This is a genomic window from Acinetobacter sp. NBRC 110496 (assembly GCF_000876115.1).
In the GTDB taxonomy this organism is placed as follows: Bacteria; Pseudomonadota; Gammaproteobacteria; order Pseudomonadales; family Moraxellaceae; genus Acinetobacter.
This window is the reverse complement of sequence record NZ_BBTF01000025.1, coordinates 1-55,821: the sequence shown is the minus strand read 5'-3', so window position 1 is coordinate 55,821 and position 55,821 is coordinate 1. Positions and strand designations below refer to the sequence as shown.

Annotated in this window: 48 protein-coding genes and 4 pseudogenes; 26 read left to right on the top strand and 26 right to left on the bottom strand. The window is 41.9% G+C overall.

Going from position 1 to position 55,821, the window contains the following annotated elements; all coding sequences use genetic code 11:
* A pseudogene (locus Aba26S_RS21260) lies at positions 1-254 on the top strand (hypothetical protein); the annotation flags it as partial.
* On the opposite strand, the gene tyrS reads toward Aba26S_RS21260, so the two are convergent.
* On the bottom strand, positions 251-1,483 hold the full coding sequence (gene tyrS, locus Aba26S_RS13010; protein WP_155770355.1) for a tyrosine--tRNA ligase: 1,233 nt from the start codon (positions 1,481-1,483) through the stop codon (positions 251-253). The pseudogene Aba26S_RS21260 and the gene tyrS overlap by 4 nt on opposite strands.
* Before the next feature lie 61 nt (positions 1,484-1,544).
* Here tyrS and Aba26S_RS13005 point away from each other — a divergent pair, with 61 nt between their 5' ends.
* Complete coding sequence (locus Aba26S_RS13005) at positions 1,545-2,678, top strand: anhydro-N-acetylmuramic acid kinase (protein WP_005277634.1); 1,134 nt, start codon at positions 1,545-1,547, stop codon at positions 2,676-2,678.
* A 52-nt stretch (positions 2,679-2,730) separates the two neighbouring features.
* On the opposite strand, the gene erpA is transcribed toward Aba26S_RS13005, so the two are convergent.
* From erpA to Aba26S_RS12980, 5 genes are all read right to left on the bottom strand, one after another.
* A complete protein-coding gene (erpA, locus tag Aba26S_RS13000) occupies positions 2,731-3,066 on the bottom strand; it encodes an iron-sulfur cluster insertion protein ErpA (RefSeq protein WP_005244817.1) in 336 nt (111 codons plus the stop codon).
* A 123-nt stretch (positions 3,067-3,189) separates the two neighbouring features.
* Positions 3,190-4,194 carry a putative solute-binding protein gene (locus Aba26S_RS12995; protein WP_005277636.1) on the bottom strand — a complete coding sequence of 335 codons (1,005 nt, stop codon included), beginning with the start codon at positions 4,192-4,194 and terminating at the stop codon, positions 3,190-3,192.
* Between the two features lie 285 nt (positions 4,195-4,479).
* Positions 4,480-5,487 (bottom strand): putative solute-binding protein, encoded by a 1,008-nt coding sequence (locus Aba26S_RS12990; protein WP_043972528.1) that lies wholly within the window; start codon positions 5,485-5,487, stop codon positions 4,480-4,482.
* Positions 5,488-5,703: 216 nt separating this feature from the next.
* Entirely contained in the window at positions 5,704-6,705 is a 1,002-nt protein-coding gene (locus Aba26S_RS12985) for a putative solute-binding protein (protein ID WP_043972514.1), read from the bottom strand.
* Between the two features lie 193 nt (positions 6,706-6,898).
* Positions 6,899-7,906 carry a putative solute-binding protein gene (locus tag Aba26S_RS12980; RefSeq protein WP_043972511.1) on the bottom strand — a complete coding sequence of 336 codons (1,008 nt, stop codon included), beginning with the start codon at positions 7,904-7,906 and terminating at the stop codon, positions 6,899-6,901.
* 212 nt (positions 7,907-8,118) lie between these two features.
* On the opposite strand from Aba26S_RS12980, the gene Aba26S_RS12975 reads away from it, so the two are divergent.
* Together Aba26S_RS12975 and Aba26S_RS12970 are read left to right on the top strand one after the other, a co-directional pair.
* Positions 8,119-10,047 (top strand): ATP-binding cassette domain-containing protein, encoded by a 1,929-nt coding sequence (locus Aba26S_RS12975; RefSeq protein ID WP_043972508.1) that lies wholly within the window; start codon positions 8,119-8,121, stop codon positions 10,045-10,047.
* 340 nt (positions 10,048-10,387) lie between these two features.
* Positions 10,388-10,945, top strand: coding sequence for a VTT domain-containing protein (locus Aba26S_RS12970; protein ID WP_005277648.1), 558 nt, complete (start codon positions 10,388-10,390; stop codon positions 10,943-10,945).
* Between the two features lie 112 nt (positions 10,946-11,057).
* Here Aba26S_RS12970 and gyrB read toward each other — a convergent pair whose 3' ends face one another.
* The 4 genes from gyrB to dnaA form a co-directional block, all read right to left on the bottom strand.
* On the bottom strand, positions 11,058-13,526 hold the full coding sequence (gene gyrB / locus Aba26S_RS12965) for a DNA topoisomerase (ATP-hydrolyzing) subunit B (protein ID WP_016650993.1): 2,469 nt from the start codon (positions 13,524-13,526) through the stop codon (positions 11,058-11,060).
* A gap of 49 nt (positions 13,527-13,575) precedes the next feature.
* Positions 13,576-14,658 carry a DNA replication/repair protein RecF gene (recF, locus tag Aba26S_RS12960; protein ID WP_016650992.1) on the bottom strand — a complete coding sequence of 361 codons (1,083 nt, stop codon included), beginning with the start codon at positions 14,656-14,658 and terminating at the stop codon, positions 13,576-13,578.
* Positions 14,659-14,686: 28 nt separating this feature from the next.
* Positions 14,687-15,835 carry a DNA polymerase III subunit beta gene (gene dnaN / locus Aba26S_RS12955; protein WP_005244797.1) on the bottom strand — a complete coding sequence of 383 codons (1,149 nt, stop codon included), beginning with the start codon at positions 15,833-15,835 and terminating at the stop codon, positions 14,687-14,689.
* A 90-nt stretch (positions 15,836-15,925) separates the two neighbouring features.
* Complete coding sequence (gene dnaA, locus Aba26S_RS12950; protein ID WP_043972526.1) at positions 15,926-17,320, bottom strand: chromosomal replication initiator protein DnaA; 1,395 nt, start codon at positions 17,318-17,320, stop codon at positions 15,926-15,928.
* Positions 17,321-17,989: 669 nt separating this feature from the next.
* On the opposite strand from dnaA, the gene rpmH reads away from it, so the two are divergent.
* The 6 genes from rpmH to Aba26S_RS12920 all read left to right on the top strand — a co-directional run bounded on the left by rpmH (position 17,990) and on the right by Aba26S_RS12920 (position 23,089).
* Positions 17,990-18,124: a 50S ribosomal protein L34 gene (rpmH, locus tag Aba26S_RS12945; protein ID WP_000831329.1), complete on the top strand. Its 135-nt coding sequence runs from the start codon at positions 17,990-17,992 to the stop codon at positions 18,122-18,124.
* A 27-nt stretch (positions 18,125-18,151) separates the two neighbouring features.
* Complete coding sequence (gene rnpA / locus Aba26S_RS12940) at positions 18,152-18,547, top strand: ribonuclease P protein component (protein WP_005277660.1); 396 nt, start codon at positions 18,152-18,154, stop codon at positions 18,545-18,547.
* A 9-nt stretch (positions 18,548-18,556) separates the two neighbouring features.
* Positions 18,557-18,877 carry a membrane protein insertion efficiency factor YidD gene (gene yidD, locus Aba26S_RS12935; protein WP_004660550.1) on the top strand — a complete coding sequence of 107 codons (321 nt, stop codon included), beginning with the start codon at positions 18,557-18,559 and terminating at the stop codon, positions 18,875-18,877.
* Positions 18,878-18,882: 5 nt separating this feature from the next.
* Positions 18,883-20,640, top strand: a complete 1,758-nt coding sequence (gene yidC / locus Aba26S_RS12930; RefSeq protein WP_016650990.1) for a membrane protein insertase YidC — start codon at positions 18,883-18,885, stop codon at positions 20,638-20,640.
* Positions 20,641-20,754: 114 nt separating this feature from the next.
* Positions 20,755-22,110, top strand: a complete 1,356-nt coding sequence (gene mnmE / locus Aba26S_RS12925) for a tRNA uridine-5-carboxymethylaminomethyl(34) synthesis GTPase MnmE (RefSeq protein WP_043972501.1) — start codon at positions 20,755-20,757, stop codon at positions 22,108-22,110.
* A gap of 163 nt (positions 22,111-22,273) precedes the next feature.
* Entirely contained in the window at positions 22,274-23,089 is an 816-nt protein-coding gene (locus Aba26S_RS12920) for a DUF2310 family Zn-ribbon-containing protein (protein WP_043972498.1), read from the top strand.
* A 54-nt stretch (positions 23,090-23,143) separates the two neighbouring features.
* On the opposite strand, the gene Aba26S_RS12915 is transcribed toward Aba26S_RS12920, so the two are convergent.
* Positions 23,144-24,325 carry a PilT/PilU family type 4a pilus ATPase gene (locus tag Aba26S_RS12915; protein ID WP_043972496.1) on the bottom strand — a complete coding sequence of 394 codons (1,182 nt, stop codon included), beginning with the start codon at positions 24,323-24,325 and terminating at the stop codon, positions 23,144-23,146.
* A gap of 436 nt (positions 24,326-24,761) precedes the next feature.
* On the opposite strand from Aba26S_RS12915, the gene Aba26S_RS12910 reads away from it, so the two are divergent.
* Positions 24,762-25,460, top strand: coding sequence for a DsbC family protein (locus Aba26S_RS12910; protein ID WP_032879533.1), 699 nt, complete (start codon positions 24,762-24,764; stop codon positions 25,458-25,460).
* Positions 25,461-25,518: 58 nt separating this feature from the next.
* Here Aba26S_RS12910 and Aba26S_RS12905 read toward each other — a convergent pair whose 3' ends face one another.
* From Aba26S_RS12905 to guaD, 3 genes are all read right to left on the bottom strand, one after another.
* Complete coding sequence (locus Aba26S_RS12905) at positions 25,519-25,770, bottom strand: GlsB/YeaQ/YmgE family stress response membrane protein (protein WP_005244788.1); 252 nt, start codon at positions 25,768-25,770, stop codon at positions 25,519-25,521.
* Positions 25,771-26,022: 252 nt separating this feature from the next.
* Complete coding sequence (gene hpt / locus Aba26S_RS12900) at positions 26,023-26,550, bottom strand: hypoxanthine phosphoribosyltransferase (protein WP_005244785.1); 528 nt, start codon at positions 26,548-26,550, stop codon at positions 26,023-26,025.
* Between the two features lie 224 nt (positions 26,551-26,774).
* Positions 26,775-28,091, bottom strand: coding sequence for a guanine deaminase (gene guaD, locus Aba26S_RS12895; RefSeq protein ID WP_043972493.1), 1,317 nt, complete (start codon positions 28,089-28,091; stop codon positions 26,775-26,777).
* A 173-nt stretch (positions 28,092-28,264) separates the two neighbouring features.
* Between guaD and Aba26S_RS12890 the strand changes: the two are divergent.
* Positions 28,265-28,435, top strand: a pseudogene (locus Aba26S_RS12890) (nucleotidyltransferase family protein); the annotation flags it as partial.
* Between the two features lie 60 nt (positions 28,436-28,495).
* Here Aba26S_RS12890 and Aba26S_RS12885 read toward each other — a convergent pair.
* Positions 28,496-29,452 (bottom strand): TerC family protein, encoded by a 957-nt coding sequence (locus Aba26S_RS12885; RefSeq protein ID WP_043972490.1) that lies wholly within the window; start codon positions 29,450-29,452, stop codon positions 28,496-28,498.
* A gap of 392 nt (positions 29,453-29,844) precedes the next feature.
* Between Aba26S_RS12885 and Aba26S_RS12880 the strand changes: the two are divergent.
* A pseudogene (locus Aba26S_RS12880) lies at positions 29,845-31,044 on the top strand (low temperature requirement protein A).
* Between the two features lie 58 nt (positions 31,045-31,102).
* Here Aba26S_RS12880 and Aba26S_RS12875 read toward each other — a convergent pair.
* Positions 31,103-32,020 (bottom strand): LysR family transcriptional regulator, encoded by a 918-nt coding sequence (locus tag Aba26S_RS12875; RefSeq protein ID WP_043972487.1) that lies wholly within the window; start codon positions 32,018-32,020, stop codon positions 31,103-31,105.
* A 105-nt stretch (positions 32,021-32,125) separates the two neighbouring features.
* On the opposite strand from Aba26S_RS12875, the gene Aba26S_RS12870 reads away from it, so the two are divergent.
* The 4 genes from Aba26S_RS12870 to Aba26S_RS12855 are packed head-to-tail and all read left to right on the top strand — an operon-like array spanning position 32,126 to position 35,948.
* On the top strand, positions 32,126-33,355 hold the full coding sequence (locus Aba26S_RS12870; RefSeq protein ID WP_043972518.1) for an acyl-CoA dehydrogenase family protein: 1,230 nt from the start codon (positions 32,126-32,128) through the stop codon (positions 33,353-33,355).
* Positions 33,356-33,371: 16 nt separating this feature from the next.
* Entirely contained in the window at positions 33,372-34,493 is a 1,122-nt protein-coding gene (locus tag Aba26S_RS12865) for a phosphotransferase family protein (protein WP_043972485.1), read from the top strand.
* Complete coding sequence (locus tag Aba26S_RS12860; protein WP_043972484.1) at positions 34,490-35,188, top strand: histidine phosphatase family protein; 699 nt, start codon at positions 34,490-34,492, stop codon at positions 35,186-35,188. The genes Aba26S_RS12865 and Aba26S_RS12860 overlap by 4 nt, the downstream gene beginning before the upstream one ends.
* 16 nt (positions 35,189-35,204) lie before the next feature.
* Positions 35,205-35,948 (top strand): SDR family oxidoreductase, encoded by a 744-nt coding sequence (locus Aba26S_RS12855; RefSeq protein ID WP_016650978.1) that lies wholly within the window; start codon positions 35,205-35,207, stop codon positions 35,946-35,948.
* A 322-nt stretch (positions 35,949-36,270) separates the two neighbouring features.
* On the opposite strand, the gene mpl is transcribed toward Aba26S_RS12855, so the two are convergent.
* Entirely contained in the window at positions 36,271-37,632 is a 1,362-nt protein-coding gene (mpl, locus tag Aba26S_RS12850) for a UDP-N-acetylmuramate:L-alanyl-gamma-D-glutamyl-meso-diaminopimelate ligase (RefSeq protein ID WP_016650977.1), read from the bottom strand.
* 222 nt (positions 37,633-37,854) lie between these two features.
* Here mpl and Aba26S_RS12845 point away from each other — a divergent pair, with 222 nt between their 5' ends.
* Positions 37,855-38,205, top strand: coding sequence for a DMT family protein (locus Aba26S_RS12845; protein WP_043972483.1), 351 nt, complete (start codon positions 37,855-37,857; stop codon positions 38,203-38,205).
* A 64-nt stretch (positions 38,206-38,269) separates the two neighbouring features.
* On the opposite strand, the gene Aba26S_RS12840 is transcribed toward Aba26S_RS12845, so the two are convergent.
* Complete coding sequence (locus tag Aba26S_RS12840; protein ID WP_005277698.1) at positions 38,270-38,728, bottom strand: hypothetical protein; 459 nt, start codon at positions 38,726-38,728, stop codon at positions 38,270-38,272.
* A gap of 229 nt (positions 38,729-38,957) precedes the next feature.
* Here Aba26S_RS12840 and purE point away from each other — a divergent pair, with 229 nt between their 5' ends.
* The 3 genes from purE (at position 38,958) to Aba26S_RS12825 (ending at position 42,550) form a co-directional block, all read left to right on the top strand.
* Positions 38,958-39,473, top strand: a complete 516-nt coding sequence (purE, locus tag Aba26S_RS12835) for a 5-(carboxyamino)imidazole ribonucleotide mutase (RefSeq protein WP_005277700.1) — start codon at positions 38,958-38,960, stop codon at positions 39,471-39,473.
* A gap of 68 nt (positions 39,474-39,541) precedes the next feature.
* A complete protein-coding gene (locus tag Aba26S_RS12830; protein WP_016650973.1) occupies positions 39,542-40,663 on the top strand; it encodes a 5-(carboxyamino)imidazole ribonucleotide synthase in 1,122 nt (373 codons plus the stop codon).
* A gap of 591 nt (positions 40,664-41,254) precedes the next feature.
* On the top strand, positions 41,255-42,550 hold the full coding sequence (locus Aba26S_RS12825) for a lytic murein transglycosylase (protein ID WP_005277704.1): 1,296 nt from the start codon (positions 41,255-41,257) through the stop codon (positions 42,548-42,550).
* Positions 42,551-42,613: 63 nt separating this feature from the next.
* Here the strand turns inward: Aba26S_RS12825 and Aba26S_RS12820 are convergent, their stop codons facing one another.
* From Aba26S_RS12820 to Aba26S_RS12800, 5 genes are all read right to left on the bottom strand, one after another.
* Positions 42,614-42,997 (bottom strand): hypothetical protein, encoded by a 384-nt coding sequence (locus Aba26S_RS12820; RefSeq protein WP_162616955.1) that lies wholly within the window; start codon positions 42,995-42,997, stop codon positions 42,614-42,616.
* Positions 42,998-43,115: 118 nt separating this feature from the next.
* On the bottom strand, positions 43,116-44,024 hold the full coding sequence (locus Aba26S_RS12815) for a matrixin family metalloprotease (protein WP_043972478.1): 909 nt from the start codon (positions 44,022-44,024) through the stop codon (positions 43,116-43,118).
* 385 nt (positions 44,025-44,409) lie between these two features.
* Complete coding sequence (locus Aba26S_RS12810; RefSeq protein ID WP_043972476.1) at positions 44,410-45,321, bottom strand: matrixin family metalloprotease; 912 nt, start codon at positions 45,319-45,321, stop codon at positions 44,410-44,412.
* Positions 45,322-45,702: 381 nt separating this feature from the next.
* Positions 45,703-46,611 carry a matrixin family metalloprotease gene (locus Aba26S_RS12805; protein ID WP_043972475.1) on the bottom strand — a complete coding sequence of 303 codons (909 nt, stop codon included), beginning with the start codon at positions 46,609-46,611 and terminating at the stop codon, positions 45,703-45,705.
* Entirely contained in the window at positions 46,608-47,024 is a 417-nt protein-coding gene (locus tag Aba26S_RS12800; protein WP_016650968.1) for a hypothetical protein, read from the bottom strand. The genes Aba26S_RS12805 and Aba26S_RS12800 overlap by 4 nt, the downstream gene beginning before the upstream one ends.
* 201 nt (positions 47,025-47,225) lie before the next feature.
* Between Aba26S_RS12800 and Aba26S_RS12795 the strand changes: the two genes are divergently transcribed.
* Positions 47,226-48,110 carry an MBL fold metallo-hydrolase gene (locus Aba26S_RS12795; RefSeq protein ID WP_043972473.1) on the top strand — a complete coding sequence of 295 codons (885 nt, stop codon included), beginning with the start codon at positions 47,226-47,228 and terminating at the stop codon, positions 48,108-48,110.
* A 44-nt stretch (positions 48,111-48,154) separates the two neighbouring features.
* On the opposite strand, the gene dnaK is transcribed toward Aba26S_RS12795, so the two are convergent.
* The 3 genes and pseudogenes from dnaK to Aba26S_RS12780 form a co-directional block, all read right to left on the bottom strand.
* Positions 48,155-50,098 (bottom strand): molecular chaperone DnaK, encoded by a 1,944-nt coding sequence (gene dnaK / locus Aba26S_RS12790; protein ID WP_043972469.1) that lies wholly within the window; start codon positions 50,096-50,098, stop codon positions 48,155-48,157.
* Between the two features lie 151 nt (positions 50,099-50,249).
* Entirely contained in the window at positions 50,250-50,795 is a 546-nt protein-coding gene (grpE, locus tag Aba26S_RS12785) for a nucleotide exchange factor GrpE (protein ID WP_005277721.1), read from the bottom strand.
* Positions 50,796-50,941: 146 nt separating this feature from the next.
* Positions 50,942-51,849 (bottom strand): annotated as a pseudogene (locus Aba26S_RS12780) (LysR family transcriptional regulator).
* A 107-nt stretch (positions 51,850-51,956) separates the two neighbouring features.
* On the opposite strand from Aba26S_RS12780, the gene Aba26S_RS12775 reads away from it, so the two are divergent.
* From Aba26S_RS12775 to Aba26S_RS12760, 4 genes are all read left to right on the top strand, one after another.
* Positions 51,957-52,811, top strand: coding sequence for an MBL fold metallo-hydrolase (locus Aba26S_RS12775; RefSeq protein WP_005277725.1), 855 nt, complete (start codon positions 51,957-51,959; stop codon positions 52,809-52,811).
* Between the two features lie 380 nt (positions 52,812-53,191).
* The gene (locus Aba26S_RS12770; protein WP_005277727.1) at positions 53,192-53,431 is read left to right on the top strand and encodes a hypothetical protein; all 240 of its coding nucleotides are present in this window, start codon (positions 53,192-53,194) and stop codon (positions 53,429-53,431) included.
* Between the two features lie 361 nt (positions 53,432-53,792).
* Complete coding sequence (locus Aba26S_RS12765) at positions 53,793-54,863, top strand: alpha/beta hydrolase (RefSeq protein ID WP_181950784.1); 1,071 nt, start codon at positions 53,793-53,795, stop codon at positions 54,861-54,863.
* 146 nt (positions 54,864-55,009) lie between these two features.
* The gene (locus Aba26S_RS12760) at positions 55,010-55,567 is read left to right on the top strand and encodes a peptidylprolyl isomerase (protein ID WP_016650953.1); all 558 of its coding nucleotides are present in this window, start codon (positions 55,010-55,012) and stop codon (positions 55,565-55,567) included.
* The last annotated feature ends 254 nt before the right edge of the window (positions 55,568-55,821 follow it).

Sequence of the window (55,821 nt, the reverse complement as noted above, 5' to 3'; positions counted from 1 at the left end):
TCAAACTTATCAATCAACCCAAGAATTCAACCACTTTAAGCCAAATCCTTGTTTCTCAACAAGTTTTTATCTGCATCACCGCCGATGGATGTGCATTCTACAGCATTCACAACCCAATACAACCCCCTTTTTTATTATTTTCTATTGCATGTTTCTTTTTTCTACAAAATCAGTGTTTTCGTTGTTTTTATCAGCTATTTACGTATAAAAAGCAGGCTCATAGCCTGCTTTTTATTATTTTCTTTTCGATTTAATCAGTGAAAGTCACACGTGCAATCGCTTTTTTACCCGATTGAATGATTAAAGTGACATTCTCTTTTACAGAGTAGCTCATATCAACCACATTCCAATCGACTTTAACCGCACCACGACCCACTGCATCTTTTGCAGCAGCGGCATTCGGGTTTAAACCTGCCACGCGAAGAATGGTTGCAATAAATAACTCACCACCAAACTCGCCACGAGAAATGGTTACTTCTGGGGTATCTTCGGGTACTTCACCTTCAGTTACACGGTTACCTGCACTCTTGTGTGCATTTTCTGCGGCTTCTGCATCATGGAAACGTTCAACCAACTCAAGCGCCAAGATACGTTTAATTTCTTGTGGGTTACGGCCTGCAGCCATTTCATCCAGTAAAACTTTGATTTCATCCAATGACTTAAAGCTGAGTAAATCAAAGTAACGCTCGATCAAACTATCTGGCATCGACAAGATTTTTTGGTACATCGCACCTGGGGTATCAAATACGCCAATATAGTTGCCTAGAGATTTAGACATCTTGTTCACGCCATCTAAACCTTCAAGAATCGGCACGGTAATGCAGACTTGTGATTCTTGACCATAGCGACCTTGTAAGGTACGGCCCATCAATAAGTTAAAGGTCTGGTCTGTTCCACCCAACTCTACATCCGCTTCAAGCGCAATTGAGTCATAACCTTGAACCAATGGATACAGGAATTCATGAATTGCGATTGGCTGATGACTATTATAACGCTTGGTAAAGTCATCACGCTCTAACATACGCGATACGGTTTGCTGGCTTGCCAGTTGAATCAAATCAGCCGCGGTTCTTTGGCTAAACCATTCTGAGTTTAAACGGACTTTGGTTTTATTTGGATCTAAGATTTTAAAAACTTGTTCTTGATAGGTTTTTGCATTGGCAATCACTTGCTCTTGTGACAACGGTGGACGCGTTGCGCTTTTGCCCGTTGGATCACCGATCATAGCGGTATAGTCACCAATCAAGAAGGTCACTTCATGTCCCAAATCTTGGAAAGTTTTTAATTTATTAATTAGAACCGTATGTCCTAAGTGTAAATCTGGAGCCGTAGGGTCAAAGCCTGCTTTTACACGGAGTGGACGATTCTCTTTGAGTTTTTTCAATAAATCTTCTTCAGAGATAATCTCGTGCGTGCCTCGTTGAATGAGAGCAAGCTGTTCTTCGGCTGGCAAGAAATTTGACATCACAAAACCTAAACACATCAGTTATTCAATTTGTGCGATATACTAACATTTTTTCAGCATCTTGCAGGATAAGTTGTATATGAGCGCGATCTATATTGGTGTAATGACAGGCACGAGCATGGATGGTGTTGATATTGTTGCAACTTCATTCGACCCTTTAACACTGCATGCCACGCTGACTGTGCCTTTTGAGCCTGAATTACGTGATGAGTTAATGGCATTAACGCTGCCAGACGACAATGAAATTGATCGTATGGGCAAAGCTGATGTGGCTTTGGCACAAATGATTGGGCATGGCATCAATCAACTGATTGAAAAGAATAATTTAGACCGAGCACAGATCAAAGCGATTGGATCACATGGGCAGACCATTCGTCATCGCCCAGAACATGGTTTTACCTTACAAATTGGTGATCCCAATATCATCACTGAAATTACACAGCTGCCTGTAGTTTCTGATTTTCGTCGTCGCGATATGGCGGCAGGTGGTCAAGGCGCGCCCTTGGTTCCCGCATTCCATCAAGCACTGTTTCAACATGACAGTATTCACCGTGTGCTTTTAAATTTAGGTGGCATTGCCAATGTCAGTATGCTGCCTGCCAATAGCCTGGACGGCGTATATGGCTTTGATACGGGCCCAGCCAATATCTTGATGGATGCTTGGTGTCATCGCCATACTGGGCACCCTTATGATGAAAATGGTGACTGGGCAGCCTATGGCAATCCCATTCGCTCTTTATTAGATCGCCTACAAAGCCATGAGTTTTTTGCCAAAGAACCACCAAAGAGCACGGGGCGGGAAGATTTTAACCTAGAATGGCTAGATGAACAGCTCAGTGATTGGCGCAATGATCTCGGCTATGACGAGCTGGAAGATACCCCCGAAAATGTTCAGGCTACCTTAATGAAACTGACCACACGTGCCATTAAGAAAGCGATTTATCGCAGTAAAGAAAGCATGCCAACAGGGGAAATCTATGTCTGTGGTGGCGGTGCCTATAACTCACATTTACTTGAGCAACTCCGTTGGCGTTTGCGCAAGCACAATTGGTCTGTTCAGACCACGGATGCGCTCGGCCTAGCCCCAACATGGGTAGAGGCTACGGCATTTGCATGGTTAGCCATGCGTTTCGTCGAGCAGCTCAGTGGTAACTTACCTGCTGTCACAGGCGCATCGGGTGACCGTATTCTCGGCACCATTACAGTCGTCTAAGGCCATAAAAAAAGCTTCTCAATTGGAGAAGCTTTTTTACAGCAAAAATCTATTAAATCGAGAACGATGAACCACAACCACAAGTGGTGGTCGCATTCGGGTTTTGAACTACAAAACGAGAGCCCTCAAGCCCTTCCAAATAATCGACTACTGATCCAACAAGATATTGATAACTGAGTGAATCAACCAGCATTTTAACGTCGCCATTCATAAATTCAGCATCATCTTCATTGACGCTTTCAGCGAAGTTAAAGCCATAAGAGAACCCTGAACAACCACCACCTGTTACATAAACACGTAACATAAGGTCGTTATTCCCTTCACTTTCGCGTAGTTGGCGAACTTTGTTAGCAGCACTATCTGACAATTCTAGAGCTTGGGCGTTCATGATGGATATTCCTCAGACTTCAATACGTCTTTCATAAATAAAAGACCCGATATGTAGTATAACATACTCAATATCGGGTCTGTATTTGAAGTTTTAAAGTCTCCTCAAACACTTTTTACAAGATTATTTATAGTTCTCATCTTGTAGACCACATTCAAAATTCTTGGCATCTTCACGGCAACGGAATTGCCATAACAATTTCATCATGCGCTTGTCGTAAATTCCTTTTGCTGTCAGATTGATCCGTGCTTCACGCATCAACTTTTGATAGCCTGGTTTATCTGCAGCAGGTACTTCCATCCAGTATTTTTGTGGAATATCAGCTTTCATCTTACCTAGAATACCAAAGGCACGTGGCAGTTGGGCCTTGACCCACTCTCTCGACTTTTGACCAAACCCTTCTGGGAATTTTTCAGGACGAATAATTAAATTGCCTGTTACTTGTAAAATCGGATAATTGACAATCGCACCTTTGCTTCCTAAACCCTTATATAATTCTAAAGGCTTAAAGGCTGCAGCTGGTGCACCAATAATATCGACCTGACCATTATTAAACTTGGCACCAAAATTAGTGATATCTGAGCTCACTGCTTGCGCACCCACTTGTGCAGCCATAATTTTCTGTGCTTCATCATAATCGAGTACGGCGATTTTCTTGCCTGCGGCCTTGGCCACTGTATTGATATTACGGTCATTCACCAAGAGATAGGCATCCCCCACAGGGATGACTCCAACCACTTCGTATTTGCCATTGACCATGGCTTTGGCAAAGGTTGGGCTAGCTAAACCCTGCATAACCTTTACCGCGAGCTTAAGATCCGTAATCGCCCCGATTGCATCCAATGAACCGGTAAACTGATTAAATTGGCGTCCCCGCATTCCGGTAATACTGACCCCATCACATTTACCTGCTTTAAAGTCTTCTGCAATGACGGCCTCATTGGTTCCGACTTTTAGCTCAATATCAGCGCCCCATGTTTTTGCAGCGAGTTGATAATCCTTCATTAATGCATAGACATCACCACTTTTACCGACGATATCAAATACACAAATTGTTTGTTTGGCCTGAGCACCCGCAGATGCCGCAGCAATCCCTGTAGCGACTAATAATGTTTTAAACCATTGCATGTTATTTTTTCCTTTGCATCTATGTGATTGTTGTTGCATCACACCCAAAATTTAAAATTAAGCGATATCCTGATCTGGGTTTCAAATGAATATATGTTTTTATACAGTTACGTCCAATCATCCTGATTAAAACATATTTTTAAATCTCACGATTTCATTTGGATTGTTATATTGAATTATGATCCTGCTCTTTAGCAAACAAGACAATGGCTTAAATGACATCTACAAAAAAACAAAAAGCCTAGATGAATCTAGGCTTTAAGTACACTTTATTGCAATTACTGATTATTCACCAGGTAGCGCACATTCAAAGTTTGCTTTGTCTACTGAACAACGCGCTTTCTTCAATACAGACATCATGCCTGCATCGTAAACACCACGTTTGGTTAAGTCCATACGACCATCACGTAACAGTTTTTGATATTTCAAGTTATCTTCAGCAGTCAAGTTCATTTTATATTTCGCAGGAATTTCAGCTTCATAACGCTTGATCATTGCGAAAGCTTTTGGAAGCTGTTTCACAAAATAATCACGCGATTTTTGGCCAAAACCAGCAGGGAATTTCTCTGGACGAATCACAAGATCCGCAGTGACTTGGAGAACAGGGAAGTTAAACATCGCACCGTTTGTACCCAAACCTTTGCTTAATTCTAATGGTTTATAGGCATAAGCAGGTGCACCGACCATATCCACCTGGCCGTTGTTAAATTTCGCAGCAAAGTTAGAAATATCAGAAAGTACTGCTTGGGCGCCTACGCGTTGTACCATGATTTTTTGTGCATCGTCATAGCCCAATACTGCAAACTTTTTACCTGCTGCCTTTTCAATTGAGTTAATGCTCTTGTCACGTACGAAAATGTAAGCAGCACCTAAAGGCGCGATCCCTGCAACTTCATATTTGTTGCCACCTAAGTTTGTGGTCATTTTTGCTGCGTTACGCGCATCTAACACATAAGTAATTGCACGCTGTGCCACTTCATTGCTTGGCGCACCGCCCAATGAATCTACTGAACCTGCAAATTTGTTATATGGGCGGGCACGCATTGCTGTCATCGCAACAGCAGCACATTTACCTGCTTTAAAGTTATTGTCTGCAACCTGTTCATCCGTGATTGCAAGTAGGTTGACATCCGCACCCCAGCCTTTTGCTGCGAGTGCCCAGTCTTGCATCATTTTGTATGATTCACCTGACTTTCCTAATAAGTCGAATACACACACATCAATTGCTGCCTGAGTAGAAGCAGATACACCTAAGATCGAAGTTGCTGCAAGAGCAAGTGCAATTTTTTTCATATTTTTCATCCTTTCACAAACTTTATGTTTGTCTCCTTGTTCGAAACAAATATTAATCATGTTTCTTGAAAAAAAATAGAGCTTCTACTCTATTTTTATGACCAGATTGTTTATTTTTTACCCTGTTTTATCTATTTCTATTCTTTTCTTAGGCAATTTTGTTATATCTGCCTCAATTTATGTATCGTTTTATATCTAGGCCACTGTTCTCCTTTCTTATTCGCCACTCAAAGTACACTCAAAGTTGGTTCGTTCAACCGTACAACGGGCACGTTTCAGTACATTCATCATACTCGCATCGTACACGCCTTGCTTGGTTAAATTCATACGTCCGTCCCGTAACATTTTTTGGTAACGGGTCTTATCTTCATTGGTCAAGGTAATCTTTTTGGCATTCATTCCTGCCTCTAAACGTTGCACCATGGCAAAGTTACTTGGCAGCTTGTTGACAAACCATTGTCGAGATTGTGCACCAAACCCACTTGGGAATTTCGCAGGACGAATAATCAAGTCGCCTGTGATATTGACCACAGGAAAATTAAATAATGCACCATTGGCTAAACCTTTGCTGATTTCCAAAGGCTTATAGGCATAAGCAGGTGCCGCGATCACATCAACCTGCCCGCTATTAAATTTTTTTACAAAATCTGAAATATCTGAGGGTACCGCCACCAGATCAATACTTTCCACAATGGCTTTTTGAGCTTGGTCATAATGTAAATAAGCAAATTTTTTACCTTTGGCTTTTTCAATGGTATCTATCTTTTTATCTCGTACAAAGATATAAGCCAACCCAACCTGAATAATGCCCGCGACTTCGAATTTATCTCCATTCACAGTTGCGGTTAAACGGTGCTGGTTACGCTTGTCCAGCACATAGCTAATTGCTTTTTGCGCAATCGCATTACTGGTCACAGCCCCAACCGCATCGACAGAACCTGCAAATTTATTATATTTACGTGCACGCATTGAGGTCATGTAGACCGCATCACATTTGCCTGCATCGAAATCTTGCTCTGCTTTTGCTTCATCTTGATAGGGAATGAGCTCGACGTCCCCCTGCCAAGTTTTAGAGGCTAGCTTCCATTCTTCGATCAGTTTATAAGACTCCCCAGCCTTCCCCAATAAATCAAAAACACAAATTTCTTGTTTTGCCTGAACAGAAGTCGTCATGGCACATAGAGCCATCGCCCCGCATACCCAAAGTCCCTTTTTCATCTTGTTTTCCCTTTTTGCTATTCTGCACAATTTTCCATCAGTGCGTATTCAATATAGTCAGATTTTGACCAAAAGCATAGCGCTTTTATCTACATACATCGGGTTTTGCAGCGTTTTAATAAAATCCATCACAGTTTATTTGATGCAAGCCGAACGCCATTGAATGCCAGTTTCATCCTTCCAAAGCCGCTATTTATTCCCCGCCGAGCGTACATTCAAAATTGGTCCGATCCACAGTACAACGCGCACGCTTCAGCACACTCATCATGCTGGCATCATAAATACCCCGTTTGGTCAGTCCTATGCGCGCTTCTCTAAATATTTGCTGATAACGGGTTTTATCTTCATTGCTGAGATTGATTTTATATTTGGCAGGTAATTCGGCTTCAATTCGTTGAATCAGATTAAAATTGGTATTCAACCGGCTCAGAAACCATGTCCGAGAATTCTGCCCAAAAGCATTCGAGAACTTATCAGAACGGATAATCAAGTCCATGGTCATATTCACTGCAGGAAAGGTAATAATCGCCCCTTCATTGCCCAGCCCCTTATACAACTCTAAAGGCTTGTACGCATAAGCGGGTGCTGCCATGATATCTGCCTGCCCATTGTTAAACTTTTTAGCAATATCTGAGATATCTGAAAGTACAGCCTGTCCTCCCAGACTTTTAACTACGATCTTTTGCGCTTCGTCATAACCGAGAACAGCAAATTTTTTACCTTTGATTTGCTCAATGGTATTCATTTTCTTATCTTTAACAAAAATATAAGCCAATCCGATTTGCGAAATACCTGCAACCTCATAGCTTTCTTGATCAACAGTACTGATCAAACGGCGCTGATTACGCTTGTCCAAAGCAAAACTTATTGCCTTCTGCGCAATGGCATAGCTAGGTACGGCGCCAATGGCATCAATCGAGCCTGCAAACTTGTTATAACGACGGGCGCGCATTGAAGTCATATACACGCCATCACATTTACCCAGCTCAAAATCATTTTCCGCCAGTGCTTCATTCTGATAGCTGATCAGTAAGGTATCACCATGCCATGCTTTCGCGGCCAATGACCACTCCTCCATGGCTTTGTAGGCTTCTCCAGACTTCCCCAACAGATCAAAAACACATATCTTGTTTACCGCCTGTACGTCTGTGCATGTCCCCAAAACCAGCATTGCCCCCAATGCAAAAACACCCTTGTTCATCCTTAAACCCCGTTGCTCTCTTTTTAATCATGTTGCTTATTTTTCATATAATTTAAATATTAATCTGATTCAGGTCACAAAAATAGAGTGATTACTCTACTTTTCGATGAGCTGATCAATTCAATTCGAACAACTTGATCTTCAATATAAAAATTTGCATTCATGGGCGATCACCTTAAAATGCAGCTATCTATTCGCTATTTTGCATGCTCATGATCCAGTTTGACCAAGTTTCATTACGCCGCGGTGGGCGTGTTCTATTTCAAAAAGCATCGATGCAGCTTCATCCAGGCTGGAAAATTGGTCTTACAGGCGTCAATGGTGCAGGTAAATCCACCTTATTTGCTGCCTTTTTAGGGGATTTGGTTGCAGATGAAGGTAATCTGACCCGTCCTGCGGTCTGGACTGTGGCGCATATGGCACAGGAAATCAAAGCGCTGGAAATGCCAGCACTTGATTTTGTTCTGTCTGGTGACGAAGAATATTGGGATATTCAAGAAAAATTAGCACACCCTGATCAACTGAGTAATGATGATTTGGCTCAACTGCATGGCCGTTTTGATGAGATTCATGGCTATGCTGCGCCTGCCAAAGCTGCGCAACTCATGGCGGGTCTTGGTTTCCTTGATCATCAACTCCGTTTAAATGTCGCAAGCTTTTCTGGTGGATGGCGCATGCGCTTGAACTTGGCGCGTACCCTGATGAGCCGTTCGGACTTGTTGTTACTGGATGAGCCAACCAACCACTTGGACTTGGATGCGATCTTGTGGTTAGAAGACTGGCTCAAAGCTTATGAAGGTACACTGGTTCTGATTTCACATGACCGAGATTTCTTGGACGCGATTACCGATCATATTTTGCATATCGAAAACCAAGAACTGACCTTATATACAGGCAATTATTCTACTTTTGAAACAACTCGTAGTGAACGTTTAGCACAACAACAACAGGCTTTTGAAAAACAGCAAGAAACCCGTGCCCATCTACAGAAGTTTATTGACCGCTTTAAGGCCAAAGCCACCAAAGCCCGTCAAGCACAAAGTCGGATTAAACAGTTGGAACGGATGCAGCAACTGGCGCCTGCGCACGTTGATACCCCATTTACTTTTAGCTTCCGTGAACCAACTAAAATGAGTTCGCCATTGTTGAGCTTAGAGGCTGCAACCATAGGCTACGGCGATAAGATGATTGCCGAGAAAATTCGTCTGCAAATTACTCCAAGTTCCCGAATCGGTTTACTGGGAATGAATGGTGCTGGTAAATCTACCCTAATTAAGGCCTTGGTCGGTGATTTACCCCTGCTTTCCGGCGAACGTAAAGCCTCTGAACTCCTCAATATCGGTTATTTTGCGCAGCATCAAATGGATGCTCTCGATGCCCATGCCAGCCCAATGTTGCAATTGGCGCGTATTGCTGACAAGCAGATCAGTGAGGCAGCATTACGCGCCTTTTTAGGCGGATTTGGCTTTAGTGGTGAGCGTATGGATACGCCATGTGAGAGCTTCTCTGGGGGGGAGCGCGCCCGTTTAGCCTTGGCATTGATCGTATGGCAACGCCCAAATGTCTTGATTCTGGACGAACCAACCAACCATTTAGACTTGGATATGCGCCTTGCGCTGACCATGGCATTACAAGACTTTGAAGGCGCTGTGGTGTTGGTATCACATGAACGCCAGTTAATTGCCAGTGTCTGTGATGACCTACTCTTAGTCCACGCCGGCAAATGCAGCGAGTTTGAGGGTGATTTACAAGACTATGCCAAATGGTTACGCGAAGCTCGCCAGCAACAGATCAATGCACAAAGTGCATTACAGCAACAAAGTACCAATACACAGGTGCCCGCATTAAAAGTAGACAAAGAAGCCCAACGTAAAGAAGCGGCTCGGCGCCGTGAAATGACCCGACCAATTCGGAAAAACATCGAAAAAGTCGAAGCTCAGATTGAAAAAGTTCAGCCACGTTTAACCGAGATTGAAAATGCTTTAGCAGATAGCGCCTTGTATGAAGCCAACCGCAAAGATGATTTGATCAAGCTCATGAACGAACAAACTGAATTGAAAGCCAAATTAGAGCAGCATGAAGAACAACTTTTAGAGCTGATGATGGAACTCGAAGAGCTGGAAAGCTCATTTGCAGATTAAACCGCCGTGTGATTCATACAGCGATGTATTTTGAGCTGTATGAATCACTGCTTTTAAGGTCATTTGTTTCAACAGGATCATCCCATTGATGGGCTTAAAAGATGCTTTGGATACTTAAAAACACTATGAATATCATTAAAAATGTCATGAATTTGTCGAGAATTTAGGATAAGGTGAAAAGTGGAACTTTCTCAGAAAATTGAGCTTTAGTGTCAGGCTCGATATACTCAGCCCCACAGTGGTAAATTTATAACTGATGAATGAATCCTGAGGGTTAAATTCAATTCACATTTTTGTACTTTAATTTGGTGAGTACTCTATTTTGGATCATACAAACTGAATGAATTCTTTAGATTTTCTTTTTAATTTTGAACATATTCTGCCAGTCTTGGTTCAAGAGTACGGTTTATGGATTTATGCCATCCTTTTTCTGATTATTTTTTCAGAAACCGCCTTTGTGTTTATGTTTTTTTTACCAGGTGACAGTCTGTTACTCACCGTAGGCGCTTTGTGCTCTGTCGTTGAAATCATGCATCTTGGCTATATGATCAGTCTCCTATTTTTTGCAGCAGCACTGGGCTATATGGTGAACTATCATATCGGTCGACATTTTGGTGATCGTATATTCAACGTGAAATCACGCTTTATTAAGCAGGAATATCTCCAAAAGACCAATGTGTTCTTCTTGAAACACGGCGGCAAAACCATTTTACTGGCTCGTTTTATTCCTTTTGCACGCTCATTTGCACCTTTGGCTGCAGGTTCAAGCAACATGAACTACACCCATTTTGTGATCTATAACATCCTGGGTGCTTTACTTTGGATTAGTGTTCTGGTCACTGCAGGATATCTCTTTGGCCACGCCTTAATTCAAGTCAGCGATTTTGTGGAAAATTAACCACGCAACAATACGTTCCACGTGAAACTTAGCCAATAAAAAAGCGATGATTATGAATAATCATCGCTTTTTTATTTAGATTGAGAATATGTAAAACAGATGCCTAAGCTAATTAAGCATCAATATCCGCATTCAGGGCATTCTCTTCAATAAAGGCACGACGTGGTTCAACATCATCCCCCATCAAGCATGAGAACATACGATCTGCTTCAATCGCATCATCAATGGTTACTTGCAACATATTACGATTTTCAGGATCCATGGTGGTTTCCCAAAGCTGCTCAGCATTCATCTCGCCCAAGCCTTTATAGCGTTGGATCATCATGCCACGACGCGAGTCTTGTAAAATATGCTGCCATACCTGATGGAAATTGCTGACCTGAATACGACGATCACCTTTTTGAAGATAAGCACCCTCTTCCAACAATTTAAACCAGCTTTTCGAGTTTTTCAGTAAACGCGCATATTCAGCAGAATTTAACAGACCAGCATCCAATAAATACGAATGCGGCAAATTATGTACATATACGGTGACACGCGGCCAGTAGTGTGCAGATTTTTCACCTTGTGCATTTTCACGCTCAAACGCTTCCAAGGTGATTTCTGGACGCAAGCTTGGTTGTAATTTTTCAATTGCAACACGTAACTGCTCTGCCCATGTTTCCACATAGTCACGTTCGTGGTTATGATCCGCTTTGAATGCATCTACTTCAAGTAAACCATCCAACAAACTTGCAGGATAACGTTGAGTTAAGCGCTGTAAGCTCTTTTGTGACACTTGATAATCAGCAATCACTCTTGATAATGCTTCACCAGTAATCGCTGGCGCTTCAGCACTGATATGCAATGAAAGCTCATCAATGGCATTGGAAATCAGGAAGGTTTCCAGTGCTTCGTTATCTTTGATGTACTGTTCATGCTTGCCTTTCTTCAACTTATACAATGGTGGTTGCGCGATATAGATATAACCACGCTCAACCAATTCCGGCATTTGACGGAAGAAGAAAGTCAATAACAAGGTACGGATATGTGAACCATCTACGTCCGCATCGGTCATGATGATGATTTTGTGATAACGCAATTTGTCTGGATTATATTCTTCGCGTCCAATACCACAGCCCAAAGCAGTGATTAGCGTGCCAACTTCTTGGCTTGAAATCATCTTGTCAAAGCGCGCACGTTCAACGTTCAGGATTTTACCTTTCAACGGTAAAATGGCCTGCATTTTACGGTTACGCCCTTGCTTGGCACTACCACCCGCAGAGTCACCCTCGACCAGATAAAGTTCCGACAATGCTGGATCTTTTTCCTGACAGTCTGCCAATTTACCTGGTAAACCAGCAATGTCCAAAGCACTCTTACGGCGGGTCATTTCACGTGCTTTACGTGCTGCATCACGCGCACGTGCGGCATCAATAATTTTGCCTGCAATCGATTTCGCTGCCTGCGGGTTTTCAAGCAAATAAGCTGAAAACTCTTTATTCATCGCCTGCTCGACTGCAGGTTTGACTTCACTCGACACCAACTTTTCTTTGGTTTGCGAAGAGAATTTTGGATCAGGCACTTTCACTGAAATAATGGCGGTTAAACCTTCACGTGCATCATCGCCCGTTACCGCCACTTTTTCTTTTTTCAGTAGACTTTCATTTTCCATGTAGCTGTTTAAGCCACGTGTTAATGCTGCACGGAAGCCTGCAAGGTGTGTACCACCATCTTTTTGTGGAATGTTGTTGGTAAAGCAACGAACATTCTCTTGATAGCTATCATTCCACTGCAATGCCACTTCTACCCCGATGCCGTTATCCGCATCCATGGTGAAGTGAAAGATTTCATTCAGATGAGTTTTACCTTCGTTAATATATTTAACGAACTCAGATAAACCACCTTCATAATCATAAACATGCTCAAGGTTAACGCGCTCGTCACGCAAGACGATACGAACCCCTGCGTTCAGGAAAGACAACTCTCGTAAACGACGTGCCAAAATATCCACACTGAAAATGGTTTGGCTAAACGTGAGTTCACTTGGCCAGAAACGAACAGTGGTCCCCGATGTATCGGTTTCACCGACAACTTTTAACGGATATTGCGGATCACCATGTGCATATTCTTGCTCATGAACCTGACCTGCACGATGAATGGTCAAATGCAATTTTTTAGATAAAGCATTAACAACCGAAACACCAACACCGTGTAAACCGCCCGACACTTTATAACTGTTGTCATCGAACTTACCACCTGCATGCAGAATGGTCAGAATCACCTCTGCCGCAGACACCCCTTCCTCAGGGTGAATATCGGTTGGAATACCGCGACCATTGTCCGATACACTGACCGATTCATCTTCATGAATGGTAACAAGGATCTCGTCACAGTGACCTGCGAGTGCTTCATCGATGGCATTATCCACCACCTCAAACACCATATGGTGCAAACCTGTACCGTCATCGGTGTCACCGATATACATGCCAGGACGTTTACGAACCGCGTCTAATCCACGTAATACTTTAATACTAGAGGAATCATAAGCCTTTTCATTTGTTTGTTCTGTTTGAGAGACTGATTGAGACTCTGAACTCATGGTTACTCCCTAGTAAATATCTAATCTATCCAAAGATGAGGAAATAAAATTATGGCGCAGCAACACTGACTTGGCCTTGGACAACGTGAAACAATTGAAAGGAAATCGACAAATCATGTAAGTGTTTTAATACCGACGCATGGTCTAAGGTGGTCATAAAAACCTGACTTCCTAACTGACTCAATCGCTCAATTAAACGTTGTTGTGCAGCCAAATCTAACTCTGCTGTCAGATCATCTAATAATACCACAGTTTCCTTATTACTCGCATGCAGCATTGCAATTTGTGACAGTTTTAATGCCATGATTAACAACTTTTTTTGGCCCCGAGAAAGTACATCATCGGCATTGCCAAACGGTGTTTTTAGACGTAAATCTGCCCGATGCGGACCATACTCTGTATAACGTCGATCACAGTCTTTTTGATGCTGCTGAACCAAGTCCTGCAGCAACCCCTGTTCAGTATGAAAGCCGGCGTTGTATTCCAACTCGATCTCAATATTGGGCAGGAGTTGTTGTAAATCTTCTTTAAAGAACTGATTCCACTGTTCGACGATGGCCACCCGTTGCGAGTGCAAAATTTCACCATAATCACTAAGCATTTTGTTCCACGGCTCTAGATCAGCCAGACTTGGATAACGCCGTGTTTTTAGCAAACTATTGCGCTGCTTTAAGGCACGTGAATAGTACTGCCAAGCAAAATAAAACTCAGGTTCCACGTGGAACATCAACCAATCCAGTAATTGCCGTCTAGGTTTCGCCCCATGATCGATAATATCGGTACTTTGCGGGTCAATATGCTGTAAGGGCAATAATTTTGCCAACTGCCCCTGGGTGGCAATAGTATCGCCATTGACCTTGATCAGTTGCTCACCCGAAGCCAGCTTTTGCATGCCAATACGCTCACTGGCCGATTGCGCAAACACAATCGCATCCCCAGCCTCATACTGGATGTAATGTTTAGGAATATGCGTACGAAATGAACGCCCAGTGGCCAATAAATGGATGGATTCTAGAATTGAGGTTTTTCCAGAGCCATTGGCTCCGTAAAAAATATTAAACGGTTGCAACTCATGGAGTGCAACCGCCTTTAAATTACGTACACGTTCGATATTTAAACGCGTGATTTGCATACTTAAAAACTCAAATCATCAATCCCAATTAAACACGCATCGGCATCACGACATAAGTTTGATCTGGATGTGCTGGATCTTGCACCAATACCGATTGATTGGCTTCAGTCATGCTCATTTTTACATCATCACCATCCAGTACACTCAATACATCGAGAATATATTGTGCATTGAATGACATTTCCAGTGGTGCATCTTGATATTGAATTGCCAAATCTTCAACCGCTTCATCTTGTTCAGGGTTGTTGGCACGCAATTGCAATGAATCCTGGTTAAAATTCAAGAATACACCACGTAATTTTTCATTACTCAAGATCGCAACACGTTGTAGTGACTGTTTAAACACGTCATGCGCAATAAAGACATGTTTATCCCCCCCTTTCGGGATCACACGGCGATAATCCGGGAATTTACCATCAATCAATTTAGTCGTGAAACGAACCGTAATCTCCCCTTGCTCTTTATCACGGCTTGGGGTGTTAATGGTCACATTTAATAATTCACGGCCAATCAGCAAGGTCAGTTGTTCATCTTCAATACTCAGTAAGCGCTGCAATTCACCCACGGCTTTACGTGGCACAATCGCTTGAATCGGTGCCGATGCATTTGATGAAGCCAACACTTCACATAAAGCGAGACGGTGCCCATCCGTTGTTACGGTACGCAATTGATTTTGATCAATTTCTAGCAAGGTGCCTGTCAGGTAAAAACGGACATCCTGAACCGCCATCGCAAAGGCTGTTTTCTCAAATAAACGCTTTAACTCACGTTGCGTCACCTGTACTTGCGTACCTTGGCTATTTTCAGTGGTAAGTAATGGATAATCTTCTGCTGGAAGCGTCCCCAATACAAAGCGGCTGTTCCCCGATTTTAAAATACAACGCTGATCTTCTGTAATTTGTAAGTCAATCAAGGCTGCTGTCGGAAGAGATTTACAAATTTCGACCAGTTTACGTGCAGGAACTGTGGTTTCCCCCGCTTCCAAACAAGCACCTTCAGCTAACGTGGTACTTGCAACCAATTCGACTTCTAAATCAGAACCTGTAATGGTTAAAGCCTGTTGCGTGGTTTGAATTTTGACATTTGAAAGAATATTCAAGGTATGACGGCGCTCTACAGCCCCCACCACATGGGATAAAACATTGACTAAACTTTCTTTAGCGATTTTCAAACGCACGATTTTATTCCTCTTACAACAGAAGCCGATATGAATGTTAGCAGTGTACTATGCTGCACTTAAAAGCAGTTTGCAACTCTGAAAAATAGATTAACTTTGTAACAGACGAAGTAAGTTTTTATAGTCTTCATTAAAAATAGGGTCTTCTTCCCGCAAACTGACTACTTTTTCACAAGCATGCATCACGGTACTATGGTCTCGACCACCAAACGCCATCCCAATTTCAGGAAAGCTATCCCCTGTTAATTCACGCGCCAGCCCCATCGCGAGCTGACGTGGACGTGCATAAATACGAGTACGTTTTGGTCCAATCAATTCTTTTAGTGGAATACGAAAATATTCACTCACCACCCGCTGGATATTTTCTACACTAATGGTACGTGCACGAATCGCCAGAACGTCTTTCAAAGACTCACGCACCACATCCAAATCAATGACTGTGCCTTTGAAACGTGAAATCGCTACAACTTTATTCAACGCCCCTTCAAGTTCGCGTACGTTTGCAACGACTTGTTGAGCAATAAATAAAGCGCAGTTTCGCGGTAAATCTACACCACTATTTTCTGCTTTTTTCAGCAAAATTTCGATACGGGTTTCAATATCAGGTGGCTCAACGCCGACCGATAAGCCCCATGAAAAACGAGAGACTAAACGTGGATCGAGTTCGGTGAGTTCTTTTGGATAACGATCCGACGTTAAGATAATTTGCTTAGATTCATCTAGTAAAGCATTGAAAGTATAGAAAAATTCAACAAGACTTGCTTCTTTTCCCGCCAGCAAGTGAATATCATCGACCAAGAGCAAATCTAAAGAACGACAATTTTTCTTAAATTCTTCAACCTTACCTTTTTGTAAAGAACTGACAAAGTCCTGCACAAAACTTTCAGAGGTCATATACATCACACGCGCATTCGGTTTGGCTTGCAACAAAGCATTGCCTACCGCTTGCATTAAGTGTGTTTTACCCAAACCTGTTGGACCATATAGAAATAAAGGATTGTGCTGAGATGCCCCCAATTGGGTTAAGACTTTACGACACGTTTCAGCGGCCATTTGGTTGGAACGGCCTTCAACAAATAAAGAGAAGGTAAATAGCGGATTGAGTTGTCTTTTCTTTGGTATTTTTGTGACATTTTGACTGGGGTGTACCAAATCGGATTCTTTTTTCACCTTTACTGGCGCAGCAACAGGCGTGCTCAGCGCAGCTGTTGTGGTCGCTGGTTGCTCATTAGAAGACAAAATTGTCCCCGGGCGTGAATCCACCAGAATTTCAACCTGACGAACTCGGCCTTCAGAGAGTTGTTCAGCAAGAATAGCAATCAGTTCTAAATGGTTATCTTGAATATAGCGTGTCCAATAAGGGTTTGGTGCGTATAAACGCATCACACCATCAACCTCTTCGGCAACTAAAGGACGAATCCACATCGCAAAGACGTTATCAGAGAGCTCTTGTCGCAAGCGAGTTAAGCAGTCTGTCCAGAGCATGTGCATCCCCTATTCCATCCATTTTTAAATTCAAAAAATAAAAATCACCACACCCATCTTTCGAAGGGGTCGCCATTCTAACTAAGTTATCCACATCTGTCAGGCAAATTTATGAGACTTTTGCTGAAAAAGAAAGCATTCGTTTATAAATTCAAATTTAAAACCACTTGTGTATAACTTTTTGCACAAGCTGTGGATAGTTTCAACCCTAAAGTTATCCACAATTTATAAAATTGATAAAAACATGGTTATCCACACCATAACTATATGTTTATTTATAAAAAAACATCACTTTCCACAGAATAAATCCACACTAATAAGAATAAATTTAAATTTTAAAATTTGAATTTACTTATAGGGTTTAAGCAAATTGTGGATAACTGAGCATATCGAAATTTAAATTCAAAATCCAAGAATTAAATTTAAATTAGAAGTTGGATTGTTGATAAGCTTGTCTGTAAGTTGTGAATATAGCTGAATGTTGATATAATATAAATAGATAGCTTGTGTATATTTTTTGTTTTCGATTAAACAGAATATTTAAGTGCAGTTTTATTGCTTCAAAACAGAACAAACAAAATGTATATTTTTTGATTTTCCATTGACAGCGTAAACATTGCACAATAAAATCGCGGACCTTTATAGAAAGATCATTTTGGGAGTTTCGATATGAAACGTACTTTCCAACCATCTGAATTAAAGCGTAAACGCGTTCATGGTTTCCGCGCTCGTATGGCTACTAAAGCAGGTCGTCAAGTTTTAGCTCGTCGTCGTGCAAAAGGTCGTCATAGCTTAACTGTTTAATACTGTTAAGCTGACCAGATTTGGGTGATGACACTTTACAGTTTCGGCACAGAATCTCGTATTCGTTGTGCCGCTGATTATAAAAGTGTATTTGATGGTGCGCTTTTTAAAGTGCATCAGCCCCATTTCCTTTTTTTAGCAAAATTAACCGAACAGCCTCAAAGCCGTTTGGGTATTGTCGTTGCTAAAAAGAAAGTACGCCGTGCGCATGAACGAAATCGAATCAAGCGTCTTGCTCGGGAGAGTTTCCGTTTACATCAAGCGCAATTTAATGCTGATATCGATATTGTGGTGATGCCTAAAGTAGGTATAGAAGCAATCGCAAATCAAGAATTACATCAACAATTAGATTTTGCTTGGCAAAAATTACAACGTTTAGCAAAGAAGCATTCCAAAGTCGTTGTGACATCCCTCCAGAATTAGAGATCTCCAATGGTACGTTTACTGCATTGGTTGATAAGATGTTACCAAATCGCAATTAGTCCATTATTGGGGCCTCGTTGTCGCTATATTCCTACCTGCTCACAATATGCAATTGAAGCATTGCAAACGCATGGTGCGGTCAAGGGAGTATGGTTATCGACTAAGCGAATTTGCCGTTGTCATCCTTGGGGCGGTTCAGGCTATGATCCAGTTCCTCGCAAAGCACTTCGTTTTATTTCGTTTCATCAAATAGATTCTCAAATGCATCACGTTGCTGTACCCTTTCGTGATCGTTTATTCAAGCAAAATCTCTCTAACCATTTGGGATAATAGATATGCAACAATGGGCCAGATTTGCAATTCTTGGAGCCATGTTTGTTACCGCATATTTGCTTATTTTGGCTTGGCAAAAAGACTATGGTCATGCTGCACCAGCACCGCAACAACAAGCGGCGGTTGTCACTGCACATGATGTATCTGCAGATTTGCCAAATGCTCAAAATGCAACAGCGGCTTCAGACGTGCCACAAGCAAATGTGACTGCATCACAAGCTACAGAAACGCCTTCTGTAAGTCAGCAACTGATTTCAGTGCAAACTGATCTTTATCATCTTTGGATTAATCCCAAAGGTGGTGATATCGTTCGTATTGAATTGTTAAGCCATGATGAAAGCAAAGACAGCGATAAACCGTTTGTTATGCTGGAAAGTGATGCGAAACGTACTTACGTCGCTCAATCTGGTTTAATTGGTTTAAATGGACCTGATAGTAGCCGTGGCGGACGCCCAATGTATGATGTTGAAAAAACAGCCTATACATTGGCAGATGCAAAAAGCATCGCATCAAAAGATGGCAAGACACAGCAAGTGTTGACTGTGCCATTGGTATTTAAAACACCTGAAGGTGTGGAAGTGATCAAATCGTTCACCTTCACGCAAGGTGATTACCCAATTACAGTAAAACACCAAGTCATTAACCGTAGTCAGCAAAACTGGCAAGGTCAAATGTTTGGTCAGTTAAAACGTGATAATTCGGATGATCCTGGTAAATCTTCTCAAGGTATTTTCACACTTGGAACTTATCTGGGAGGCGCTTGGGGTACACCAGATGCGCACTATAACAAGTTAAAATTCAGCAATTTTAATGACGAAAAATTAAATGTTGATGCCAAAGGCGGCTGGGTTGCCATGGTTCAGCACTATTTCGTTAGTGCATGGATTCCGGGTAATTTAAAACTTACTCAAGCGGACGGTCAGCCTTATACGGCTAAATTAGAATCGCGTCAGTCTGCGGACCACATGAATATCATGGGTTTTACCTCTCCAGTGATCAATGTACCGGCGGGTACGTCAATGGAAGTGGATGCAAAACTGTATTCTGGTCCTAAAATTCAATCTGAACTCAAAGACTTAGCAGCTGGATTAAACCAAACTGTAGATTACGGTTGGTTATGGCCAATTGCGAAGTTATTGTTCTTAGGTTTGCAATTCTTCCATAATCTAGTGGGGAACTGGGGTTGGTCAATTATTTTATTGACGATCTTGGTAAAAGCCATTTTATGGCCACTTTCTTCAAAAAGTTATCGCTCAATGGCGAAAATGCGTGTGATTGCACCCGAAATGCAACGCATGAAAGAAGAGTTTGGCGAAGACCGTATGCGTTTCTCGCAAGAAATGATGGCGTTGTACAAGCGTGAACAAGTCAATCCATTGTCTGGTTGCTTGCCATTGCTGTTGCAAATGCCGATTTTCTTAGCCTTGTATTGGGTATTGATGGAATCGGTTGAACTCCGTCATGCACCGTGGTTAGGCTGGATTCAAGATTTATCTGCGATGGATCCATGGTTTATCTTGCCGTTGATCATGGGTGTGACCATGTTCGTTCAGCAAATGTTGAACCCACAACCGACTGATCCAATGCAGGCCAAAGTGTTCCGTATCATGCCAATCATGTTTACGGTATTCATGTTGTTCTTCCCTGCCGGTTTGGTGCTTTACTGGATCGTCAACAACAGTATTACTATTTTACAACAATGGTTTATTAACAAAGGTGTCGAAAAAGACCGTCTCAACAAGGTTGAGCCGAGCGCTTAAGTTCGAACTTTTACTGAATAAATCCGCTTAAGATGGTAATCTTAGGCGGATTTTTCTTTGGCTGTATTTAGGGTTTTAATTTCATAACCCTTGCGTTTTTTAGGTGAATTTAACATGCAACATCAAACCACAATTGCTGCGATTGCTACCCCTTTAGGTCGTGGTGGTGTGGGGGTGATTCGACTCTCTGGACCGAAAGCCTATGCCATTGCAGAGCAACTGACCCAGAAACAGCTGCCTGCTGCACGTATGGCGGGCTTCCGCCAGTTTTGTGATGCCGATGGTTCCGTGATGGATGAAGGCATTGTGTTATGTTTCCCGAATCCGCATTCCTTTACAGGTGAAGATGTGGTGGAACTGCAAGGCCATGGTGGCCCAGTCATTCAGAATGCGCTGTTAGCACGGTTACTTGATTTGGGCGCAACTGCGGCAAAGGCCGGTGAGTTTTCCATGCGTGCCTTTGAAAATGGCAAGATGGACTTGGTACAAGCCGAAGCGATTGCCGATTTGATTGACGCCACTTCACAGGCGGCGGCACGTTCCGCGGTACGCTCCTTACAAGGCGCATTTTCAACCAAAATTAATACCGTTTTAGAAAAACTGATTCACTTACGCTTACATGTTGAAGCCGCAATTGATTTTCCAGAAGAAGAAATCGATTTTCTAGCTGATGGCAAGATTTTAGCTTTACTCGATGATGTACAAGACTCGGTTCAAGCGGTACAGCAGTCTGCGCGCCAAGGACAGTTATTACGTGAAGGTTTACAGGTGGTGATTGCGGGTAAGCCAAATGCAGGAAAATCCAGTCTGTTAAACGCATTGGCGGGGCATGAACGTGCCATTGTGACTGATATTGCAGGCACCACCCGTGATGTGCTACATGAAAAGATCAGTCTAAATGGCTTACCGATTACCTTAACCGATACCGCTGGACTACGTGAAACAGGCGATATCGTTGAACAGGAAGGGATTCGTCGTGCCATCAAGGAAATTGAACAGGCCGATTTATTGCTGTTGGTGTATGACTTGAATCAAGGCGATGAACCTTTACAGCTGGCACATGAATATTTTGCTGATCATCTGGAGCCAAAGCGTTTATTGTTGATTGGGAATAAGTGCGATTTAACTGGACAACAGGCGGAAATGACCGATTATCAGGGATTCCGTCATATTAGTGTCTCAGCCAAACAAGAGATGGGGGTTCAGGCGCTCATAGATGCGATTACAGCGCATGCAGGCTTCCAACCCGAGGAAGACACCTTTATCGCCAGAACACGTCATTTAGACGCAATGAAGCGTACTCAGCGCTATTTGTCTGAGGCGCGTGAGCAGTTGGTGGTGTTTAACGCCGGTGAGTTGGTGGCTGAGTCATTACGTTTGGCGCAAAATGCCTTGGGTGAAATCACCGGTGATTTCAGTGCCGATGACTTGCTAGGTAAGATTTTTGGTTCGTTTTGTATTGGGAAATAATCTAGTATTTAAGCCATTTTGAAAATTATAAACTAAGATCAAGGTACTATTTTATAATGAATTAGTACCTTTATTCTGAATTATACTGATAATATCGTTTAGTGTAATTATTATACTTTTATTGCTAGTTTTTCTTATTTCAACACTTCTGATGAGCTAAAAAATGATTGCTTATAAAGTGATTTTTGGGCCAATTACAAAAACAAATCGAGAACAAGCCGAATGGCTGGTTGAAGATTATCTTTCTGTTTTATTACATAATGGGCAAGTGTGTGGTGAGTACTATTTAATCGTACATAATGGGCTATTGTGTACCTATATCAATTTGCAAGGTCTTGACGCGAATTTAAAGCAATATCATGACAGCTATGGTATTGAACGGCTGGAACGCATTATTGGATTGTTTGGATGTGAACCATTATGGGAACGAATTGATGATGATGTTCCAGAAAAAAATACCCATTGGCAAAACACAACTTTCCTTTATCTCTTTACCCATATGGATGATTGGCAGTCGCCTATCTGTCGGGGAGATAATGGTCATCCAATTCCAATATTTCTCCTATCTGGAGCGTATCAGCAACGAGAAGAAATCTATTTTTGGCAACAACAATATAAAACGTATGATCAAGCTTGGATATATAGCGGTGCCTTGGAAAAAGTAGCCTACAAACAATTGGCAACTCCAGATAGTGAATTAACAAAAGCAGGTCTAACAATCTGTAAATATATTGAAGAAGTTACAGGCATACCGACCTATTATTATCTTATGCGTTATTGGGGCCGCAGGAAAAATGAATACGCTCGGCTGTGCCCGGCTTGCGGTCAAAAATGGAGTACAGACACAGATGTTGAAGTGAATGTTTTTTATCATTTCCCCTTTAAATGTGATCCATGCCGTTTAGTCTCACATCTTGCTGTCTCTTATGAAGATGAGCGACACGCAGTTATTGGAGAGTGGCGCCCATCTAAATTCTAATGAAAATGTATATAAATAAATGGCTTAGTTCGTGCTGATCTAAGCCATTGTTTATCAATTTTCTTCTTGCTCTTCTTTCGGTTTCTCTTCTGGAACTACATTTAATGCTGTCATCATTGCAGCAGGTGCACCTTCTTGGCGTGAAGCTTTTAGCTTGATCTGTAAACGTAATTCATTGACTGAATCGGCATTGCGTAAGGCTTCATCGTAGCTGATTGCGCCTTCGTTATACAGCTCAAATAAGGCCTGATCGAAGGTTTGCATGCCCAGCTCACGCGATTTACTCATAATCTCTTTCAGTGCGTGGAATTGACCTTTGAGAATGTTGTCTGCAATCAATGGGGTGTTCAGCAAAATTTCAATTGCAGCACGACGGCCCTTACCATCTTGAGTACGGACCAAACGTTGCGAAATAATCCCTTTCATGTTGGATGAAAGATCCATTAGCAACTGATTGCGACGTTCTTCTGGAAAGAAGTTAATAATTCGATCCAAGGCTTGATTGGCATTGTTGGCGTGCAAGGTACCTAAGCAGAGATGCCCTGTTTCAGCAAAGGCAATCGCGTGTTCCATGGTCTCGGTATCACGAATTTCGCCAATCAGAATGACATCGGGTGCCTGACGCAAGGTGTTTTTCAAGGCATGATGCCAGGAATGGCAATCGACCCCGACTTCACGATGGGTGATCATGGATTTTTTATGCTTATGCACATATTCCACCGGATCTTCAACGGTAATGATATGGCCTGCTGAATTTTCATTGCGGTGGTCAATCATGGCAGCCAGAGAGGTTGATTTGCCAGAACCTGTTCCACCCACAACCAAGACCAGACCACGTTTTTCCATAATCACATGTTTCAGTGATTCTGGTAGTTTAAGTTTCTGAAAGTTTGGGATTTCTGAGGTAATGGTCCGGATCACCATACCGATTTGTAGCTGCTGTTTAAACACATTGACGCGGAAACGTGAAACATTTGGGACATTGATTGCAAAGTTGCATTCCCATTCGGTTTCAAATTCTTGGCGTTGTTTTTCATTCATCAAACTATAGGCAAATAGCTTGGTCTTATCTGCTGTGAGTGCTTGTTGTCCTAAGGGACGCATTAAGCCTTGCAGTTTAATGCTGGGCGGAAAATCGGCAGTGATAAATAAGTCTGACCCCTCATACTCTACAACTTTGCTGAGCATGTGAAACATAAAGGTTTTGGCTTCTTCTAATAGTTCCGCGTTATACATTGATCTACCTAAATTTAAAATGAAACGAAGTCCATTTTTGTAATACGTTGATACTTTCCCTGTAAGGGAAACATATTTTTGTTTCTTGAAAATGAATGCTGATAGGGAGATGAATTTTACTCAATTTAAATAAAGTTTGTCCCTTCATTCTCACCGTATTGGGATACAGCGTAAATTATTCCAAAAAGCTTGGCTGATATCTAGCTAATTTTTAAAATTATTTAATATTTATCAATGTGATGAGCTTAATTTTTTGGTTTTTATTAAAGGGCGGAACTGCGTGATGCATGCTCACCCATTGGGAGAATCTAAGCGAATGTTCCACGTGAAACATCGCGAGAATTGGTTGGGTTTTGGTTGTTGCTCAGTAAGCTGCTCTGTCGGTGTCAGCCAGACTGATTACAATAGCCGTTGATTTTTGAGTTGAGTGTTCATGATGTTAAAAAAAATTGGGATGTTCTCGTTGCTGAGTTGTATTTCTGCCATCAGTTTAGCCAATGTCGATAGCTTAAAAAGCAATTTAAATAAGCAGTATCCCAATATTCAGGTAACCAATATTCAGCCTACTGAAATGACGGGTTTATACAGCGCCAGTTTGGATAATCAGATCATTTACCTGGATGAAAGCGCGCAGCATATGTTTGTTGGCTCAATGGTTCGTTTAAAGGATCAAAAGAACCTCACTAAGGATTTAGTTATCCAGCAAAACTCGGTGGACTGGAAACAACTGCCTTTTAAGGATGCGATTAAAACGGTTAAAGGCAATGGTAAGCGTGAATTGGCGGTGTTTTCCGACCCCAACTGTTCTTATTGCAAAAAATTAGAAGCAGAACTGGATAAACTGACCGATGTGACGATTTATACCTTTATCTATGCATTAAAACCACAATCCATCGCAGTTTCAAAATCGGTATGGTGTGATGCTAATCAGGCCTATGCATGGAAAAACTTGTTGCAAAAGAATGTGCAACCCAAGGAAAAAAGCTGTGCCAATCCGATTGAACGCAACCTCGAACTGGGACGTAAACTGGGCGTAGATGGAACACCAACGTTGATCTTTGGTAATGGTCTGAAAATGGTCGGTGGACGTAGTGCTGAAGAAATCCAGATGATCTGGAAAGAGTTAGGACTATAACCCATAAAAAAAGCCCAATTCCTGCTAATCAGTGAATTGGGCTTTTTTTGTCTGTAACTTAGCTTTTTTTGGTGACCAGATTATAGATAAATAGAATAATGATGGCACCGACAACGGAAGCAATAAAACCTGCCGCCGAGTTTTCAGCATATAAGCCAAGTAAACGACCGCCATAGGTGGCAAGTAATGAACCTGCAATACCTAATAGGGTTGTTACAATAAAGCCTGCTTTGTCATCTCCAGGATGGATCGCACGAGCAATTAAACCAGCAAAAAAACCAACTACGATTGCCACAATTAGAGACCACATTGTCTTTTCTCCTTGTTTTAACAACGGTATTTCTTATTATCCTGCTTGATTGGGAGGTGCTTTGTCTGTAGTGGATTACTGAGTTATGTCGTATTTTTGTGCACGGTTTATCAGTTTTTAGTGATTGAAGATCAATAAAAAAGCTGCTGATTTGCACCTGCGTTCAAAGCTTACGCTGCGTTGTTCACAGCGTAAGCTGAAGCTTATCATTGAGGCCATTTCTGTGTGTGAAATGCCAATACACGCAATGGTTTAAAGGCCGATTTCACCGATGAATGGTAAATGGCGATATTTCTGATCAAAGTCGAGTCCATAACCGACGATAAAGCGGTCTTCGACTTCAAAACCGAGGAATTTAACATCCAAAGGAATTTCACGGCGTGAGGGTTTACTGACCAAAGTACAGAGTTCAATTGAATTGGGATTACGGGTTTTAAGCATTTCAACTACTTTGCTTAAGGTATTTCCAGAGTCAATAATATCTTCAACCACGAGTACATCTTTACCGTGAATTTCACCATCCAAGTCTTTTAGGATTTTGACATCACGTGATGAAACAGTACCACCAGCATAACTAGAGACTGTCATAAAATCGAGTTCGTGTGGTTTTTCAATTGAGCGGCATAGGTCTGCCATAAAAATGACTGAACCACGTAATAGGCCGATCAGTACCAGTTCTTTATCACTTTGAGCATAGTGTGCATTGATCTTTTCACCCAGTTCTTTGACTTTGGCTTGAATCTCTTCACTTGAAATCATAATGCGCATTGCAATGGTCATCGGTAGATTCCTAAAACTTAAAAACGGGAAAATAAAAAAGGTGTTGACCTGCAACACCTCGAAATCTTGAGCTAATGTGCCAATTTTAAAACAAAATCACCGTTCATGCACCTTTTGATGATGAAGAATATGTTTCATTTTGAGCAGATGCACGGTCACGTTTTAATAGAACCGCACATCCAATGGCCAATATGACCCACCCAAGTCTTTGTTTATTTGAACGTTTAGCTTTGGCTATAGGCTTTTTGTCCATAGATATAGGTTGCCTCAATATTTCGGTCATCGCCCATGGTGAATAAGGCAAATAAACTGTCATCAACCGATTTTGAACGTGATTGACGTAATTGTTGTAACGCGGTTGCTTTGAGATTGAGCACCACGAAATCGGCCTCTTTACCGATATTGAAGTTACCGAGTTTGTCGTCCAAATCGAGGGCTTTTGCACCGCCTAAAGTTGAATGATATAGCGACTCAAAGGCAGACAGTTTATCGCCTTGCAGCTGCTGTACCTTGTAGGCTTCATTGACTGTTTGCAATAAGCTAAATGAGGTCCCTGCCCCAACGTCGGTACCAAGCCCCACTTTCACTTGTTGTTGCCAGGTCTTGTTCAATGGAAATAAACCGCTGCCCAAGAACAGGTTTGAGGTTGGACAGAAGGCAATTGCAGAGTCAGTTTCATGCATACATTTCCATTCAGCATCTTCTAAATGCACACAGTGCGCGAATACCGAGCGTTGACCGGTTAGACCATAATGATGATAGACATCGAGATAGCCTTTTTGCTCAGGGAACAAATCTTTCACCCATGCGATTTCATCTTTGTTTTCGCTTAAATGGGTATGCACATAGACGTCAGGGAATTGGGCTTTGAGCTGGCCTGCTTTTTCGAGTTGTTCAGGCGTCGAGGTAGGCGCAAAGCGTGGTGTAATCGCATAGAGTGCGCGGCCCTGACCATGCCACTTTTCGATTAATGCCTTAGAATCGTTATAGGCGCTGTCTGCGGTGTCACACAGTGCTTCTGGTGCATGACGATCCATCATGACTTTGCCTGCGATTAAACGCATCTGGTGCTGTTGTGCAGCTTCAAATAAGGCATCGACCGATTCAGGATGTACCGTACAGAATACTAATGCTGTCGTGGTGCCATTTTTAAGCAGTTCATTGACAAAGAATTGTGCGATTTCTTGTGCGTAAGCTTTGTCTTTAAACTGGATTTCGGTTGGGAAGGTATAGGTATTCAACCAGCTGAGTAATTGTTCGCCGTAGGCACCGACCATTTCAGTTTGTGGGAAATGGATATGGGTATCGATCATCCCAGGAATGATTAATTGTTCTGGATAGTGCTGAATCTCAACGTTTGCAGGAAGATGGTCTTGAGCGTCGTTCCACGTGCCAAACCAGCGAATTTTGCCCTGTTCAGTGATTATTACACCATCTTCGATATAACGAACTTGATCGGCAATTTCAGCCGCTTGAGAAACGGTTTTTTGAATATCTAAGAAGCGACCACGAATTACCGTGATTGGAGTAGCCAAAGTCATAACAACCTACAATTTTACTTTTTTCGGTTGATTGTACCTGATTTTGCCAAAGTTACTGGATTATTCGTCTAATGAGCACGTTTAAAAGGTATATAAATGTGACTCATGATTTGAATCGATTGAGCTCGGGAACAGAGAAAGGTTTGCCTTATCCGCAGCAGAGATAGAACAAAGCAATTGCAGTCCGCTTAAATCGCTCAGGAGAACTGGAACTGATTGCACCCTTTGGTCTGGATTTATTTGAACTCAGATTGCGTAGGAACCCTGCATTGGTCTGCTAGGACACATTTAAACAACAGATTGAATCCAAACAGTGGTTACAGCAATGGCCTCAATTACAATGAGTTGATGATGCCCAAATAAAAAAAGGCCTTCATTGAAGACCCTTTTGATCGGCTTCGCGATTATTGCGCTTGGCGTTGGTTATGACGTAACGAGAGATACGCGGTGATGCTCAAGACCAGTACGATAAAGCCTAATGAGATCCAGATTGGCATGTGGAATACATCGAGCAATAACATTTTTGCACCAATAAACAATAAGATGATGCCCAAGCCATACGGTAGATAATGCATTTTGCTTGCAGCACCTGCCAATAAGAAGAACATCGCACGTAAGCCCAAAATCGCCATTAAGTTTGCGGTTAACACAATGAACGGATCACTGGTCACGGCGAAAATCGCAGGAATAGAATCCACCGCAAAAATCACATCAGATGCTTCTACTAAGATTAACACCAAGAATAAAGGCGTTGCCCATAACACACCGTTCTGGCGAACGAAGAACTTATTGCCCTCTAACTGTGGGGTAATCCGCATGTGTTTGCGTAACCATTTCAGTAGCTTGATATCTTCAATATTGGTTTCTTCTTCATCCTGCCCTTTTAGGAACTTAAAGCCGGTGTAGACCAGGAACGCACCGAAGATATACAGCACCCAAGAGAACTCTTGTACAAACCAAGCACCAATAAAGATAAAGATGGTTCTTAAAATGATTGCACCAAGTACGCCGTAAAGCAGGATTTTACGCTGGAATGCAGGAGGAATCGCAAAAGCTGCAAAAATCATCAGCCAGACAAAGACGTTGTCAATTGCCAGCGACTTTTCCAGTAAATAACCTGCAAAGTATTCCATGGTTTTTTGGTTGGCGATGGTTGCACCTACGGTTTGTTGTAAGTACAGCCACAAACCACCACCAAAGATCATGGCAACGGTGACCCAGGCAATACTCCAGTAAGCCGCTTGCCTGATGGGAACATCTTGGTTTTGTTTTTGTTTAAAGCCTAAAAAGTCGACCAGTAGCATGATGGTCACGATTGCGAAGAAAGCAACGTATAGCCATAAATTACCGATAGTTTCCATCACAACTCCCTATCTGGCAAATGGACATAAAAAAACCTTGACCAGTTGCCAGATGAATTAAATAAAACATCTGTTTCAACATGATCAAGGTCTTGCCTACATCACGATAACTTGTGATGCTCAGAGTCCGACTTTTTGCAAAGTGTAATGACGATACTCTGACACCTAAATCGTTAAAAGCCACGATCTAGGCTTGGAGGAGGCTACTCCCCTTGTCAAATTCTGTTATGGATGATGACATCCAAAGTTAGGCATAGAATTACATAAATAATCGATTTAAGCAAACCTTCAATGCATAAATTTTAAGCATTTTTATACGCTAGCCAATAGGTAAATTAATACAGATGAATTAAGTTAGAACTAAAGGCTGAATATTGTTCTGAGAAGAAGAGATGAGTACCGAAAAAAATCAAAACAAAACACGAAAATTATTTACTCCCCGTGACCCTGATGAAGCCCATCGTGCAGCGACGCCATTAGAACTTTTATTTGACCTGATTTTTGTAGTCGCGATTGCAACCGCGGGACAACAGCTCCATCACGCGATCATTGAAGGTCATTTATGGCACGCGTTACCGACCTATTGTATGGTGTTTTTTGCCCTGTGGTGGGCATGGATGAATTTCACCTGGTTTGCCTCTGCCTATGACAATGATGACACGCTGTACCGTTGTTTGACCTTTGTACAGATTGTCGGATCCTTGGTGATGGCGGCAGGTATTCCCGCGGTTTTTTAACAGCACAATTTTGATGTGATTATCATTGGCTACGTGATTATGCGTTTGGCCTTGGTGACACAATGGATCCGTGTGGCAAAACATGATCCTGAACGAAGGGTAACCGCCTATCGCTATGCCGTTGGTATCGTCTTGGTGCAGTTGGGATGGTTGATTGGCAATTTCAGTGCCATTCATATGACGCCTGTGTTATTCCTGATTTTGGTATTGGCTGAATTAGCTGTACCGCTGTATGCAGAAAAGTATGCGGTAACGCCTTGGCACCCACATCATATTGTTGAGCGTTATGCATTACTCACCATCATCGTGTTGGGAGAGTCGATTATTGGGAGTTTTGCTGCTACTCAGGAAGCCTTTGCCAATCATGACGTGAACTTCAAAGAAATCTTTTTAGTGATTGGTGGCTTATTGATGATGTTTGCCATGTGGTGGGTCTACTTTGATCGCAGTCATCATCACCATCAACGTCATGGGGTGCAGCCTTTTTTATGGGGGTACGGCCATTTTTTTATCTTTATCAGTATTGCGGTCTTAGGTGCAGCTTTAGCCGCCGCGGTCGATATTTCAACACATCATGCTCACATTTCTAGTCAAATGATGGGATGGATGATTGCGATCTGCTTGGTGGTTTATAACACCTATATTTGGCTATTTTATGAGACATCCTATTTGTCGGGATGGGGACGGTGGCTCTATCCAATGACGATTTTGATCCTTTTCTCGATTCCCTTTTTCTTTGCCGATATTGGCTATATGATTTTTGCGATGGCGGTGGTTTATATCCTCCGTCTCATGCTTTCCAAAGCGTACTTGATCAATTGCCATGATCAGCAACAGCTGGCATCAAACAAATAATCAAAGCTCTCAATATGGAGATGAGCAGACAGGCGAATGCGCAATGCATTCGCCTGTTCTAATTAAAAATTTTCAAAATTTCTGTGCGTAAAAATTGGTGGCGTGGGTTATGTGTGACGTGTTCATGCCAATACATGCCCATGTTGATTTTAGGCAATTCAATCGGCAGCGCATGAATCTTTAAATGCTTCGCATAATGCAGATTTTTCAGAATACTTTGTGGAATCGTTAACACTGCATCGGGGTATTGAGCCAAAACTTGTAGTGCGGTTGAATAATGTTGGCAACGTAGGAAAATTTGCCGAGACAGTTGTTGCCGATTCAGATAAATATCTTCCAGCAACAAGCCCGTGCGTCGTGATGACACACCAATATGCGGTGAGGATAAATACTGAGATAAACTCATCTCAGGTTGTTGGGTACACACCACAAAATGGTCGTCAATTAGATTTTCAAACTGCAGATGTGCCTGCTGGGGTTGTACCAGATCAATCACAAAATCGATTTGTTGTGCTGAGAGATCGGCCAGCATATTTTTACGATCCAGCTTGGAACTCAAGAACTGAATGTCTAGATTCAAGTGGGCAAAATGATGCACCAATTGTGGAAAAATAATCGGTTCGATTTCATCATGAATGGCAATTTTTAGGCTGTGCAACATACTCGGCACAAAATCATGCTGCGGCACGGCAATCTGCTGAATGCTCAGCAATGCGCTCTGAATCGGCTGATAAATTTGCTCGGCATAAGGCGTTGGCAGCATTTTTTGCCCGCTGCGAACAAATAACTCGTCTCCAAGTTGTGTGCGCAAACGCTGCAAGGCATGACTGACCGCAGATTGGCTGATACACAACAATTGTGCAGCCTTGGAAATGCTCTTTTGCTCAAAAATCGCAATAAACAGCGGATATAAATTGATATCAATACGATGAAAGTGAGCCACTTCCAGTGGGCTGGTATTATGAATCTGATTCATAGTTTTGCATAAAATAAAATCATTTCATTCATAATAAATTTTCGCTTATGGTGATGTAAAGCAGCGAATCAATATTCGCCATATTTTAGATTGAGGGAAATGATGATGTTTGCATTATCTGAACGCGCACAGGATTTTATTGTACGAACGCAAGCCTTTATTCAACAAGAAATAGAACCGATTGAAAAAGCCTTCTGGGATGACGTCCATCATCTCAATGTCGATGGCGACTGGACCCAATGGCAATGGCCTGCCCAACTGGAACAATTAAAAACTAAGGCCAAAGCAGCGGGCTTATGGAACATGTTTTTGCCTGATGCAGAACTGGGTGCAGGTCTGTCGGTACAGGAATATGCGCATATTGCGGAACTGACAGGACGCAGTCTGCTCGCCCCAACGGTTTTTAACTGTAATGCGCCGGATAGTGGCAATATGGAAGTGTTATGGCGCTATGGCAGTGAGCAGCAAAAACAACAATGGTTGCAACCCTTACTCGCGGGCGAAATTCGTTCAGTGTTCTGCATGACTGAACCCGCAGTGGCCTCCAGTGATGCTACCAATATGCAAGCCACAGCGGTGATTGAGGGCGATGAGATCGTCTTGAATGGACGCAAATGGTGGTCATCGGGTCTTGGAGATCCGAATGCCAAAGTGATTATTTTCATGGCCTATACCCCCGATCCAAGCAAAGACCGTCATCATCAGCATTCGATGGTATTGGTGCCGATCGATACCCAGGGGGTGACGATCGAACGGATGTTGCCAGTCTTTGGTGATTACGATGCACCGCATGGTCATGGGCAAGTGAATTTTGACCATGTACGTGTACCCATCAGCAACTTTATTGGCGGTGCAGGACAAGGATTTGAAATTGCGCAAGGGCGTTTAGGGCCTGGGCGGATTCACCATTGTATGCGTTGTATTGGCGCAGCTGAAAAAGCGTTGCAACTGATGATTGATCGAGGTATGTCGCGTAAAGCCTTTGGCAAAGAAATTCTCAAACTCGGTGGTAATTTAGAGCGTGTTGCAGATGCGCGAGTGCAAATCGATCAAGCGCGTTTATTGACGCTGTACGCTGCTTATAAGATGGATACGTTGGGCAATATGGCGGCATTGACGGAAATCTCTGCGATTAAAGTGGTGGCACCGAGCGTATTGCAACATGTGGTCGATATGGCAATCCAGATTCACGGCGGTGAAGGGGTTTCACGCGATACCCCATTGACGGCATTTTTTAATCAAGCGCGTAGTTTACGTTTGGCCGATGGACCTGATGAAGTCCATAAAGGCATGATTGCCAAACTCGAACTGAAAAAACGTGGCTATGCTCGTTGATAAGGAAAATACAATAATGACAATGATTGATATTGGTGGACAGGTTCGCCATGGTGAAGAACTGGATATTGCAGCGGTTGAAAACTGGCTAAAAAACCAAGGTGTGGATCTGCAAGGACAGGCACAAGTGACCCAATACTCAGGGGGCGCATCGAATTGGACCTATCGGCTACAGTATGACAATGCCGACCTGATCTTGCGCCGCCCACCAAAAGGTACCAAAGCCAAATCAGCGCATGATATGGCGCGTGAATACAATGTGCAGAAGCATCTTGCACCGTTTTACCCTGTGCTGCCTGAAATGATTGCATTGTGTCAGGATGACAGCGTCATCGGTTGTGATTTTTATGTGATGAAGCGGATTGAGGGCATTATTCCGCGTGCCAATTTACCCAAAGAATTACAGCTGGATGAGTCACAGATACAGCAACTTTGCCTGAATGTCTTAGATAAGTTGATTGAGCTGCACCAAGTGCCTTATCAAGGCACTGAACTGGAAAAACTGGGTAAAGGCGAAGGCTATTGCCGCCGTCAGGTTGAGGGATGGGATGCACGTTATAGCAAAGCCCTGACACCGAATGTGCCTGATTTTGCCTTTGTGCGTGAATGGCTGCAACTACATATCCCTGCCGATACAAAAACCTGCGTGATTCATAATGACTGGCGTTTTGATAATGTCATTTTAGATCCACAACAACCAACTCAAGTGATTGGCGTACTGGACTGGGAAATGGCGACACTCGGCGATCCTTTGATGGATCTGGGTAGTGCCCTCGCCTACTGGATTCAAGAGGATGATGATGCCCTGATGAAATCCAGCCGTCGTCAACCGACCAATTTAAAAGGTATGCTGACACGGCAACAGGTGGTGGATTACTATCTGGAAAAGACCGGTTTACAGCCTGCCAATTGGGCTTTTTATGAAGTATTTGGCTTGTTCCGTTTGGCGGTGATTGCTCAACAGATTTATTATCGTTATTACCATCAGCAAACCGATAATCCAGCCTTTAAAGATTTCTGGATCATGATTCATGCCTTACATATTCGGGCTTTAAAACTGATTGCACAAAACAATCCGCAAGCACGAGCATTGATTGCTGAATATGGTGCAAAACTACAGGATATTTTAAAACGATGACCACAATTTATTTGGTACGGCATGGGCAGGCGTCTTTTGGTGCAGCAAGTTATGACCAGCTTTCAGCCAAAGGTGAGCAGCAGGCACAGGTTGTCGGTGATTTTTTTAAACAGACGCTGAAACAAACACCGCTGATTGTGGCAGGTTCGATGCAACGTCATCAGCAAACAGCGCAACTGGCTTTATCAAAAAGTTTTCAGGATGCACCGATTCAAACAGAGTCGGCGTGGAATGAGTTTGATCATCAGCATGTGTTTGCTCAATACGAACCGCGCTTTAATCAACCTGAATTGCTGAAACAGGATGTCGATTTGGTGGCCAATCCGCGTGCTTATCTGGCCAAAATTTTCGATGGCGCGATTGATCGCTGGATTGGCGAGCAATATGACCATGAATATCATGAGACCTGGTTAGGCTTTCAAGCGCGTGTAGAAGGTGCTTTGCACGGATTGTGTCAGCAGATTGATGCCACGCAACCCCGTCAGGCCGTGGTATTTAGTTCTGGCGGTGTGATTTCTGTAGCGGTCGGTCAGGTATTGGGGCTAAATGCCAAACAGATTTTTGCACTGAATTGGTCGATTGCCAATGCCAGTATCACCACACTGCGCTGGTCAGATGATCGTTTGCAATTACTCAGTTTTAATGAGCATCATTATTTAAAAGCGCGTGATGCTGAACTTTTAACATGGATTTAAAAAATAGGTGGCAGGCATGGCAAAAACGATTTTAATTACAGGGGCAAGTTCTGGCTTAGGCGCAGGTATGGCGCGTGAGTTTGCGGCTAAAGGCTACAATCTGGCACTTTGCGCACGACGTTTAGAGCGTTTAGAAGCCTTACAACAACAGCTGCAAAAGCAGTTTTCAATACAGGTCAAGATTAAAACCCTAGATGTAACTCATTACGATGATGTATTCACGGTTTTTCATGCTTTTCAGCAGGAGTTTGGCAGCATTGACCGAATTATCGTGAATGCTGGTGTTGGCGATGGTCGCCGTATTGGTAAGGGCCATTTTGATGTGAATCGCGCTACGGCAGAAACCAATTTTATTTCGGCACTGGCACAATGTGAAGCAGCGGTTGAAATCTTTAGAGCGCAAAATAAGGGCCATTTGGTGGTGATTTCGTCCATGAGTGCGATGCGTGGTTTACCGAAGCATTTATCGACCTATGCCGCCAGTAAAGCCGCTGTGGCGCATTTGGCGGAAGGGATTCGTGCCGAGTTGTTGGATACACCAATTAAAGTTTCAACGATTTTCCCAGGTTATATTCGCACTGAGCTGAATGAAGGTGCGAAAAAACTACCTTTTGAAGTCGATGAGAAGACTGGAAGCAAGGCTTTGGTCAAAGCGATTGAGAAGGAACCTGTGAAAGCCTATGTACCGCAGTGGCCGTGGTTGCCAATGGGGATTGCAATGAAGATTTTGCCGTTAAAATTGGTGAATAAATTGAGTTGATTGCAATTTAAAATGGATTGGACAAATATGTTTATTCGGCATGGATGCTGCCTGTCGCGATCTGAATTAATATAACTTCGAGGAAATGTGATACTCGGAAACGTCATCTGCAACCTGCGTAGTTTAAGTAAGAGACTGTTTCTGCGATATATGTTGATCAATGCAAGAAGAGGACAGGTTTTGCAGATGACAATGGTTTTGCCTACTTTTCCCGAAAGAAAAGTAGGGCGAGCCGCAGGCTGATCCAGAAATTAGATAAGAACTTGCAAGACTCCGTTGAGACAATAGTTTTTCAATAAGTTAGAGAAAGTGTTGAGGTTAATTACGACAACGCCCTAATTAACTTTTGGTGTAAACCACCAAAACCACCATTGGACATGATCACCACTGCATCACCCTCACCTGCTTCATTGACCACACGAGCAATGATCTCATCTAAAGAGCGGCTGACTTCAGCCTTGTTTGCTGATGCTGCAATCACGGGTTGTAAATCCCAATCTAAACCTTCTGGTTGATACCAAATCACTTCATCGGCCAAACGTGCGGAATGTGCTAAACCATCTTTATGGCTACCCATACGCATGGTGTTAGAACGGGGTTCAATGATCGCCCACAACTTACGTTCACCTAAGCGTTTACGTGCGCCGTCGAGTGTGGTTTCAATCGCAGTTGGATGATGGGCAAAGTCATCATAGACTTCGATGCCACGCACCGTACCTAATAGCTCCATACGACGTTTAACCCCGCCGAAGTTGGATAAGGCTTCACAGGCTTGCGCAAGGCTGACACCGACGTGCTGTGCCGCTGCAATCGTTGCCAACGCATTGGCCACACTATGCTGCCCTGTCATATTCCATTTCACTTCACCGACCACTTTGCCGTGCTCAAGTACTTTAAAGTGACTGCCATCGACACTGATCAGCTCAGCAGATAAAGCGGCTTGATCATTTGGCTCAAGACTGGTGCGAAGCACAGGTGTCCAGCAGCCCTGCTCTAATACTTCATCAATATTGGTTTCAGTAATCGGTGCAATAATACGACCTTCACTTGGAATGGTACGTACTAAATGATGGAACTGTTTCTGAATCGCAGCCAAGTCATCAAAAATATCGGCGTGGTCAAATTCAAGGTTATTAAGAATCGCGGTTTTTGGGTGGTAGTGTACAAATTTAGAACGTTTGTCGAAGAAAGCAGAATCATATTCATCCGCTTCTACACAGAAATATTGACCACCACCTAGACGTGCACTTTCACTAAAACCAAGTGGCACGCCACCGATCAAAAAGCCTGGATTTAAGCCAGCTTGGTCTAATACCCACGCCAACATGGTGGTGGTGGTGGTTTTACCGTGTGTACCCGCAACACCAAGTACATGTTTGCCTTGTAATACATGGTCTGCCAAGAATTGTGGGCCAGAAATATAAGGTAGACCTTCATTTAGCATATATTCGATCGCATCAATGCCACGTTTCATGGCATTGCCGACGATGACAAGATCTGGATGAGGTTGTAAATGGCTGCGGTCATAGCCCTGCATGAGCTCGATTCCCGCATTTTCCAGTTGAGTCGACATGGGTGGATAAACATTGGCATCTGAACCTGTGACTTTATGTCCTAAATCTCGTGCGAGTAGAGCCAAAGACCCCATAAATGTGCCACAAATACCCAAAATATGCAGATGCATAACGCGCCTTCTCCACTGCTTTTCATACAGCACGGTATCGTATGTATGATTGTCGTTATCAATAAAAATCAAACGCAACGATAGCAAGGCTTGCATGTAAAAGATAGTCAAAATTCGTTGTTGTTGTTTACTTATAATGATGCGGATAGATGCTAATATTTCAACGATTTTACTGGCATGCTATTCCCTATTGTTCAACCCTGATTTGGATAAAAGAACACGATGTTGAGCCCTACTCTTTTAGCGCTATGTTTGTTGATTATTTCTAACTGTTTTATGACCTTGGCATGGTATGGGCATCTGAAGATTTTGCATGATGCACCGCTCTGGCAGGCCATCTTATTTAGCTGGTGTATTGCCTTGCTGGAATACAGTTTTATGATCCCTACCACCAAACTACTTAACCAGCATGGCTGGAGTTTGGGAGAAATGAAAATCACTCAGGAGGTAGTCACTTTATTGGTGTTTGTCCCCTTTATGATTTTTGTTTTTAAACAGCCATTTAAGCTAGATTATATCTGGGCGATGCTGTGTTTGATGGGCTGTGTTTATTTTGTTTTTAGAAGTCAGTAAATCACAATGGCTCGGATCAAACATGGTCTGAAGCCCTTCACCATTGTGAGATGCGCATTCAGTTCTATTTGGCTGGGTGCTTACAGGCATTTTTTAAAATTTTGCTAAACTTTTGATCTCTTGCCGAAGGATTTTCATATTCAAAGCCATAGTCACTGTCCATTGTTGTTGTAGATAATGCACCATTGGGTTCAAAATTAGACAAGGCATAGCTATAGGTCTCATCGTCACAGTACACACGATACTGTGTAATTGAATAAAGCGTACCGACCTCAGTCGGGTTCATATAATACCCTGTCATCAATACGGGTTCTCTTTCATCGGTATGTGATGAACCCGTGACAATGAATTTCTCATAGGCTTTACCCGTGAGTGCATCACTGTTAATTTCGCCATTATAGCCCTGTGCTTTATTTAACGATTTAAAGGTTTTTTGAAACTCATCGAGATTTAAATTCACTAAAGCGGCATTGCTGTGTACCGTGAAAAGTGTGATTGCCAATAGGCTTAGCCGTTTTTTCATTATTAATGCTCTTGTTGATTTTTAAGCTCCCCTATTATTATTGAAATATAACGCTATGTCATTGTTAGCACACTCTATTTCATTTTTTCCTAAAAAATATAGTTGCAGTCGTTCAGTTAAATTTTCGTGAGATGAAAAATCAGTCTATAATAATGGCGTTCTGAATCCTCTAAAGCTTGGCTCTCGTCGAGATTTATCTTCTTTAATTTTTGTCTCTGGAACATTAGCAATGAATGCGGCCGCAGCACAAGACGCTCAACCACTTGTTGGAATTATCATGGGTTCTCAATCAGATTGGGCAACTCTCGAACATACTGCCAATATGCTTAAACAGCTTGGTGTCCCATTTGAAGCGGAAGTTGTTTCTGCACACCGTACCCCAGACCGTTTATTTGAATATGCTGAAACTGCACGTGATCGTGGTCTTCAAGTGATTATTGCAGGTGCTGGTGGCGCAGCACATTTACCAGGAATGTGTGCAGCGAAAACTGATTTACCTGTGCTTGGTGTACCGGTGAAATCTTCAATTTTAAATGGTGTTGATTCATTGCTTTCGATTGTACAAATGCCAGCAGGTATTGCGGTGGGTACATTGGCGATTGGTCAAGCAGGTGCAACCAATGCGGCGATTATGGCGGCGCAAATCCTTGGCTTAACCCGTGCAGACATTGCAAAAAATGTAGCGGACTTCCGTACCGCACAAACCGAAAAAGTGTCGAATAATAATATCCCTGGTCATGAATGAGGATAAGCAAAGCAACGCTTTGCCCGAATGTAAGGCGAAGACTTTGTCTGAGCAAAAGAGTTATAGATATGAATAAAACCATCGGTATTTTTGGTGGCGGACAGCTTGGACGCATGATGGCGCAAGCGGCTTTGCCACTGAATATTCAATGTACTTTTTTTGAAGCGGAAACGGATTGTCCTGCTGCGATTCTAGGTCCAGTATTTTCCAGCCAGAACCCGCAAGGCTTGCAAGATTTTATTGCCAGTGCGGATGTATTTAGCCTTGAATTTGAAAATACGCCTGTCGCAGATGTGGATGTTTTGACGCAAAGCAAAACCTTGTACCCACCTCGTCTTGCTTTGGCGACGGCACAAAATCGCTTGGCAGAAAAGAGCTTGTTTGACGAACTCGGTATTCCAGTTGCGCCGTATCGAGCTGTGGATAGCCTCGGCAGTTTAAAACAGGCCGTAACAGATCTGGGTTTACCCATCGTCTTGAAAACCGTAACAGGTGGTTATGATGGTAAAGGCCAATTCGTATTACGTACAGAAGATCAAATCGAAACGGCTTGGGCTGAATTGGGTCCTGCGAAAAGCTTGATCGCAGAAAGTTTTGTCAAATTCAGCCGAGAAGTCTCTATCATTGCGGTGCGTGGCCAAAATGGTGATGTGAAAACTTGGGCATTGGCCGAAAATCATCACCATAACGGTATTCTGTCGCATTCGATTGTGCCTGCGCCAAATAGCGTTGATTTGCAGCCTGTGGCACAAGACTATATTACCCGTTTGTTGAACCACTTAAATTATGTGGGTGTGCTGACGCTTGAACTGTTTGTCACTGAACAAGGTTTATATGCCAATGAAATGGCATGTCGTGTGCATAATTCAGGTCATTGGTCGATTGAAGGCGCGATTTGTTCGCAATTTGAAAACCATATTCGTGCAGTTGCAGGTTTGCCATTGGGGTCAACTGAAGTGATTCGCCCGACAGTGATGATCAATATTATTGGTCAACATCCAAAATCTGAACAGGTTTTGGCACTGAATGGTGCACATTTACACCTTTATAATAAGTCTGAACGTGCAGGTCGTAAGTTGGGTCATATTACCTTGATGCCGAATAATGCGGATGATTTAACTGGATTATGTCGTCAATTGGCGGAAATTCTACCTATTCCATTGGCATTAACCGCAGATATGATGTTCTAAACTTATCCACAATGCTTAAAAAGCGGTCTTTGGACCGCTTTTTTATTGGCAACGTATTTTGAATTTAAACTTTTAAATTTAAAAAATGGATTTTACTATTGTGGATAACTTTGGTGTTGATGTTTTGAATTTAAAAAAGCAGGGTTGGGTTTGAATTTAAATGATGTGGTGTTGGTTTTGTTTTAAATTTAAAAATAATCACATGGTTTAAATTTAAAATTGTGCATGTTTTTGCTGTTTTAAATTTAAATATACAGCCTGTGGGGATCTATTTTTTCTGTTTAAGTGCTTAAAAATCGCATGATTAGTCGGTATTTTTGATGTTGGCTCTGGTTTTCTTTGGTTTTAAATTTAAAAGTGGATAACTTTTTTGAATTTAAAATTAGGGTTGAGGGTGTTGGTGGTTTTGAATTTAAATTGCACTTGTTGATAACTTTTAAATTTAAAATGCGCTGCAATTATGAATTTAAAAACTGTGTTTTTAAATTTAAAACCATAAAATGAATTCAAAGTTACGTTTCCAAACTATACATCTTTATATAGCGTGTTAAGGTGAAGAGGAAATTTAAATTCAAAAGTTTTGGTTCAGTCATGAAACGTCATTTTTCTTTTTTTCTAGGCACTGCCTTATTTACTTTTTTCAATCAGGCGCATGCCGAGTTGGTGATTAATGGTGCAGCAGTTTCAGCACCAACCACAACAGCACCTGTAAGCAGTAATTATACGCCAAATACCAACTTTCAAGGCTGTATTGCAAATTTACGCTCTCAAGCGATTGCATCAGGGGTGTCTGGTGCTAGTTATGATCGTTATACCCAAAATTTAACCCCAGATTATTCGGTGATTGATAAATTAAATTATCAGCCTGAATTTTCGACACCAATCTGGGATTATTTGTCTGGCCTTGTGGATAACGAACGCGTGCAGGCAGGGCAGCAAAAACTGACTCAACACCGTGCGGTATTGAACCGGGTCGAACAGGCCTATGGTGTCCCTGCGGAAACAGTGGTGGCAGTATGGGGTGTGGAAAGTAATTATGGTGATATTTCAGGTAAATATCCTTTATTACAGGCACTCGGTACGTTAAGTTGTGAAGGTCGTCGTCAAAGTTATTTTCGTGGAGAGTTCTTTGCCACGATGCGTATTTTACAACGTGGCGATTTAACCCAAGATCAACTTTATGGATCATGGGCAGGCGCTTTTGGTCATACTCAATTTATGCCATCGACTTATGAGCGTCTGGCCGTTGATTTTGATGGTGATGGCCGCCGTGATCTGGTCTCAAGTACGACGGATGCACTGGCTTCGACAGCTAATTTCTTGAAACGTGCCGGCTGGCAAACAGGTATGCCATGGGGCTTTGAGGTGAAAATTCCACAAGGCATGTCAATCTCGGGTGAAAGTCGCCGTAATAAAAAGCCACTGAATAGCTGGGTTGCGCAAGGCGTAACCCGTGCGGACGGAACGGCTTTGATTCAGGGGAATTTATCAGGCAGTACTCCAGCGGGATTGATTTCGCCAGCAGGTGCCAATGGCCCACTATTCTTGGTGTTTAAAAACTTTGATGCAATTTATAGTTATAACGCAGCTGAAAGTTATGGTTTAGCCATTGCCCATTTATCTGACCGCTTACGTGGCGGCACACCATTTTTAACGGCTTGGCCAACCGATGACCCTGGCACATCACGTGCTGAACGTCGTGAAATTCAACAGTTCTTAGTTCAGCGTGGTTATGATATTGGTGCTGTTGATGGCTTGATCGGTGATAAGAGTCGTCAGGCCATTCGCCAAGAACAGAGCCGACTCGGCTTAAGTCAGACAGGACGAGCAGGGCAGCAGATTCTACGTGCATTCCGTCAGGAACAGGCAAAACAAATGATGCAGTAAAGCGTTGTAATACATATAAAATAAAAAGGTCTGCTCAATGCAGACCTTTTTTATCTCTCTGTTTTACGGTGCAGCGTCTAATTTAACCGCTTCTAAAATATCAAAAATCACTGCAGTTACATCTTGGCTTAAATCTCGATCATTAAAGATTTCATAGGCGGTGATAGTGACATCGGTATCACTTGGGAGCTGCTTTTGTTCTTCTTCAATCAAGTGTTCAATCGGTAATAAGGTCTGTTTCACTGCTAAATGCAGAATCTCGTCATACGCCACGTTTTCATCTTCAAGTTCAACTTCTTGCTCATTGAAATAGGGAATCAAAATAGAGTGCAGATATGGGCTAATATCTTGAATATCTAAGAGTTCGATATCACGAGTCTGCTCAATCGTACTGATGTGGTCGTTCACTTCAATTAAGATATGATAATAACTCATGCTGATCTCCATTAAGGCTAAGATGATGTTTTAACACCACAATAACATGAATAAATAAAAACAATCGACCCATTCTTGTTATTGCTTAGCACATCATCTTAACGCAACCTATTATGGCGATTGATCTGTTCTAGTTGGCTAAGCCAAGTAGTTTTAGATCGGTATCTGTCAGCTGAAAATCTTTGGCATCCTGATCTTTAATACGTGGATACATTAAAGACTTCGGGTCGCGGGTATGTTTGAGCCCCAAGGCATGGCCAAACTCATGGGCTAAAGTTAAACGCAGGTCGTCGATTGAAGAAAACTCATAAATAAAAATCTGTTTTCCATCAAATTGACCTTTATGCAGGACCTCAGGCTTGAAGGTTTCATTAAACTCAGCAACAGATGCAGCCAACTCTTGATAGACCTGTTGAGATTTTTCTGCTTTCAACTGATTTTGCTGAACTTTATGGTTGTATTCTGCAATCTTGGCTTGCAGTTTTACCGCTTGTTGTTGCAAATCACGTTGCTGCTTTTGCAGACTTGCAAATAAGGTTTTATTTGAATTATCTGCTTTATATTGTGCTAAACCCAATTGATATTGCTGCGCCTGATTTTCATAAGCTTGCTTTTGCTGCTCCAATTGAGCACTGCTTTCTGCCAAATCAGCATTCACTTTCTGCAATTTCTCATTGTGATTGAGCCAGTTTTGCTGTTCCTGTTCGAGTTGACCGAGGCTTTCAGCACGTTTCATGCTGCGAAGCTGACGTTGGTCAAACACTAGATTAATTACAAACTCGGCTTCAGGATCATACACAAAATATTTTTGACCTGTATTATTTTCCCAAATCGCTGCGGCTTGTTTGCTGAGTTCGACCATCTGCTGTTGATTGATGTTTAAGCGTGGGTCAAGCTCGGCAATTCGATAACGTAGCGGTTGTTCAGTGCTGTAGCGAACCTGAGACGACGCTGAAGCCGACGAGGGAATTTTAGCCAAAGCCGAGACTGGGGCCAATACAGTAAAGCATGTGGCCAAAAGGAGAGATAAAAGACGCATAATAGGAGATAAAACTTGAAAGAGGTCACATTTTAGCCAAAAAAAATCAGTAGTCAAATTGATGAAAGTAGATGTGATGTATGAGTTTTAACGATATTTCTAGAAAATGAATAAAAATACATTTGTAGACATATAACGCTAAAATCGCGATAAAAAAACGATATTTGTTTATTAAATGATCAAAAATAAAGTGAGAACAATTATTTATTTTTTATTTCCAAGCACACTAAATTTTTAAAACTTTAACTAGGTTCTTAAAAAAGGGATTTTTTTATCAGCAGTAAATACTTTTTATTTCACGTAATTTATTTATCTGTTTGTACAAAAACTATACTTAAAGTCTAGTTGCTGTTAATTCGTGTAACGTATTTATGCTTTTAGGGTGCTAATAAATGGCTTTAACCAGGTCTTTATCTGAATCTGTCAGTGCGAACTGTTGAAGATTTTGCTTTTGGATCACTGGGTACATCAGTGAGGTTGGGTCATTGGTATGTTCCAGCCCAAGTGCGTGACCAAATTCATGGGCGAGGGTAAAACGCAGGTCATTGATCGAGGAAAACTCATAAATGAAGATTTGCTTGCCGTTAAAATGGCCTTTATGAAACAGATGAGGTTGGAAAACCTGATTAAACTGATTTGCTGATGCGACCAGTTGTTGATTATTTTGATTGAGACTTTGAATCCGTTGATTTAGCTGTTGAGTGCGTTGATTGTGTTCCTGAACTTCATGTTGTAGCGCTAAAGATTGTTGCTGTAAAGCTTGTTGTCTTTGTGAAAATTGCTGTGCCAAGTCTTTTGAACTCGAACGGCTTTGGTTAAAACGCTGTACTTCTGCATTATATTGCTGGAATTGGGCTGCGAGTTGTGCCTGTTTACTGGCAATTAAAGCAGTACTTTTTTGGATTTCATCTTTTACTTGTTTTAATTGCTGATTCTGAGTTTCCCATTGTTGCTGTTGTTGTTTGAGTTGATCTAGACCCTGTAAACGGTCAGTACTGCGCTGTTGACGCTCATCAAAGACCAAGTTGATGCTGAACTCGGCTTGCGGATCGTAAATAAAATTTTGTTGTCCTGTTTCCTGTTCCCAGAGTCTGGCAGCTTGCTGGGTTAAGTCGAGGACTTGTTGCTGGTTTAAATTAAAACGTGGGTCGATATCTGCGATGCGATAACGCACGACTTTTTTGATCGGTTGGTGTTGATGGACATCAATCGAATTGCGATTCGTCTGTGCATTACTCAGTTGAGGTGCAATCATGCTGATACAAGCAATGACAAATGCGAGATAATGAGCTTGCATTGTGAAATCCCCAAAATAAAAACTTATTTTTGATCATTATTTTGTGGTCGTCAAAATGCTATCTGCTTAATAAATAGAGTGAAAAAGTGTGATTTTTTTCTAATAAATAAAAAAATAAATCGAATGATTTACACAATAAAAAAAAGTGATTTTTGTTGTTTTTTTGAGCATAACTCAAAAAATATCAATGGCCTAAATCAGTGAGAGTCAGAATTTTCTCAAAAAGCAGCAAGAAAACCGCCTATTGTTAACTTTTGTAAGTTTTTTCTAAAACAGTCGCGTTTTTAACCTTTAAGTGCAAAATTGCTGCTTTGTGACATTTATTGTCTAGCAAATTTTGAGTCACTTTTTAGAGCTCTTCGATTTTGGCATGAGCGAAAACTATCTGGTCAGCAACAGCGCACGATCGGCTTGAGTCAGGCGAAAGTGAGTGGCATTTTGTTCTTTCATGACGGGATACATCAGTGCTTGTGGATCATCAGTGTGCTGTAGTCCCAAGGCATGGCCGAATTCATGTGCGAGAGTAAGGCGTAAATCATCTTCAGATTCGAATTCATAAATCAAGATCTGTTTACCGTTAAATAAGCCTTTATGAAATAAATGGGGTTTAAAGCGTTGTTTAAATTGGCTGACAGAGCTGGTTAACTGCTGGTCCAAAGCATTCAATTCATCTACTTGCTGATTGAGTTGAGCGATTCTTTGATTATATTGATCAATTTCTTGCTGTAGTAACTTCACATTTTGCTCTAAATCCCGCTGCCGTTGTTGAAAATAGTCAGGGTTGGCATAAGAGGCAGGATGTTGCCGTGCATTGTGTTGCTCTTGATTATAGTATTGAATTTGTTGATTCAGCTGTTGTTGCTTTAAATCTAAAAGTTGTTTGCTACTCAGAATCTCCTGCTCAATCAGATCCAATTGCTGTTTTTTATCTTGCCAATGTTGTTGATTGGACTGTAGTTGGCTGAGATGTTCTCGACGTTGTTCACTTTCGATTTGACGTTCATCATAAATCAGGTGGATGCCGAGTTGGGCATTGGGATCATAGACAAAATAATCTTGCCCCGTGCCATCTTTCCAGATTTGAGTCGCTTGTTGGCTGATGCTTTTGACTTGTTCAATGCTGAGTTTAAAACGTGGGTCAACTTCGGCAATCCGATAGCGTAAACGAGTATCTAAGGGACTACTGATACGATCTGCCAAAGAATTAAATTTAAGTTGAGGGTGTTGGTGAGTTTGATAAGCAGACCAGATCAGAAACAGCACCAAGCTCATGATGAAGGTCAATTTCATTCGTTATTTTTGGAAAATAGAGGTTGATATAGGCTGGGCACCACTAAAACTCCCCAGATCAGCGTAGAGAGAATATTGCCTAGCTCATAAAAAATGGCGCCAAAACCAGAGATGAATGTCGAAGAATAGCTGGGTAATAGATAAATAAGTAACAGGGGGAAAAAACTATAGACGTAAAGCTTTCTTGCCCATTGTTTAAATAAGAATAAACCAACTAATATCACCACAAAAACAATCGCCAGAGAGCCTGTAATAAGGAGTTCCCAGTTCTGTGGTTCTGTTACTAATAATTTATTAATTGCGATGGTTGTTTCATTGTAAGCATCGAATATCGAGCTGATAAAAATACAGATCAATGAAAAAATAAAGATTAATCTAAATTGGGTTTTGCTGATAACGGGATCGGTTTTCATCTTCTCTCTAGGTATCATTCTTTTAGTGCTTTGGATTATACCGAAATATAATTTCATGTATATCAAACTAATCCTGCAGTATTAGGCATGATACTGCCAATCTCAGTTTTGGGATTCAGCTTGAGATTGACGCATATAACTGCCATATTGAAGACAAAATGATCGATTCTGGCAATTACAATAAAATGCAAAGGAACATGCATGCTGAAATATCTACTCAAAGTGCCTGAAGCCACATGGGCGGCAGTTTCACCTGCACCCGCAAAGGCAGAAAATCTAAAAATTAAATATTTGGGTACAGCAGGCTTTATTTTGTCTGATGCCAGTCGAACTTTGGTGCTTGATCCTTTTGTGAGTCGTCCCAGTCTTTGGCAGACCTTTACTCAACCTTTATTGAGCGATCCAGCTGTGGTTAAACGCTATATCCCTAATGCTGATGATGTGCTGATAGGGCATGCGCACTATGACCATATTCTGGATGCACCAGAGCTCTGCAAACAAACAGGGGCTCGCCTGATTGGTTCGGAAGCCAGTTTGATGTACGGGCGTTCTGCGGGCTTGCCTGAGCAACAGATGCAGGCGACACAGGGTAGGGAGGTGATTGAGTGTGGGAAATGGCAAATCATTGGCTTGCCTTCAATTCATGGTAAAGCCTTGTTCGGCCGTGTTCCATTACCAGGAGATATGATTGAACCAGCACCGTATCCACCGAAATTTCATCAGTTACGGCATGGTTTGGTCTTAAACTGGTGGATTGACACAGGACAATTGCGCGTTGTTCACATCGATTCGGCCGATTTTATTGAACCGGAATTGCAGGGCAAACAGGCTGATATCGTGTGCCTGTGTGCGATTGGACGTAAATATCGCCCAGACTATGTCAAAGATGTAGTGCGATTACTGAAGCCGAAATATATTATTCCATGTCATTGGGACAGTATGGTGACGCCGATTGATGCACCACCGCAATTATTACCTGGGGTGAATATTGCTGAGTTTATTGAAGAAATTAAAGCTTGTGGTGTCGTGCCTTTGTTTATGCCAATTTTGGGCGAACTTTATTTTGAACAATCTATACCCGGTTAAACATAAAAAACCGCGCTTTCGCGCGGTCTTTTTAAAGAGACAAATTATTTTTTGTCATCTTTTACTTCTGTGAACTCAGCATCTACAACACCATCATCCGCTTTCTGTTGTTGACCTGCATCGCCACCTTGGAATGCATTTGGATCAAAACCTTCTGCGCCGCCAGCACCTTGTGCTTGTTCATAAGCACGTTGAGTGATTGGCATCAAGATGTTTTGTAAAGCTTCAGTTTTCGCTTTGATGTCTTCAACTTCATTTTCTTTGGTTGCTGCTTCAAGCTCAGAAACCGCAGTGCTGATTGCAGTTTTTTCATCTTCAGTGACTTTATCACCTAAATCTTTCACTGCTTTGTTTGAGCTAGAGATTAACGCATCAGCTTCGTTACGCGCTTTGGCCAACTCTTCAAACTTACGGTCTTCTTCAGCATTCGCTTCAGCATCTTTAATCATTGCGTCGATTTCAGCATCAGACAAACCTGAGTTTGCTTTGATCTGGATCGATTGCTCTTTACCCGTGCTCTTATCTTTCGCAGATACTTTCAAGATACCATCCGCGTTGATGTCGAACGATACTTCAATTTGCGGTACACCACGTGGAGCAGGTGGGATATCGCCTAACTGGAAGTTACCCAACAATTTGTTTTGCTGAGCCATTTTACGTTCGCCTTGGAACACTGAAATGTCTACAGCAGGTTGGTTATCAGCAGCAGTAGAGAATACTTGAGATTTCTTCGCAGGAATCGTCGTGTTTTTCTCAATAATCGCTGTTAATACGCCACCCATGGTTTCGATACCAAGTGTTAACGGTGTTACGTCTAATAAAAGTACGTCAGTTTTGTCACCAGACAATACTGCACCTTGAATCGCAGCACCAATCGCAACCGCTTCGTCCGGGTTCACGTCTTTACGTGGCTCTTTACCGAAGAATTCTTGTACTTTTTGTTGTACAAGTGGCATACGAGACTGACCACCCACTAAAATTACGTCAGAGATGTCAGAAGTCGAAAGACCTGCATCTTTAAGTGCAATACGGCAAGGCTCAATGGTACGAGCAACTAAGTCAGCAACCAAACCTTCAAGTTTTGCACGTGTTACGTTGATCACTAAGTGTTTAGGACCAGTCGCATCAGCCGTGATGTATGGAAGGTTGATTTCAGTCGCGTTCGATGAAGAAAGCTCGATTTTTGCTTTTTCAGCAGCTTCTTTCAAACGTTGTAACGCAAGTGGATCATTTTTCAAGTTCACACTTTGTTCTTTCTTGAATTCTTCAACCAAGAATTCAATTAATGCGTTATCAAAGTCTTCACCACCAAGGAAAGTATCACCGTTTGTTGATAACACTTCGATTTGCTGGTCGCCATCAAGGTCAGCGATTTCAATGATTGATACGTCGAATGTACCACCACCTAAGTCGTAAACCGCGATTTTACGATCGCCTTCTTTTTTGTCCATACCGAACGCAAGTGCAGCAGCAGTTGGTTCGTTGATGATACGTTTAACATCAAGACCTGCAATTTTACCTGCATCTTTAGTCGCTTGACGTTGTGCATCGTTAAAGTAAGCAGGAACAGTGATGACTGCTTCAGTTACTGTTTCACCCAAGTAGTCTTCTGCAGTTTTCTTCATCTTTTTCAAGATTTCAGCAGAGATTTGTTGTGGTGCTAATTTCTTATCGTTTACTTCAACCCAAGCATCGCCATTGTCTGCTTTGATGATTTTGTAAGGGACAAGACCGATATCTTTTTGTACTGCTTGATCTTCATAACGACGACCGATTAAACGCTTGATTGCGAATAATGTGTTTTTTGGGTTGGTTACCGCTTGGCGTTTCGCGCTTTGACCAACAAGGATCTCGCCATCTTTATATGCAATGATCGATGGAGTTGTACGTGCGCCTTCAGCGTTTTCGATTACTTTTACTTTATCGCCTTCAAGTACAGCAACACATGAGTTGGTAGTACCTAAGTCAATACCAATAATTTTTGCCATTGATTGTGTTCCTCTAAAATTTTGTTGCAATGTTTTGCTTGTTATTCGATATGAGAGTTAATCGGTATTTTTCAAGCATTTTTATGAAAAAAAATCAAAAAACTCTCATTTTTTTGTATTTTTGAGCAAATAAGTGCTTTGCTCGTGCGGATTATTGACCCACCATTACCATTGCTGGGCGAAGTAGGCGACCATTTAAGGTATAACCCTTCTGTAAAACAGTCCCGATTTCATTGGCTTTGGCATTTGGATCGATACCAACCGCTTGGTGTAAGTCCGCATTGAAGCCATTTTGAGTATCTGCTTCCACCACGCCAAATTTTTCCAGCGTGCTAAGAAGTGATTTCAAAGTCAGCTTAACACCCTCAAGCACAGGGGTTTGTTCTTCACCCGCAGCTTGAATCGCACGTTCAAGGTTGTCGACCGAATCCAGTAATTCTTTGGCGAATTTTTCCAGCACGGTGTCTTTGTGCTTTTCAGATTCGCGTTGGATACGCTCAACACTTTTCTGCGCTTCATAAACAGCATTGGCAGTACGTGCTTTTTCTAGTTTCAAGCTTTCTTCAAGTTTGGTGATTTGCGCTTGTAAATCTTCAACGCTAAGCTCGTTTGCTTGCTCTACACCTTCAGCTTGAGTTTGTTCAGTCTGTTGCTCATTTTGAATGTCTTGAGCTTGCTCATTGTGCTCATTAGCCATTGATGATCTCCGTTGAAAAAGGTTCTTAAACATGTACAGTCCTTTTTGGCGTGAATGCTCATAGGGTTAAACCCGAACTGCCACATCTTGGTCATTCATAGATAGGGATGAAGTATGGGCAAGGCGACAAAATTCAAGCGTTCAGGTCAATTTAAATCTTTTAATTTTGCTGATTTAAGTAAAAATTTAAGTTTTCGATGACAAAAGCAATAAATTCTTGGGTAATTTTCGGTAAGTGTTGCCTAGAAGCATAGACTAAGGACAAAGTCAGGTCGGGTGCAGAAAAATCTGTAAACACCTGTTGCAAATGCTGCTGTGCAATGTCTTTACGTACCAGTAAAGTGGGCAACATGGCAATGCCTTGCGCCTTGAGGCACATTTGATAAAGCGCAATCACATCATTGCTTTTAAACGTAACATTTAAAGGATAGTTTTGCGGTTGCTGATCTGTATCAAACAAGGTCCAATATTGATTATGTGTGTGATGGGCTATGCATTCATGTTGAATCAGTTGACTGGGATGTAACAGGGGTGTGTGGTCTTGTAAGTAATGGGGATGTGCACAAAAGATAGATTCAATTTGACAGACAGGCCGCGCAATCAAACCATCTGCAACTTTTTGGGTAATACGTAGCGCCAGATCGACATGAGCATCCATCAGGTCGACGGTATTTTCAGTGAGATAGACATCAAATTGAATATGGGGATAACGTTTTTTAAACTGTTTAATACATTCATTTACGCCGAGCTGAAACAGAAACAGGCCACAGGTAAAACGAATCGTGCCACTGTGCTGTTCAGGTGCGGCTAAACCTTCAAGCAACTGTTGCTGCTGTAAAATATTTTCACAATAGACCAAGGCTTTTTCACCCGCAGGGGTCAAAGAAACCTTACGGGTATTGCGTTGAAACAGACGAGTTGAAAAAGTTTGTTCGAGATGTTCTAAATAACGTGACACCATGGCTTTAGAATAGTCCAGGTGTTCGGCCGCTTTGCTGAGATTGCCTTGGTGCGCGATGCAGACAAAGACTTGGATGGCTTTTAAGGTATCCATGTTTATTATCATTGTTGCAAGATATGCAATATTTTATCTTAATTTAGGGTGTTTATTCAGCAATAATTGCAATTTAAAGTATTCCTTATCAGATTGGAGACGATAAGATGAATACCAAACCTTATATCATTGCTTTATCTACTTTAGCGGCAACATCAACTGCTTTTGCACAAGACTTAAAAATCCAAAACTTTCTGGCTCAACCTGAGCACTTCGGTGTGACTTCAACATTAATTGAAGGCGATAAAGAAGTGTTATTGGTGAATGCCCAATTTTCTAAATCAGAAGCATTACGTATTGCAGCAGATATCTTAGACAGTGGTAAAACCTTAAAAACCATTTTTGTCAGCTATGGCGATCCAGACTTCTATTTTGGTTTAGATGTGTTTAAACAGTACTTCCCAAATGTGAAAATTATTGCAACGCCTGAAACAGTGAAACATATTCAAGATACGCAAGCGCTGAAAGTTGCCTATTGGGGACCTAAAATGGGCGCCAATGCACCGAGCAAAATTATTGTTCCACAAGCATATACTGCAAAAACTTTAAAATTAGAAAATGAAAACATCGAAATTAAAGGCAAAAAAGAGCTCACTTATCTGTGGATTCCAAGTGCTAAAGCGGTAGTCGGTGGTATTCCGGTATCCTCAGGGATTCATCTTTGGACTGCGGATACTCCGACAGCTAAAGATCGTGCAGAAGTGGTACAGGCTTTAGAAAGTATTAAAGCCTTGAATCCGCAAGTGGTGGTGCCGGCACATATGAAGGCAGGTGCCGCGGAAGGTCTGGATGCGGTAAATTTCTCGATTGACTATTTAAAGCAATATGAGAAAGCCGTTAAGCTAACCAAAAACTCAGCTGAACTTAGCCAAATGATGCGAAAACAATATCCTACACTAGGTGAGTCGGGTAGTTTGGACCTAGGTGCTAAAGTGGTTAAAGGCGAGATGAAATGGCCTTAAAACCGCATATCTAGCTCAAACAACCGTGATGAAAAGTCAGGGTTTTTTTATGTCTGCTACATTTATTTTTAATCAAAATTACGCAATTGTAATCTTTTAAGCAGCTTATGCAGTATTTCTATGAATTATAAAAAAATAAGATAAGCAGCATTTAACAGCGCAAATAAAGCTGAAATCACTTCGATCATAAGACCTTAGCGATTGTTCAGGTTTTTAAAAATATGTGAAAGTTAAGGATTGTTGATTTAAGAAAAATTGCAAAACAATGCGGCTTACATAACAAACTGCAACTAATCCGCATCACGTCCAAGAAAAAAATTGTGAATCATAGGCATCGCAAAGACAACTTTGCTTTTTGTCATAATGAAAGGAAATACGAAATGAAAAAGTTAGCATTGATTTCTGCAGTTGTAGCAGGTGTTGCATTAACAGCTGTAGGTTGTTCAACTCAAGGTGGTTTAGATGCCTCTGGCTCAGCTCAAACCACAAGCGCAAGCCCAACGGGAGTACAAGGTGGCGTTGGTGTACATGGTGGATCATCCGTTGATGTTCAACCTGGTGGTGCTTCTGCTGATGTGTCGGGTTCAGTCTCTGGTTCAGCGGGTACGACTGCGCAATAATTTTTAAGGATGAAGTTGGCTTCGCATAAGATTGAACACACGATGCCGCATGCAATCTTACCGATGTACTGCTATACATTACGCGAAGTTGACTTGATTCATAAAAATGACACTTTTGAAGTGCTATAAAACTAGGGTGAATTGATTGGCTCTAGTTTTATGGTTTTAACAAGTAAGTTTTAAAACATTGTTTAACTGGCATAAAAAGTAGGTGTAAATAAGCATTATGGTTAATGACTTTTTGATAATAGCCCTTTAGCGTACGACATATTTTTCAAATCTTGAACTTGATCTAAGACTTTAGAAAAGCATATAGTCGAAGACAACAAGAATTATGGACAGAGCGAAGAAGGGGACAGAAGTGACAGCATTACCTCAAAAAATTCAAACAATTTTAGACAAAGGGCAAGGCCCTGCTGCACGAGCGCTTGATAAGCTCCCTAAAATCATACAAGAGTCTCTGGCCAAGCTTCTCGCTTATCCACATCAATACCCGGATTTAGATTCTTTTACTAAATGTTTGATGGCCGTCCAAATTAAACAGGGCCAGATAGGCTTTATTGGTGAAGATCCCATTGAGTCTCGCCGTCAGTTTGATACGCAGATGTTGGCGATTATCAATAAGCCGACTTCGGTTGAATCGGTTGAAGATATCCGCCTTCCATTGCAAAGCGGGACCGTCTTTGCCAGACATTATCATCCTGCACCAAACAAAAAGTTACCGATGATTGTGTTCTATCATGGTGGTGGTTTTGTTGTAGGCGGTCTGGATACCCATGATGAAGCCTGTCGCCTGATTGCCAAGTATGCAAAAGTACAGGTGCTCAGTATTGATTATCCACTCGCACCAGAAGCATCACCACAGTTATTGATCAAATCCTGTGAAGATGCCTTGGCATGGGTATATCAAAACCGCCGTCAGCTCAAAATTTATAAGAACCGTATTGCTGTTGCAGGGGATAGTGCAGGGGGCAATATCAGTACGGTGGTTGCGCAGCACTCCGTAGGTAAAGCCTATGCACCACAAGCACAGCTATTGATTTATCCAGCAGTTGATTTCAAAAGCCGCCATCCCTCTTTTTATGCTTATGGCGAAGGATTGGTACTGACCAGTAAAGATGTGGATTATGTGACGGACTATTATGCTGCACAGCACGATGTTGCACTCGATGATCCATTGATCTCACCGACTTATGGCAGCCTTAGAAAACTGGCACCTGCTTATGTGATTACTGCTGGGCATGACTTACTGCATGATGAGGGTGCAATCTATAGTCATAAACTCAGACAAAACGGGGTTAAAGTCCAATATGTTGACTATCCCGATCAAACCCATGGCTTTATTAATCTGACACCAATCTCAAGTAAGGCAAAACGCAATACCATTGAAGTAGCGAAAAACTTTAGAAAGTTCTGGGATAAACATAGTTAATTATCTACAGGCCAAATCCTCAAACCGATGTTTCACGTGAAACATCGGTTTTCTTTATGAAAGATAACAAATAGAAATAGCAAAATTGAATTTGCAAAACTAAGATGAGTATTCACAACAAATCTATGTTCAAGCCGAGAAAAGCAATGATGAAAAAGTTGTTCATGACAACAGGTTTAATTTTGGCAAGCAGCCATTTATTTGCAAATACCATGGTTGATATGAAAACCAGTATGGGCAACATCGAAATCGAACTTTTTGATGATAAAGCACCTGTGTCTGCAAAAAACTTTGAAAGCTATGTAAAAAGCAACTTCTATACAGGCACGATCTTCCATCGCGTGATTCCTGGCTTTATGGTACAAGGCGGTGGTTTAGATGCCAATATGATTGAGAAGGCAACCAAAGCACCAATCGTGAATGAGTCGGGCAATGGCTTGAAGAACATGCGCGGTACTTTAGCAATGGCGCGTACCAGTAACCCGAACTCAGCAAGCAGCCAGTTCTTTATTAATGTGGCGGACAATAGCTTTTTAAATAAATCAGCAATGGATGCGGGTTATGCTGTATTTGGTAAAGTGACCAAAGGGATGGATATTGTCGATAAGATCGTCAATGTACCCACAGGTAACTATGGAATGCATCAAAATGTACCAAAACAACCGATTAAAATTATTAGTGTTCAGATAAAGAACAACAAGTAAAAAACAAAGCAGAAATATTTTAAATATATTTCTGCTTTAATTTTATATGCTTACAAGAATTATGCTGCTTTGTTGAACATGTTGGTGTGTAAAAAAAGAACACTCGATAAAACAAGGGTTTAAAAAAGCTTGCACCCTAAAAAAAATCTCCTATAATGCACTCATCCCGACGCGATGAAGCAAAAATAACTTAGCTTTACTGGTTAAGTTGTTAAATATTTATTGCGTTGATTTGCCACTGACGAGGTGGTGAA

Excerpts from the sequence above, each read along its gene's own strand:
- tyrS (WP_155770355.1), bottom strand. The coding sequence starts at position 1,483 with ATGTGTTTAGGTTTTGTGATGTCAAATTTCTTGCCAGCCGAAGAACAG.
- Aba26S_RS13005 (WP_005277634.1), top strand. The coding sequence starts at position 1,545 with ATGAGCGCGATCTATATTGGTGTAATGACAGGCACGAGCATGGATGGT.
- erpA (WP_005244817.1), bottom strand. The coding sequence starts at position 3,066 with ATGAACGCCCAAGCTCTAGAATTGTCAGATAGTGCTGCTAACAAAGTT.
- Aba26S_RS12995 (WP_005277636.1), bottom strand. The coding sequence starts at position 4,194 with ATGCAATGGTTTAAAACATTATTAGTCGCTACAGGGATTGCTGCGGCA.
- Aba26S_RS12990 (WP_043972528.1), bottom strand. The coding sequence starts at position 5,487 with ATGAAAAAAATTGCACTTGCTCTTGCAGCAACTTCGATCTTAGGTGTA.
- Aba26S_RS12985 (WP_043972514.1), bottom strand. The coding sequence starts at position 6,705 with ATGAAAAAGGGACTTTGGGTATGCGGGGCGATGGCTCTATGTGCCATG.
- Aba26S_RS12980 (WP_043972511.1), bottom strand. The coding sequence starts at position 7,906 with ATGAACAAGGGTGTTTTTGCATTGGGGGCAATGCTGGTTTTGGGGACA.
- Aba26S_RS12975 (WP_043972508.1), top strand. The coding sequence starts at position 8,119 with ATGATCCAGTTTGACCAAGTTTCATTACGCCGCGGTGGGCGTGTTCTA.
- Aba26S_RS12970 (WP_005277648.1), top strand. The coding sequence starts at position 10,388 with ATGAATTCTTTAGATTTTCTTTTTAATTTTGAACATATTCTGCCAGTC.
- gyrB (WP_016650993.1), bottom strand. The coding sequence starts at position 13,526 with ATGAGTTCAGAGTCTCAATCAGTCTCTCAAACAGAACAAACAAATGAA.
- recF (WP_016650992.1), bottom strand. The coding sequence starts at position 14,658 with ATGCAAATCACGCGTTTAAATATCGAACGTGTACGTAATTTAAAGGCG.
- dnaA (WP_043972526.1), bottom strand. The coding sequence starts at position 17,320 with ATGCTCTGGACAGACTGCTTAACTCGCTTGCGACAAGAGCTCTCTGAT.
- rpmH (WP_000831329.1), top strand. The coding sequence starts at position 17,990 with ATGAAACGTACTTTCCAACCATCTGAATTAAAGCGTAAACGCGTTCAT.
- rnpA (WP_005277660.1), top strand. The coding sequence starts at position 18,152 with ATGACACTTTACAGTTTCGGCACAGAATCTCGTATTCGTTGTGCCGCT.
- yidD (WP_004660550.1), top strand. The coding sequence starts at position 18,557 with ATGGTACGTTTACTGCATTGGTTGATAAGATGTTACCAAATCGCAATT.
- yidC (WP_016650990.1), top strand. The coding sequence starts at position 18,883 with ATGCAACAATGGGCCAGATTTGCAATTCTTGGAGCCATGTTTGTTACC.
- mnmE (WP_043972501.1), top strand. The coding sequence starts at position 20,755 with ATGCAACATCAAACCACAATTGCTGCGATTGCTACCCCTTTAGGTCGT.
- Aba26S_RS12920 (WP_043972498.1), top strand. The coding sequence starts at position 22,274 with ATGATTGCTTATAAAGTGATTTTTGGGCCAATTACAAAAACAAATCGA.
- Aba26S_RS12915 (WP_043972496.1), bottom strand. The coding sequence starts at position 24,325 with ATGTATAACGCGGAACTATTAGAAGAAGCCAAAACCTTTATGTTTCAC.
- Aba26S_RS12910 (WP_032879533.1), top strand. The coding sequence starts at position 24,762 with ATGTTAAAAAAAATTGGGATGTTCTCGTTGCTGAGTTGTATTTCTGCC.
- Aba26S_RS12905 (WP_005244788.1), bottom strand. The coding sequence starts at position 25,770 with ATGTGGTCTCTAATTGTGGCAATCGTAGTTGGTTTTTTTGCTGGTTTA.
- hpt (WP_005244785.1), bottom strand. The coding sequence starts at position 26,550 with ATGACCATTGCAATGCGCATTATGATTTCAAGTGAAGAGATTCAAGCC.
- guaD (WP_043972493.1), bottom strand. The coding sequence starts at position 28,091 with ATGACTTTGGCTACTCCAATCACGGTAATTCGTGGTCGCTTCTTAGAT.
- Aba26S_RS12885 (WP_043972490.1), bottom strand. The coding sequence starts at position 29,452 with ATGGAAACTATCGGTAATTTATGGCTATACGTTGCTTTCTTCGCAATC.
- Aba26S_RS12875 (WP_043972487.1), bottom strand. The coding sequence starts at position 32,020 with ATGAATCAGATTCATAATACCAGCCCACTGGAAGTGGCTCACTTTCAT.
- Aba26S_RS12870 (WP_043972518.1), top strand. The coding sequence starts at position 32,126 with ATGTTTGCATTATCTGAACGCGCACAGGATTTTATTGTACGAACGCAA.
- Aba26S_RS12865 (WP_043972485.1), top strand. The coding sequence starts at position 33,372 with ATGACAATGATTGATATTGGTGGACAGGTTCGCCATGGTGAAGAACTG.
- Aba26S_RS12860 (WP_043972484.1), top strand. The coding sequence starts at position 34,490 with ATGACCACAATTTATTTGGTACGGCATGGGCAGGCGTCTTTTGGTGCA.
- Aba26S_RS12855 (WP_016650978.1), top strand. The coding sequence starts at position 35,205 with ATGGCAAAAACGATTTTAATTACAGGGGCAAGTTCTGGCTTAGGCGCA.
- mpl (WP_016650977.1), bottom strand. The coding sequence starts at position 37,632 with ATGCATCTGCATATTTTGGGTATTTGTGGCACATTTATGGGGTCTTTG.
- Aba26S_RS12845 (WP_043972483.1), top strand. The coding sequence starts at position 37,855 with ATGTTGAGCCCTACTCTTTTAGCGCTATGTTTGTTGATTATTTCTAAC.
- Aba26S_RS12840 (WP_005277698.1), bottom strand. The coding sequence starts at position 38,728 with ATGAAAAAACGGCTAAGCCTATTGGCAATCACACTTTTCACGGTACAC.
- purE (WP_005277700.1), top strand. The coding sequence starts at position 38,958 with ATGAATGCGGCCGCAGCACAAGACGCTCAACCACTTGTTGGAATTATC.
- Aba26S_RS12830 (WP_016650973.1), top strand. The coding sequence starts at position 39,542 with ATGAATAAAACCATCGGTATTTTTGGTGGCGGACAGCTTGGACGCATG.
- Aba26S_RS12825 (WP_005277704.1), top strand. The coding sequence starts at position 41,255 with ATGAAACGTCATTTTTCTTTTTTTCTAGGCACTGCCTTATTTACTTTT.
- Aba26S_RS12820 (WP_162616955.1), bottom strand. The coding sequence starts at position 42,997 with ATGGAGATCAGCATGAGTTATTATCATATCTTAATTGAAGTGAACGAC.
- Aba26S_RS12815 (WP_043972478.1), bottom strand. The coding sequence starts at position 44,024 with ATGCGTCTTTTATCTCTCCTTTTGGCCACATGCTTTACTGTATTGGCC.
- Aba26S_RS12810 (WP_043972476.1), bottom strand. The coding sequence starts at position 45,321 with ATGCAAGCTCATTATCTCGCATTTGTCATTGCTTGTATCAGCATGATT.
- Aba26S_RS12805 (WP_043972475.1), bottom strand. The coding sequence starts at position 46,611 with ATGAAATTGACCTTCATCATGAGCTTGGTGCTGTTTCTGATCTGGTCT.
- Aba26S_RS12800 (WP_016650968.1), bottom strand. The coding sequence starts at position 47,024 with ATGAAAACCGATCCCGTTATCAGCAAAACCCAATTTAGATTAATCTTT.
- Aba26S_RS12795 (WP_043972473.1), top strand. The coding sequence starts at position 47,226 with ATGCTGAAATATCTACTCAAAGTGCCTGAAGCCACATGGGCGGCAGTT.
- dnaK (WP_043972469.1), bottom strand. The coding sequence starts at position 50,098 with ATGGCAAAAATTATTGGTATTGACTTAGGTACTACCAACTCATGTGTT.
- grpE (WP_005277721.1), bottom strand. The coding sequence starts at position 50,795 with ATGGCTAATGAGCACAATGAGCAAGCTCAAGACATTCAAAATGAGCAA.
- Aba26S_RS12775 (WP_005277725.1), top strand. The coding sequence starts at position 51,957 with ATGAATACCAAACCTTATATCATTGCTTTATCTACTTTAGCGGCAACA.
- Aba26S_RS12770 (WP_005277727.1), top strand. The coding sequence starts at position 53,192 with ATGAAAAAGTTAGCATTGATTTCTGCAGTTGTAGCAGGTGTTGCATTA.
- Aba26S_RS12760 (WP_016650953.1), top strand. The coding sequence starts at position 55,010 with ATGATGAAAAAGTTGTTCATGACAACAGGTTTAATTTTGGCAAGCAGC.